The sequence below is a fragment of the Shimia sp. R9_2 genome, assembly GCF_017743735.1.
In the GTDB taxonomy this organism is placed as follows: Bacteria; Pseudomonadota; Alphaproteobacteria; order Rhodobacterales; family Rhodobacteraceae; genus Shimia.
Genome location: NZ_JAGHRO010000008.1, coordinates 57,672 through 113,595, shown reverse-complemented (window position 1 = coordinate 113,595; position 55,924 = coordinate 57,672). Strand labels below are relative to the sequence as shown.

General features: G+C 59.1%; 58 protein-coding genes (2 of these 58 only partly in view). 43 read left to right on the top strand and 15 right to left on the bottom strand.

The window, feature by feature from the left end; translation table 11 throughout:
* Positions 1–1,312, bottom strand: partial view of an AMP-binding protein gene (locus J7400_RS17435; RefSeq protein WP_209065366.1) — the 5' portion only. The gene continues 317 nt to the left of window position 1, outside the view; the window shows 1,312 of its 1,629 coding nt (coding positions 1–1,312); the start codon lies at positions 1,310–1,312; its stop codon lies beyond the left edge, outside the window.
* A 321-nt stretch (positions 1,313–1,633) separates the two neighbouring features.
* Between J7400_RS17435 and J7400_RS17430 the strand changes: the two genes are divergently transcribed.
* Positions 1,634–2,341: a Hint domain-containing protein gene (locus tag J7400_RS17430; RefSeq protein WP_209065365.1), complete on the top strand. Its 708-nt coding sequence runs from the start codon at positions 1,634–1,636 to the stop codon at positions 2,339–2,341.
* Between the two features lie 91 nt (positions 2,342–2,432).
* Here the strand turns inward: J7400_RS17430 and J7400_RS17425 are convergent, their stop codons facing one another.
* From J7400_RS17425 to J7400_RS17395, 7 genes are all read right to left on the bottom strand, one after another.
* Positions 2,433–4,631, bottom strand: coding sequence for a 3-hydroxyacyl-CoA dehydrogenase NAD-binding domain-containing protein (locus J7400_RS17425; RefSeq protein ID WP_209065364.1), 2,199 nt, complete (start codon positions 4,629–4,631; stop codon positions 2,433–2,435).
* Between the two features lie 24 nt (positions 4,632–4,655).
* The gene (locus J7400_RS17420) at positions 4,656–5,867 is read right to left on the bottom strand and encodes an acetyl-CoA C-acetyltransferase (protein ID WP_209065363.1); all 1,212 of its coding nucleotides are present in this window, start codon (positions 5,865–5,867) and stop codon (positions 4,656–4,658) included.
* Between the two features lie 24 nt (positions 5,868–5,891).
* Positions 5,892–6,530, bottom strand: coding sequence for a glutathione S-transferase family protein (locus tag J7400_RS17415; protein ID WP_209065362.1), 639 nt, complete (start codon positions 6,528–6,530; stop codon positions 5,892–5,894).
* 205 nt (positions 6,531–6,735) lie between these two features.
* Positions 6,736–6,948 carry a hypothetical protein gene (locus tag J7400_RS17410; RefSeq protein WP_209065361.1) on the bottom strand — a complete coding sequence of 71 codons (213 nt, stop codon included), beginning with the start codon at positions 6,946–6,948 and terminating at the stop codon, positions 6,736–6,738.
* Positions 6,949–7,013: 65 nt separating this feature from the next.
* Complete coding sequence (locus J7400_RS17405) at positions 7,014–8,789, bottom strand: acyl-CoA dehydrogenase C-terminal domain-containing protein (RefSeq protein WP_209065360.1); 1,776 nt, start codon at positions 8,787–8,789, stop codon at positions 7,014–7,016.
* Positions 8,790–8,837: 48 nt separating this feature from the next.
* Complete coding sequence (locus J7400_RS17400; protein WP_209065359.1) at positions 8,838–9,239, bottom strand: MerR family DNA-binding transcriptional regulator; 402 nt, start codon at positions 9,237–9,239, stop codon at positions 8,838–8,840.
* A gap of 324 nt (positions 9,240–9,563) precedes the next feature.
* Positions 9,564–9,944: a MerR family DNA-binding transcriptional regulator gene (locus J7400_RS17395; protein ID WP_209065358.1), complete on the bottom strand. Its 381-nt coding sequence runs from the start codon at positions 9,942–9,944 to the stop codon at positions 9,564–9,566.
* A gap of 118 nt (positions 9,945–10,062) precedes the next feature.
* On the opposite strand from J7400_RS17395, the gene J7400_RS17390 reads away from it, so the two are divergent.
* The 4 genes from J7400_RS17390 (at position 10,063) to J7400_RS17375 (ending at position 13,639) form a co-directional block, all read left to right on the top strand.
* Positions 10,063–10,485: a PaaI family thioesterase gene (locus tag J7400_RS17390; RefSeq protein WP_209065357.1), complete on the top strand. Its 423-nt coding sequence runs from the start codon at positions 10,063–10,065 to the stop codon at positions 10,483–10,485.
* Positions 10,485–10,994 carry a PaaI family thioesterase gene (locus tag J7400_RS17385; RefSeq protein ID WP_209065356.1) on the top strand — a complete coding sequence of 170 codons (510 nt, stop codon included), beginning with the start codon at positions 10,485–10,487 and terminating at the stop codon, positions 10,992–10,994. Before J7400_RS17390 ends, J7400_RS17385 begins: the two co-directional genes overlap by 1 nt.
* Positions 10,987–12,321 carry an MATE family efflux transporter gene (locus J7400_RS17380; RefSeq protein ID WP_209065355.1) on the top strand — a complete coding sequence of 445 codons (1,335 nt, stop codon included), beginning with the start codon at positions 10,987–10,989 and terminating at the stop codon, positions 12,319–12,321. Before J7400_RS17385 ends, J7400_RS17380 begins: the two co-directional genes overlap by 8 nt.
* A gap of 154 nt (positions 12,322–12,475) precedes the next feature.
* Entirely contained in the window at positions 12,476–13,639 is a 1,164-nt protein-coding gene (locus J7400_RS17375; RefSeq protein ID WP_209065354.1) for an isovaleryl-CoA dehydrogenase, read from the top strand.
* Between the two features lie 107 nt (positions 13,640–13,746).
* On the opposite strand, the gene J7400_RS17370 is transcribed toward J7400_RS17375, so the two are convergent.
* Positions 13,747–14,358, bottom strand: a complete 612-nt coding sequence (locus J7400_RS17370; protein WP_209065353.1) for an OmpW family outer membrane protein — start codon at positions 14,356–14,358, stop codon at positions 13,747–13,749.
* A gap of 139 nt (positions 14,359–14,497) precedes the next feature.
* On the opposite strand from J7400_RS17370, the gene J7400_RS17365 reads away from it, so the two are divergent.
* The 30 genes from J7400_RS17365 (at position 14,498) to J7400_RS17220 (ending at position 42,117) form a co-directional block, all read left to right on the top strand.
* Positions 14,498–16,102: a carboxyl transferase domain-containing protein gene (locus tag J7400_RS17365; RefSeq protein WP_209065352.1), complete on the top strand. Its 1,605-nt coding sequence runs from the start codon at positions 14,498–14,500 to the stop codon at positions 16,100–16,102.
* A 74-nt stretch (positions 16,103–16,176) separates the two neighbouring features.
* A complete protein-coding gene (locus J7400_RS17360; protein WP_209065351.1) occupies positions 16,177–18,132 on the top strand; it encodes an acetyl/propionyl/methylcrotonyl-CoA carboxylase subunit alpha in 1,956 nt (651 codons plus the stop codon).
* On the top strand, positions 18,129–18,794 hold the full coding sequence (locus J7400_RS17355; RefSeq protein ID WP_209065350.1) for a glutathione S-transferase family protein: 666 nt from the start codon (positions 18,129–18,131) through the stop codon (positions 18,792–18,794). Before J7400_RS17360 ends, J7400_RS17355 begins: the two co-directional genes overlap by 4 nt.
* A gap of 3 nt (positions 18,795–18,797) precedes the next feature.
* Positions 18,798–19,658: a hydroxymethylglutaryl-CoA lyase gene (locus tag J7400_RS17350; protein ID WP_209065349.1), complete on the top strand. Its 861-nt coding sequence runs from the start codon at positions 18,798–18,800 to the stop codon at positions 19,656–19,658.
* 12 nt (positions 19,659–19,670) lie between these two features.
* Positions 19,671–20,456 carry a crotonase/enoyl-CoA hydratase family protein gene (locus J7400_RS17345; RefSeq protein WP_209065348.1) on the top strand — a complete coding sequence of 262 codons (786 nt, stop codon included), beginning with the start codon at positions 19,671–19,673 and terminating at the stop codon, positions 20,454–20,456.
* A 57-nt stretch (positions 20,457–20,513) separates the two neighbouring features.
* The gene (locus J7400_RS17340) at positions 20,514–20,675 is read left to right on the top strand and encodes a hypothetical protein (protein WP_209065347.1); all 162 of its coding nucleotides are present in this window, start codon (positions 20,514–20,516) and stop codon (positions 20,673–20,675) included.
* A gap of 66 nt (positions 20,676–20,741) precedes the next feature.
* Entirely contained in the window at positions 20,742–21,026 is a 285-nt protein-coding gene (locus J7400_RS17335; protein WP_209065346.1) for a hypothetical protein, read from the top strand.
* Between the two features lie 346 nt (positions 21,027–21,372).
* Positions 21,373–21,738, top strand: a complete 366-nt coding sequence (locus tag J7400_RS17330; RefSeq protein WP_209065345.1) for an NADH-quinone oxidoreductase subunit A — start codon at positions 21,373–21,375, stop codon at positions 21,736–21,738.
* Positions 21,729–22,262, top strand: coding sequence for an NADH-quinone oxidoreductase subunit B (locus J7400_RS17325; RefSeq protein ID WP_209065344.1), 534 nt, complete (start codon positions 21,729–21,731; stop codon positions 22,260–22,262). Before J7400_RS17330 ends, J7400_RS17325 begins: the two co-directional genes overlap by 10 nt.
* On the top strand, positions 22,259–22,864 hold the full coding sequence (locus J7400_RS17320; protein ID WP_209065343.1) for an NADH-quinone oxidoreductase subunit C: 606 nt from the start codon (positions 22,259–22,261) through the stop codon (positions 22,862–22,864). Before J7400_RS17325 ends, J7400_RS17320 begins: the two co-directional genes overlap by 4 nt.
* A 154-nt stretch (positions 22,865–23,018) precedes the next feature.
* A complete protein-coding gene (locus J7400_RS17315; RefSeq protein WP_209065342.1) occupies positions 23,019–24,242 on the top strand; it encodes an NADH-quinone oxidoreductase subunit D in 1,224 nt (407 codons plus the stop codon).
* Complete coding sequence (locus J7400_RS17310) at positions 24,239–24,718, top strand: hypothetical protein (protein WP_209065341.1); 480 nt, start codon at positions 24,239–24,241, stop codon at positions 24,716–24,718. The genes J7400_RS17315 and J7400_RS17310 overlap by 4 nt, the downstream gene beginning before the upstream one ends.
* A 1-nt stretch (position 24,719) precedes the next feature.
* On the top strand, positions 24,720–25,844 hold the full coding sequence (nuoE, locus tag J7400_RS17305) for an NADH-quinone oxidoreductase subunit NuoE (protein WP_209065340.1): 1,125 nt from the start codon (positions 24,720–24,722) through the stop codon (positions 25,842–25,844).
* Positions 25,845–25,847: 3 nt separating this feature from the next.
* Positions 25,848–26,072, top strand: coding sequence for a DUF5337 domain-containing protein (locus J7400_RS17300; protein WP_209065339.1), 225 nt, complete (start codon positions 25,848–25,850; stop codon positions 26,070–26,072).
* 4 nt (positions 26,073–26,076) lie between these two features.
* Positions 26,077–27,375 (top strand): NADH-quinone oxidoreductase subunit NuoF, encoded by a 1,299-nt coding sequence (gene nuoF / locus J7400_RS17295; RefSeq protein ID WP_209065338.1) that lies wholly within the window; start codon positions 26,077–26,079, stop codon positions 27,373–27,375.
* Between the two features lie 19 nt (positions 27,376–27,394).
* Entirely contained in the window at positions 27,395–27,766 is a 372-nt protein-coding gene (locus tag J7400_RS17290; RefSeq protein ID WP_209065337.1) for a hypothetical protein, read from the top strand.
* Between the two features lie 103 nt (positions 27,767–27,869).
* A complete protein-coding gene (locus tag J7400_RS17285) occupies positions 27,870–28,274 on the top strand; it encodes a DUF5333 domain-containing protein (RefSeq protein WP_209065336.1) in 405 nt (134 codons plus the stop codon).
* Between the two features lie 3 nt (positions 28,275–28,277).
* Entirely contained in the window at positions 28,278–30,296 is a 2,019-nt protein-coding gene (nuoG, locus tag J7400_RS17280; protein ID WP_209065335.1) for an NADH-quinone oxidoreductase subunit NuoG, read from the top strand.
* A 7-nt stretch (positions 30,297–30,303) separates the two neighbouring features.
* Positions 30,304–30,720 (top strand): hypothetical protein, encoded by a 417-nt coding sequence (locus J7400_RS17275; RefSeq protein WP_209065334.1) that lies wholly within the window; start codon positions 30,304–30,306, stop codon positions 30,718–30,720.
* A gap of 6 nt (positions 30,721–30,726) precedes the next feature.
* Entirely contained in the window at positions 30,727–31,767 is a 1,041-nt protein-coding gene (gene nuoH, locus J7400_RS17270) for an NADH-quinone oxidoreductase subunit NuoH (RefSeq protein ID WP_209065333.1), read from the top strand.
* Position 31,768: 1 nt separating this feature from the next.
* The gene (gene nuoI / locus J7400_RS17265; RefSeq protein WP_209065332.1) at positions 31,769–32,263 is read left to right on the top strand and encodes an NADH-quinone oxidoreductase subunit NuoI; all 495 of its coding nucleotides are present in this window, start codon (positions 31,769–31,771) and stop codon (positions 32,261–32,263) included.
* A 17-nt stretch (positions 32,264–32,280) separates the two neighbouring features.
* Complete coding sequence (locus tag J7400_RS17260; RefSeq protein ID WP_209065331.1) at positions 32,281–32,688, top strand: carboxymuconolactone decarboxylase family protein; 408 nt, start codon at positions 32,281–32,283, stop codon at positions 32,686–32,688.
* A 2-nt stretch (positions 32,689–32,690) separates the two neighbouring features.
* On the top strand, positions 32,691–33,293 hold the full coding sequence (locus J7400_RS17255; RefSeq protein ID WP_209065427.1) for an NADH-quinone oxidoreductase subunit J: 603 nt from the start codon (positions 32,691–32,693) through the stop codon (positions 33,291–33,293).
* A 37-nt stretch (positions 33,294–33,330) separates the two neighbouring features.
* On the top strand, positions 33,331–33,636 hold the full coding sequence (gene nuoK, locus J7400_RS17250; protein ID WP_209065330.1) for an NADH-quinone oxidoreductase subunit NuoK: 306 nt from the start codon (positions 33,331–33,333) through the stop codon (positions 33,634–33,636).
* A 6-nt stretch (positions 33,637–33,642) separates the two neighbouring features.
* Positions 33,643–35,787 (top strand): NADH-quinone oxidoreductase subunit L, encoded by a 2,145-nt coding sequence (gene nuoL, locus J7400_RS17245; protein WP_209065329.1) that lies wholly within the window; start codon positions 33,643–33,645, stop codon positions 35,785–35,787.
* The gene (locus J7400_RS17240) at positions 35,787–37,331 is read left to right on the top strand and encodes an NADH-quinone oxidoreductase subunit M (RefSeq protein WP_247738887.1); all 1,545 of its coding nucleotides are present in this window, start codon (positions 35,787–35,789) and stop codon (positions 37,329–37,331) included. The genes nuoL and J7400_RS17240 overlap by 1 nt, the downstream gene beginning before the upstream one ends.
* Before the next feature lie 14 nt (positions 37,332–37,345).
* On the top strand, positions 37,346–38,785 hold the full coding sequence (nuoN, locus tag J7400_RS17235) for an NADH-quinone oxidoreductase subunit NuoN (RefSeq protein WP_209065327.1): 1,440 nt from the start codon (positions 37,346–37,348) through the stop codon (positions 38,783–38,785).
* Positions 38,786–38,901: 116 nt separating this feature from the next.
* Positions 38,902–39,654 (top strand): biotin--[acetyl-CoA-carboxylase] ligase, encoded by a 753-nt coding sequence (locus tag J7400_RS17230; RefSeq protein WP_209065326.1) that lies wholly within the window; start codon positions 38,902–38,904, stop codon positions 39,652–39,654.
* A 25-nt stretch (positions 39,655–39,679) separates the two neighbouring features.
* Positions 39,680–40,456, top strand: coding sequence for a type III pantothenate kinase (locus tag J7400_RS17225; protein ID WP_209065325.1), 777 nt, complete (start codon positions 39,680–39,682; stop codon positions 40,454–40,456).
* On the top strand, positions 40,453–42,117 hold the full coding sequence (locus J7400_RS17220) for a ribonuclease J (protein WP_209065324.1): 1,665 nt from the start codon (positions 40,453–40,455) through the stop codon (positions 42,115–42,117). Before J7400_RS17225 ends, J7400_RS17220 begins: the two co-directional genes overlap by 4 nt.
* An 82-nt stretch (positions 42,118–42,199) precedes the next feature.
* On the opposite strand, the gene J7400_RS17215 is transcribed toward J7400_RS17220, so the two are convergent.
* The 5 genes from J7400_RS17215 to J7400_RS17195 form a co-directional block, all read right to left on the bottom strand.
* Entirely contained in the window at positions 42,200–43,597 is a 1,398-nt protein-coding gene (locus J7400_RS17215; protein WP_209065323.1) for a DEAD/DEAH box helicase, read from the bottom strand.
* Between the two features lie 175 nt (positions 43,598–43,772).
* Positions 43,773–44,723, bottom strand: coding sequence for a glycosyltransferase family 2 protein (locus tag J7400_RS17210; RefSeq protein WP_209065322.1), 951 nt, complete (start codon positions 44,721–44,723; stop codon positions 43,773–43,775).
* Positions 44,720–45,475 (bottom strand): hypothetical protein, encoded by a 756-nt coding sequence (locus tag J7400_RS17205; RefSeq protein WP_209065321.1) that lies wholly within the window; start codon positions 45,473–45,475, stop codon positions 44,720–44,722. The genes J7400_RS17210 and J7400_RS17205 overlap by 4 nt, the downstream gene beginning before the upstream one ends.
* A 47-nt stretch (positions 45,476–45,522) precedes the next feature.
* Complete coding sequence (locus J7400_RS17200) at positions 45,523–47,130, bottom strand: peptide chain release factor 3 (protein ID WP_209065320.1); 1,608 nt, start codon at positions 47,128–47,130, stop codon at positions 45,523–45,525.
* Between the two features lie 76 nt (positions 47,131–47,206).
* Entirely contained in the window at positions 47,207–48,235 is a 1,029-nt protein-coding gene (locus tag J7400_RS17195) for a Hint domain-containing protein (protein ID WP_247738886.1), read from the bottom strand.
* Positions 48,236–48,385: 150 nt separating this feature from the next.
* Between J7400_RS17195 and J7400_RS17190 the strand changes: the two genes are divergently transcribed.
* The 4 genes from J7400_RS17190 to J7400_RS17175 all read left to right on the top strand — a co-directional run bounded on the left by J7400_RS17190 (position 48,386) and on the right by J7400_RS17175 (position 52,962).
* Positions 48,386–49,165, top strand: coding sequence for an SDR family oxidoreductase (locus J7400_RS17190; protein ID WP_209065319.1), 780 nt, complete (start codon positions 48,386–48,388; stop codon positions 49,163–49,165).
* 15 nt (positions 49,166–49,180) lie between these two features.
* Complete coding sequence (locus J7400_RS17185; RefSeq protein WP_247738885.1) at positions 49,181–50,335, top strand: hypothetical protein; 1,155 nt, start codon at positions 49,181–49,183, stop codon at positions 50,333–50,335.
* Between the two features lie 91 nt (positions 50,336–50,426).
* Complete coding sequence (locus tag J7400_RS17180; RefSeq protein WP_209065318.1) at positions 50,427–51,812, top strand: sodium:proline symporter; 1,386 nt, start codon at positions 50,427–50,429, stop codon at positions 51,810–51,812.
* 52 nt (positions 51,813–51,864) lie between these two features.
* Positions 51,865–52,962 carry an ABC transporter ATP-binding protein gene (locus J7400_RS17175; RefSeq protein ID WP_348540191.1) on the top strand — a complete coding sequence of 366 codons (1,098 nt, stop codon included), beginning with the start codon at positions 51,865–51,867 and terminating at the stop codon, positions 52,960–52,962.
* Positions 52,963–53,053: 91 nt separating this feature from the next.
* Here the strand turns inward: J7400_RS17175 and J7400_RS17170 are convergent, their stop codons facing one another.
* Positions 53,054–53,722, bottom strand: a complete 669-nt coding sequence (locus J7400_RS17170) for an HTH domain-containing protein (RefSeq protein WP_209065316.1) — start codon at positions 53,720–53,722, stop codon at positions 53,054–53,056.
* A gap of 187 nt (positions 53,723–53,909) precedes the next feature.
* On the opposite strand from J7400_RS17170, the gene J7400_RS17165 reads away from it, so the two are divergent.
* The 4 genes from J7400_RS17165 to J7400_RS17150 all read left to right on the top strand — a co-directional run.
* Complete coding sequence (locus J7400_RS17165) at positions 53,910–54,128, top strand: twin-arginine translocase TatA/TatE family subunit (protein ID WP_209065315.1); 219 nt, start codon at positions 53,910–53,912, stop codon at positions 54,126–54,128.
* Between the two features lie 17 nt (positions 54,129–54,145).
* On the top strand, positions 54,146–54,640 hold the full coding sequence (gene tatB, locus J7400_RS17160; protein ID WP_209065314.1) for a Sec-independent protein translocase protein TatB: 495 nt from the start codon (positions 54,146–54,148) through the stop codon (positions 54,638–54,640).
* Entirely contained in the window at positions 54,637–55,572 is a 936-nt protein-coding gene (locus J7400_RS17155; protein WP_209065313.1) for a twin-arginine translocase subunit TatC, read from the top strand. Before tatB ends, J7400_RS17155 begins: the two co-directional genes overlap by 4 nt.
* A gap of 117 nt (positions 55,573–55,689) precedes the next feature.
* On the top strand, positions 55,690–55,924 hold the 5' portion of the coding sequence (locus J7400_RS17150; RefSeq protein ID WP_209065312.1) for an ATP-binding protein. It continues 605 nt past the right edge of the window; 235 of the gene's 840 nt are visible here — the first part of the coding sequence; its start codon is at positions 55,690–55,692; its stop codon lies off the right edge, out of view.

Here is a 55,924-nt window from a genome sequence, read left to right as displayed (position 1 = left end):
CCGTGATCTGGATATAGCTGTCGGGGTGCTGCACTGCGATATCGCCAGAGTGGAAATACCCACCGGCAAAGGCCTCTCGGGTCGCCTCCGGGTTCTTCAGATAGCCTTTCATAACGGCGTTGCCACGGATCATGATTTCGCCATCCGAGACGCTATCCATCTCAATCTGTTCCAGTTTTTCGTTGGTGACAGTCACCTCTTCGATGAAGGGCATCGTCACACCCTGTCGTGCTTTGATCGCAGCACGCTCTGCTGTGTCCAACCCGTCCCAACGGGTGTCGTCCCACAGGCATTCGGTGACAGGGCCGTAGACTTCCGTCAGCCCATAGATCTGGGTCACGTTGAAGCCCATGGGTTCGAACTTGGCCAATATGGCAGGGGCAGGTGGCGCACCTGCTGTGAAGACTTCGACCACATGATCAAAGCTGCGGCGCTCTTCCTCCGGGGCGTTCACCATCATATTGAGGACAATCGGCGCGCCTCCCATGTGGGTCACGCCTTCATCGGCGATGGCATCAAAGATCGGCTTTGCGGCAACGTCGCGACAGCAGATCAGCGTGCCCCCCATCATGGGCATCAGCCATGTGTGGCACCAGCCGTTGCAATGAAACAGCGGCACCACCATCAGATACACAGGATAGAGCGTCATCTGCCAGCTCAGAACCTGCCCCATCGCATTCAGATAAGCGCCGCGATGGTGGTACACCACACCCTTCGGCTGGCCCGTGGTGCCGGAGGTGTAGTTCAGCGCGATGCTCTCCCACTCATCCTGCGGCATGATCCAGTCAAACGCCGGATCTCCGGACGCCAGCAGCGCCTCATAGGTCATGTATTTACCGCTCGCCGGGAAGCCTGCGGCGTCATCTGGCACCTCGACAATCGTTGGGCCATCGCCGCCCATCTCTGCTATGGCGGCCTCTGCAAGCGCCACAAAAGCGCTGTCTACGAGCACAACCTTGGCTTCGCCGTGCCCAAAGATATAGGCCACCGTGTGCACATCGAGCCGGATGTTGATGGCATTGAGCACCGCACCGCAGGCAGGCACTCCAAAATGCGCCTCAGCGGCTGCGCGGACGTTGGGCAACAGCGTGGCGACAACATCGCCTGAGGCCACACCTAGGTTGGCAAGGCCAGAGGCCAGTCGCGTGCAGCTTTCGTGGTAGTCTTTGTAGGTCAGTCGGGTGTCGCCACTCACCATCGCAATGCGGTTGGGAAACACCGTCGCCGCGCGTTTTAGTCCCGAAAGCGGTGTGAGCGGCACAAAATTTGCAGCGCATTTTTCCAAGCCAGTTTCATCTGCCATCCAACCCATCGACGCATCCTCCTTGTCGTCCACCGTTTCAGCGGTTTGTTTTTTGGTCTTCGAATAGAAACCCGTTAACCGCATCTCGATCAAGAAACTTTGGCGTCCGGGCGGCACGGAGTGTGATTCAGTGGAGCGTCAAATTCGGCTTTTGACGCGGCAGATTTGCGGCGCGGCACCATTTCGCCGCCATCGTTCGGACGTGATTTATAATAAGTTTGGAATGAATGATATTTAAGCGGCTGAGATTGTTCACACTTTTTCAACACTGACACAAAACAATCGCATTTGGGGCGCATTGCTTCCTCAGTGGGGGCGTGCAGTGGATTTATGGAAAGCGTTGGGGACTTTACGGTGCCGATGGAACATCCGGTGGGATCAATTCGTGATAAGGCGATCAAGGCCTTGGCTGCGCGCAAACAGGCTGCGGGGATACGGCCTGTTCTGATCACGGCAGGCTGTGGATTTGTGCAGGGCACGCGGGTGGCGACACCCGGCGGCTGGGCGACGGTCGAAAGCCTGAGCGTGGGTGACGAAGTGCTCACCTTTGACGCCGGATTTCAGCGCATTATGGCGATGTCATCGGATCTGATCCTGTCGCCTGAACAGCTGACACCAAACAAGTTGCGGCCATTGCTGGTGCCCAAGGGCACTTTGGACAATCGTCAGGACATGATCGTGCAACCACATCAGGGCGTCTTGATCGAAAGCCCAACTGTGCGCGACAAATGGGGCGATCCGTTTGCGGTCATCCCCGGCGCTGCGCTGGAGATTTTTGAGGGCGTTTCCCGGCTTGAGCCCGCAGATGAATTGAGAGCCTATCTGCCCGCTTTTGCCGAAGATCAGATGGTGTTTGTCAACGGCGGTGCCCTGTTGTTTTCCCAATCTATCTGGGGTGTGCGGGCCGGTGTGCAGCCCCGCTTTGGCCGTGCTGCCAATTACAACCTGATGCCGGTCCTTGAGGCCAAGGCGCTTTTGCAAAGCGGTTCAGTGCAGGCCGTCTACGGCAACCCGGAGGAGCTGCGCCGCGCCGCATAGTCACGCCGCACAGCACTTTCTAAATTTCTTCTTTCACAACAAAAAAGCGCCCGCCAAAGGGCGAGCGCTTCTTGTCATCAGTCTGCGATAATTACGCAGCCGCTTTTGCTTCTGGGCCAAAACGGCCGTAGAAGGTTTCACCCTTCTCTGCCATTTCGCGCAGCAGCGGCGGGCAGGAGAAGCGCTCGCCATATTTCGCGGTCAGCTGGTCACAACGCTCTGCTGCCCAGGCTGCACCCACGATGTCGAGCCAGCTGAACGGGCCACCGGACCAAGGCATGAAGCCCCAGCCAAGGATCGCGCCCACGTCACCTTCACGGATGTCTTCCAGAACACCCGCTTCCAAAGAGCGCACAGCTTCCAGAACCTGAGGGAACAGCAGACGGTGCTGCACGTCGATCAGCTCTGGCTGTTCTTCCAGAAGAGGGAACTTCTCGTTGAAACCTTCCCAGTAATCCAGACGCTTGCCTTTTTCGTCATAGTCAAAGAAGCCAGCTTTCGCCTTACGGCCCAGACGGCCTTCTTCCACCATCCAGAAGGTCACATCGTCAGCAACGGACTTAGGATAGGCATCGCCCATCGCAGCCATGGTGGCTTTGGCGATCTTTGCGCCGAGATCCAAAGAGGTTTCATCCACCAGCTGGATTGGACCAACCGGGAAGCCAAGCAGCTGTGCTGCGTGGTCCAGAAGTGGACGGGACACACCTTCGCCAGCCATCATCGTGCCTTCGTTGATGTAAGGGATGATGCAGCGGTTGGCATAGAAGAAACGCTCGTCGTTCACAACGATCGGGGTCTTCTTGATCTGACGCACATAGTCGAGCGCCTTGGCAACGGCACGTGGGCCGGTTTCTTTGCCTTTGATGATCTCAACCAGAGCCATCCGCTCCACAGGGGAGAAGAAGTGGATGCCGATGAACTGATCTTTGCGCACGGATGCCTCGGCCAGACCGGTGATCGGCAGGGTGGAGGTGTTGGAGGCAAAGATGGCGTCCTCAGGGATGATCGCCTCGACCTTTTTGGTCATTTCGGCCTTCACACCCACGTCTTCAAACACCGCTTCGATGATCAGATCGACGTCAGAGAGGGTGTTGAGATCGGTGGTTGCAGTGATCTGCCCCAGCACGGCCTCTTTCTTCTCTGCGGTGATCTTGCCGCGCTTGATGCCCTTGTCGAGAAAGGTCTCGGAGTAGGATTTGCCGCGGTCTGCCGCCTCTTGCGAGGTGTCGATCAGCACAACTTCGATGCCGGCCTGCGCCGAAACCAGCGCGATGCCCGCACCCATCATGCCCGCGCCCAGAACGCCGACTTTCTTGACGGTCTCATCCGCAACGTCCGGACGGTTTGCGCCTTTTTCCAGTGCTTCCTTGTTGATGAACAAAGACTGGATCATCGCAGAGGAAGACGGGTTCATCAGCACGTTCACAAACCAGCGCGCTTCGATCTTCAGGGCGGTGTCAAATGGCACCTGTGCGCCTTCATAGATCGCAGACAGCATGGCTTTGGCGGCTGGGTACACGCCCCAGGTGTTGCCGTTGACCATGGCAGATGCGCCCGCGAAGGTCATGAAGCCTGCTGGGTGATAAGGCTCGCCACCTGGCATTTTGTAGCCTTTGGCGTCCCAAGGTTTCACGATGTCCGCGTCGGTTGCGTTCAGAACCCATTCGGTTGCCGTGGCCACTGGATCGTCCACCACTTCGTGGATGATGCCCGCTGCCTTGGCTTTCTTTGGGTCGACCAGCTTGCCTTGCAGCAGGAAGGGGGAGGCCGCCATTGCGCCCATCATACGGATAAAGCGGGTGGTGCCGCCCATTCCCGGGAAAATGCCAACCATGATTTCCGGCAGACCAATTTTGGCCTTCGGGTTGTCAGCCGCAAAGATGCGGTGTGTGGCCAGCGGGATCTCCAGGCCAATGCCAAGCGCGGTGCCGGGCAGGGCGGTTGCAATTGGCTTGCCGCCTTTGTTGGTCTTCGGATCCATACCCGCGCGCTCGATTTTGCGCAGGAATTTGTGGCCGGTCATGGTGAAGTCAAACAGCGCCTGGGCGGGCTCGTCACCTGCGTCCGCACGGATTGTGCCCAGCACGTTCAGATCCATGCCGCCCGCAAAGGTGCTCTTGCCAGAGGTGATCACCGCGCCCTTGATGTCGTCGTTGGACAGCACTTCATCAATCAGCGCGTCCAGCTCGCCAAATGAGTCACGGCGCAGGACGTTCATGGATTTGTCAGCCACGTCCCAGGTGATGATGGCGACACCGTTGTCGCCGACGTTCATTGTGAAATCAGTCATGTCTCTTATCCTGTTGTCGGCGGATTACACGCGTTCGATGATGGTGGCTGCACCCATGCCGGAGGCGATGCAGAGCGTGGCGAGGCCAACTTCTTTGTCCTGACGCTCCAGTTCGTCGAGCAGCGTGCCGATGATGATCGCGCCGGTCGCGCCCAGTGGGTGACCCATCGCGATGGAGCCGCCGTTTACGTTCACCAGCTCTGGATCCACGTCGAAGGCCTGCTGGAAACGCAGCACAACGGATGCAAAGGCTTCGTTGACTTCAAACAGGTCGAAGTCGCTGATTTGCATGCCGGAATCCTTGAGGATTTTCTGAGTGGCAGGCACCGGACCGGTCAGCATGATGGTTGGGTCCAGACCAATTTTTGCGGTCTGCTTGATCACGGCGCGCGGCTTGATGCCGTATTTCTCGCCGAATTCTTTGTTGCCCACCAGAACGCCAGCAGCCCCGTCCACGATGCCGGAGCTGTTGCCCGCGTGGTGGATGTGGTTGATTTTGTTCAGGTGCGGGTACTTCATGATCGCGAGTTTATCAAAGCCCGGCATCACTTCGCCTTGCTCTTTGAACGCTGGCTTCAGGCCGCCGAGGGACTGCATGTCAGTGCCCGGACGCATGTATTCGTCGCGGTCCAGAATGGTCAGCCCATTGATGTCTTTGACAGCCACGATGGATTTGTCAAAACGGCCTTCGTCCCAGGCCTGCGCGGCGCGGCGCTGAGATTCCATCGCCAGCTGGTCCGCCTGCTCACGGGTGAAGCCGTATTCGGTTGCGATGATGTCTGCAGAGATGCCCTGAGGCACAAAGTAGGTGTTCATCGCGACCGATGGATCTACGGCAATCGCAGCACCGTCAGAGCCCATCGGCACGCGGCCCATCATTTCCACACCACCAGCGATATAGGCTTCGCCTGCGCCGCCTTTGATCTGGTTGGCGGCGAGGTTCACAGCTTCCATGCCGGATGCGCAGAAACGGTTGATCGCCAGACCGGGGATGATTTCATCCAGCTCGGAGGCCAGAACCGCGGTACGAGCCAGACAGCCGCCCTGTTCCTTCACCTGGGTCACATTGCCCCAGATCACATCCTCGACCGCGTGGCCTTCGAGGTTGTTGCGGGATTTCAGGTTGTTGAGCACGGTGGTTGAGAGGGCAACGGAAGTCACCTCATGCAGGCTGCCGTCTTTGCGGCCCTTACCGCGCGGGGTGCGCACGGCGTCATAGATATAGGCTTCGGTCATTTTGGTCTCCTATGTCAGGCGAAATCAGGCTCGGTCGCTTGGGCGGCCGGGCATCAGGTCGTAGGGATGTTTCCATCCCGGTGTTTCAGAAATATTGGTCAGCCAACGGTCCATATTGGGCCAGTCGGCGCGATCAAACCCGAAGTTCTCCGGGTAAAACAGATAGCCGCAGCAGGTCATGTCGGCATTGGTCAGGCTGTCGCCGACAATCCAGTCACGTCCCTCAAGATGTGTGTTGAGCACATCATAGGCGCCGGTCAGGCGGCTTTGATTGAAGGCGATCACCTCTTTGGGCTGCTTGTCTGCCGGGATCAGATGCATCAGGAAGCGGGTCACACCGGCCACAGCGCTGAGCTTGTGGTTGTCCCAGAACTGCCAGCGCAGGATCTCGCGGCGTTCCGCAGCGTTCTGGCCGCCATGTTTGCCCGATTTTTCAGAGATATAGTCCTGAATAACCGCAGATTGCGTGAGCGTTGTGTCACCGTCCACGAGCACAGGCGCTTCGCCCATCTCGTTCACATTGGCGCGGAAGTCCTCGCCACGTGTCTCTCCTGCGAAGAAGTCGACTTTCACCGGTTCCCAGGCAAGGCCCGACAGCTCCAGCGCCAGCGCGGCCTTGTAGGAATGCCCGGATTCCCCGAAGCAATAGAGTTTGATCGTCATGCCGTCCTCCCCTTGGCATATCGCGGGTTGGAGGTGTCGCACCCCCAAACTCCCCTGGAGTACTTTGGGCAGAATGAAGAGGCGCGCTTAGGTTGCCCGAGGGTTGGCACCATTGCTTCATTCTGCCAAAAATACTCTCTCCGAAGGCAGCCACCGGCTGTAAATGAGGGCGAAGCTTGTAGAAGATGCGCCACAATCGCTCCCATCACCGTTTTCTCGCATCCAGAGTTGCATTGAACTGGCGCAAGCGATGCGCCAGCTGATCGGTGTCTGTAACCGCGTCAAAATTCTCAAACAGAAAGGAGAGCGCCTCGCCTTCATCCAATCCCGCTTCTGTCGCAAAGCTCTTGAGTTTGCGGTAGCCATCCTCGGTCATGGCGACCGGGAAACGGCGGGTCAGGCGAAAACGTTTGGGCATCTGTCCTCCTTAGAGACGCCAGTTCCTGAAGCAGCGGGCGGGGAAGCCCCCGCCCAACCAGTGCATCAGAAGTTTTCGGCCGCCAGCGCCATGACGGTGTCACCGCCGGACTGGATGCGCGCCAGATGCATACCGGTCGCAGGCAGACGACGTGCCATGTAGTAGCGGCCGGTGGCAAGCTTGGTTTCATAGAACGCTGCGTCGCCTTCGCCGGCGGCCAGCGCCGCATTGGCCGCTTTTGCCATCTGCGCCCACATCAGGCCCAGGCAAACATGGCCAAAGAGATGCATGAAGTCATTGGACCCGGAGAGCGCATCGTTGGGGTTCTTCATACCAGCTTGCATGAAGTACATGCCTGCGGCCTGAAGGTCCTTGGAAGCGGCTTTCAGCGGCTCGATGAAGTCTTTCAGCGCTTCGTCTTCGCCATTTTCCTTGCAGAAGTTTTTGACGATTTCAAAGAAGGCCATCACGTGCTTGCCGCCATCTGCGGCCAGTTTGCGACCCACAAGATCCAGCGCCTGAACACCGTTTGCGCCTTCATAGATCATGGCGATACGGGCATCACGGGTGAACTGGCTCATGCCCCATTCTTCGATGTAGCCGTGACCACCGTAGACCTGCTGTGCCTTGACGGTCATGTCATAGCCTTCATCGGTCAGGAAGCCTTTGATGACAGGGGTCAGCAGGGAGATCAGGCCATCTGCGTCCTTGTCATTGCTGCGGTGCGCCTTATCGATCATGGTGGCGCCCCAGAGGATGAACGCACGCGCGCCTTCCACAAAGGATTTCTGATCCATCAGGGAGCGGCGAATGTCTGGGTGCACGATCAGCGGATCGGCTGGACCGTCCGGGTTTTTCACGCCGGTCACATCGCGGCCCTGCAGACGGTCTTTGGCATAGATCAGAGCGTTCTGATACGCGGCTTCCGCCTGTGCCAGACCCTGCATGCCCACACCAAGACGCGCTTCGTTCATCATGGTGAACATGGCACGCATGCCTTTGTTCAGATCCCCAATCAGGTAACCTTCGGCTTCGTCATAGTTCAGCACACAGGTGGAGTTGCCGTGGATGCCCATCTTCTCTTCGATGCTGCCCACGGACACGCCATTGCGTGCGCCGATGTTGCCTTCATTGTCCACAAGGAACTTTGGTACGATGAAGAGCGACACACCTTTGATGCCTTCAGGGCCACCAGGCACTTTGGCAAGCACGAGGTGCACGATGTTGTCGGCCATGTCGTGGTCACCGGCTGAGATAAAGATCTTCTGGCCGGAGATTTTATAGGTACCGTTGTCCTGTGGTTCCGCCTTGGTGCGCATCAGGCCCAGATCGGTGCCGCAATGCGGCTCGGTCAGGTTCATGGTGCCGGTCCACTCACAGGAGACCATCTTGGGCAGCCATTTGTTCTTCTGCTCATCGGTGCCGTGGGCAAGGATCGCCGCCGCGGCGCCGTGGGTCAGGCCCTGATACATGGTGAAGGCTTGGTTGGAGGCCGAGAACATCTCGCCAACCGCGGTGCCCAGAACATATGGCATGTTCTGCCCGCCGTATTCCTCCGGCATATCAAGGCCGGTCCAGCCGCCTTCTTTGACCTGCTCAAACGCATCCTTGAAGCCGGTCGGCGTGTAGACAACGCCGTTTTCCAGACGGCAGCCTTCATGGTCGCCCACAACGTTCAGTGGCGCCAGCACTTCGCCGGTCAGTTTGCCTGCTTCTTCCAGTACTGCGCTGGTGAAGTCAGCTTCCAGCTCGTTGTAGCCGGGGATGTCGGAACCGGAGACATTTAAAACGTTGTGAAGGACAAACTGAAGGTCTTTCACGGGTGCGGTGTATGTTGGCATTGAGCTCTTCCCTTTGGGTGATCCGATACGGAGGTCTTGGCGGCGCGCTTACTGCGCAGCGTCTTTATGTGTGTCGAGGTCAGCGAGAAATCTCTCGCCCCATTTCAATTGCTCACGCAAATCGTCGATGGCTTCGGTGAGCTCATCACGCTGTTCTTCCATGTCCTGCAGGCGCTGCTGAGCCACTTCATAGGTGCGCTGCAGTTGGGTCGCTTGCTGGTCTCCCATGTCGTAGAGATCCAGAAGTTGGCGGATCTCTTCGAGGGAAAAACCAAAGCGTTTGCCCCGCAGGATCAGCTTCAGGCGTGCGCGGTCACGTTTGGTGAACAGACGTTTCTGGCCTTCTCGAATGGGGAACAACAGTTCCTTGGCTTCGTAAAAGCGCAGAGTGCGAGGTGTTACGTCAAAGGCGTCACACATCTCGCGGATGGTCATCGTTTCTTCGCTCATAATTGCGTCCTTTCTTGAAGGAAGTTGAGGAACAAAATGGGCTTCGGGAATGGCGATACTATACCACTTGACGTTAACGTAAGTAAGACGTCACGTCATAAATTAAAGTGACGTTAGATCATTTCCGATTTCACGATTTGGTGCGCGCGCGTGGCATCCGATCCGCTCGATTTTGCTCAGGGCGCCGGGTTTTGCGTTGATATTGTGAGCAATTCACATGATCGGCCACACAGGCGATTGAACGCACGCGCCCAAAAATAAAAGGGCCGCGCGAGTTGCGCAGCCCAAATCATCATGCAGCATGGAGGGGTTAGGCGCCGTGCCTTAACCGTTATCTTTCACAAGAAAAGCGGCGGTCTCATCGCGCAGCTCTTTGAGTTCACGCATCGCCTCTTCCAACGCAAGGCGCTGCTCTTCCAGCTCTGCATACTGGCGGTCCGCCATGTCCACAAAAGCCTGCATTTGCGCCGATGTGCCCTCATGTTCGTAGATCAGAAGCCACTGGCGGATGTCTTCCAATTTGATTCCAAATCGACGGCCACGCATGATCAAAGTCATCCGGGCGACCTCTTTGGGGCCGAAGAAGCGGCTGCGACCGGAGCGCTCAGGATGCAATAGTTCAATATACTCGTAATATCGAAGCGTGCGCGGGGTCACATCGAACTTGGTGCACATTTCTTTGAAAGATAGGCGAGTATCAGTCATTGGCGTGGTCTCCTTGCGACCGCAAACTTAGTTTGCATCTGCAGCGAGAGCAACCGCCCCCTTGCGGCTGATTGAATTTGCCGCTCATAAATAGTCCGATGATTGCGGGAGGCGGAGCATGAACTCACAAAAGGCAAAGATGGCGGAGCATTTCATAAATGCGATTCCCCATTGTAAAGCGCTCAATATGAAGCTCACGGACATCGGAGATGGCAAAGCGTCCATGGAGTTGCCCTATGATTCCAAAATCGTAGGCGATCCCGAAACCGGCGTTTTGCATGGCGGTGCCGTTTCTGCGCTGATGGACACCTGCTGCGGTGCAGCGGCGATGTGCCACCCGTCATCGCCCTCCGGCACAGCCACAATTGATCTGCGCATCGACTACATGCGCGCGGCAACACCGGGGCAAACAATCCGCACCACGGCGGAGTGTTACCGCATCACGCGCTCGGTCGCCTTTGTGCGCGCGACCGCGACGGATGATGACACAGATCGCCCGGTGGCCACGGCCACTGGTGCCTTTACAGTGGAGCGTAAATGATGGCCCGCGCACGTCCGGAACCGGTTCAGGTGGTAAAGCAACGCCGTGATGCAGCGCTGAGTGCGCTGGTGCATGGCGTGCCTTATATCAATTTTCTCGGCATTGAATTCGAGCGCCGCGGCGATGAGCTCACCGCGATTTTGCCGTTTGACGACAAGTTGATCGGCAATCCGCTACTACCGGCGATTCATGGCGGCGTCACTGCGGGGTTTCTTGAAACCACGGCCGTGATTGGTCTGGCGTGGTCCGGCCTTTGGGATGACATCGAAAGCGGGCGGATCACTATGGAAGGCCTCACGGAGGGCCATCTGCCGCGCATGCCAAAAACCATTGATTTCACGGTGGACTATCTTCGTTCTGGCTTGCCGCGTGATGCCTACGCGCGGGCGCGGGTGAACAGATCTGGCCGACGCTATGCCTCCGTGCATGTCGAAGCCTGGCAGGATCAGCGAGACGTGCTTTTTGCGCAGGCCACCGGGCACTTTCTGATGCCTCAGCGGGATGACTGACAGCGCGCCCTCTGCGGGCGGGGTGGGTGAAATCACGCATCGTCGCATTCTGCACACGGCGCTGCCAATTGTTCTGTCCAATGCCACCGTGCCGATCCTTGGAGCGGTCGACACTGGAGTCGTGGGGCAGATGGGAGAGGCCGCGCCCATCGGTGCGGTCGGGATCGGCGCGATCATTCTGGCGGGTCTTTACTGGATCTTTGGGTTTCTGCGGATGGGCACAACAGGTCTGACGGCCAAGGCGATCGGGGCTGGGCGGCAGGGCGAGGTGGCTGCGATGCTCACCCGCGCCGTGATGATCGGTCTTGCGGGTGGCCTGTTGGTGATTACTGGGCAGGTCTGGCTGTTCCGCGCCGCGTTCTGGCTTTCTCCGGCCTCGCCGGAGGTAGAGGGGCTTGCCCAGCAATACCTGCACATCCGCGTCTGGTCGGCGCCGGCCGCAATCGCAATCTACGGGCTGACTGGCTGGCTGATTGCGCATGAGCGGACCAAGGCTGTTCTGGCGGTCCAGCTCTGGATGAACGGGCTCAATATACTGCTCGATCTGTGGTTCGTGCTGGGGCTTGGATGGGGCGTTGGTGGCGTGGCCACCGCCACAGTGATTGCCGAGGTCACGGGCGCCATGTTGGCGGTGTGGTTGTGTCGGGATGTGTTCCTTAACCCCGCCTGGAAAGAGCGCGCACGCATCCTTGACGCCGCCGCTTTGCGTGAAATGGCCACGGTCAACCGCGATATCCTGCTGCGTTCTTTGCTGCTGCAGGGCATTTTCATGTCCTTTCTCTTTCTCGGGGCGGACTTTGGCGATGTGACCCTGGCCGCCAATCAGGTGCTCTTGCAGTTTCTGGAGATCACGGCCTACGCGCTGGACGGGTTCGCCTTTTCCGTGGAGGCGTTGGTCGGGCAGGCCTTTGGGGCAAAAGACCGACAAACCCTGCGCAGAGCCTCTGTGATGTCAAGCCTGTGGGGCGTGGTCTGCGTGATCCTTCTTTCGCTCACGTTTGCGCTCACCGGCGGATGGATCATAGATGTGATGACGACCTCGCCAGAAGTGCGCGCAGAGGCGCGTATCTATCTGCCGTGGATGGTGTTCGCGCCCACACTTGGGGTGGCGGCTTGGATGCTCGATGGGATCTTTATCGGTGCCACGCAAACCCGTGAAATGCGCAATATGATGTTCATCTCGGCGTTGGTGTACCTCTGTGCGGTGCTGGTGCTTCTGCCGGGTTTTGCAAACCATGGGCTGTGGCTTGCGCTGCTGATCAGCTTTGTGGCGCGGGGCATCACCTTGGGGCTGCGCTATCCGGCGCTTGAGGCCAAAGCGGCCTGAACACTCTGATTTCATTGTAACAAAACCGCGACGCGCGTTCGGTCGGTCGGACGCGCCTTGCCGCGTTTCGCATGTGTTTTCGAAACCCCCTTGATCCGCTCGGCGAGTCGACGTAATTATATGAACAAGTGTTCAATAATGGGAGGAGGGGCTCATGTTCACGCACACAATGAATTTTGATCTGGGTGCGGACATCAACGCATTGCGCGAGATGGTGCACCGCTTCGCGCAAGAGCGCATCAAGCCTATGGCTGCCGAGATTGATCAGAAAAACGAGTTTCCAAATGAGCTTTGGAAAGAGTTTGGCGAGCTTGGTCTGCTGGGCGTCACCGTGCCGGAGGCCTATGGCGGTGCAGAGATGTCCTATCTGGCCCATGTGATCGTGGTGGAGGAGCTGGCCCGCGCAAGCGCATCGGTGTCGCTGTCCTACGGTGCGCATTCCAACCTCTGCGTAAACCAAATCAAGCTCAACGGAACGGAAGAGCAAAAGCAGAAATACCTGCCCCGCCTGATTTCCGGCGAACATGTCGGGGCGCTGGCGATGTCTGAGCCTTCTGCCGGTTCTGATGTGGTGTCCATGAAACTGCGTGCTGAGAAACGCAACGACCGCTACATCCTGAACGGCAACAAATATTGGATCACCAACGGGCCGGATGCCGACACGCTTGTGGTCTATGCCAAAACCGATCCGGACGCTGGCCCGCGCGGCATCACTGCCTTCCTGATTGAAAAAGAGATGAAGGGTTTCTCCACCAGCCCGCATTTTGACAAGCTGGGCATGCGTGGCTCCAACACCGCAGAGCTGATTTTTGAAGACTGCGAAGTGCCGTTTGAAAACGTGCTGGGCGAAGAGGGCAAGGGCGTCGCAGTGCTGATGTCAGGGCTGGACTATGAACGTGTGGTGCTTGCGGGCATCGGCACGGGCATCATGGCGGCCTGTCTGGATGAGGTCATGCCCTACATGGTGGAGCGCAAGCAATTTGGCACCTCCATCGGGAACTTCCAGCTGATGCAGGGCAAGATCGCGGATATGTATACCGCGATGAACTCGGCGCGCGCCTATGTTTATGAGTGCGCGAAAGCTTGCGATCAGGGGCGCATCACCCGTCAGGATGCGGCGGCGTGCTGTCTTTATGCCTCAGAGGTTGCCATGACACAGGCGCATCAGGCTGTGCAGGCCTTTGGTGGCGCAGGGTATCTGTCTGACAATCCGGTGGGGCGCATTTTCCGCGATGCCAAGCTGATGGAAATCGGCGCAGGTACCAGCGAAATCCGCCGTATGCTGATTGGTCGCGAACTCATGACTGCAATGGGCTGATGGTCAGGCGCGCTGCACATCGGGGTCCGCGCAACGCAAAAGGGCGAACAACCGTTCGCCCTTCGCCAAGCTCTATGCGTCGCTCTGCATGGCGGAGCGCGCAGGGTTTAGAAGCGGTGCACGTAGCTCGCGGAGACCACAATCGGGTCGATTTCCGCTTTGCCGATAGCGCTGCCGTTAAGCGTGACATCGGAATCGATGTCGATCCAGCGCACATTGAAACGCACGGCGCCGCGATCAGAAACCGCATAGTCGACACCTGCGTTCAGCGCGAGGCCCCAGCTGTCATCCAGCTCGAGAGTGCCAAGCGCGGACTCTTCTTCAAAGAAGGTCGTGTAGTTGATACCCACGCCGAAGAACGGGGTGAACTTGCTGTTGGTCGGAATGTGGTAGTTCACGGACAGGGTGGGTGGCAGCTGCTTAACTTTACCCGCGGTTGCGCCACTCGCAAGCGTAACGGTGTGAGAGAAAGGCGTCGCCGCCAGCAACTCAATACCGATATTGTCGCGGATGAAATACTCAGCGGTGAAGACCGGGCGTGTGTTGCTGTCGATGCTGGAGTCAGAAGTCTCGCCAGCCAGCAGACCGTTGCCGGATTTCGGGTTCACATTGCCAACACCAACGCCAACGGTCCAATCACCTTGGGATTGCGCAAAAGCAGGCGCAGAAAATGCGGCCAGAGCGGCTGTCAGAGCCAGCGCGGAAGTCATACGTTTCATGGAGGGTCTCATTTCATAGTCGTTATGAGGGGTTATGTGCGCAATGTGACCGACTCGCTGCACCGCCGCACTGATCTAAATCAAATCCGCGTGAACAGTTGGCGCGGTCTACCTAAGCGACGCCAAAACTGGGGGTCATATGAAGCTGCAATCTAAAGTTATCACGGGATCTGAGGATTTTGCCGCCAACCGCGCGGCCCATCTGGACATGCTCCAGACCGTGCAGTCAGCCGCAGAAAAGGCGCGGATGGGCGGCGGGGAGAAATCCCGTGCTCGTCACGAAAGCCGTGGCAAGATGCTCCCGCGCCGTCGCGTGGCGGGGCTGCTTGATCCGGGATCGCCCTTTTTGGAAATCGGCGTGACGGCGGCACATGGCATGTATGACGATGCCGCACCCAGTGCCGGTGTTGTGGCCGGGATCGGGCGGGTGCATGGCCAGGAGGTCATGGTGGTCTGCAACGACGCCACGGTGAAGGGCGGCACATACTTCCCGATGTCGGTGAAAAAACACCTGCGCGCTCAGGAAATTGCCGAGCAGAACCATTTGCCCTGCGTCTACCTTGTGGACAGCGGTGGCGCCAACCTGCCCCAGCAGGATGAAGTCTTCCCGGATCGGGATCACTTTGGCCGCATCTTCTTCAATCAGGCCAATATGAGCGCGAAGGGCATTCCCCAGATCGCCGTGGTCATGGGCTCCTGTACGGCAGGCGGAGCCTATGTGCCCGCGATGTCCGATGTGACCATCATCGTCAAAGAGCAGGGGACAATCTTTCTCGCAGGGCCGCCTCTGGTGAAGGCCGCAACCGGTGAAGTGGTCAGCGCCGAAGACCTTGGCGGCGGTGACGTTCACACCCGCCTTTCCGGTGTTGCCGACTATCTTGCCGAGGATGATGCCCACGCGCTTGCGCTGGCGCGTGAGTCTCTGAAACATCTCAACCGCACCAAACCTCAGACCGTGGACTGGGCCAGCTCCGAAGAGCCAGCCTATGACCCGGAGGAGATACTCGGTGTGGTCCCCGGTGGATTGCGCACGCCTTACGACATTCGCGAGGTCATTGCCCGCGTGGTGGACGGCAGCCGCTTTGATGAGTTCAAGAAACGCTTCGGGGAAACGCTGGTCTGTGGCTTTGCCCATGTCAAAGGCTGCCCTGTGGGCATCATTGCCAACAACGGCGTGCTCTATTCCGAAAGCGCCGCCAAAGGCGCGCATTTTGTAGAGCTCTGCTCCCAACGCCACATTCCTCTGGTCTTCTTGCAAAACATCACGGGCTTTATGGTGGGGCAGAAATATGAGGCCGAAGGCATTGCCCGTCATGGGGCCAAGATGGTGACCGCCGTTGCCACCACCAAAGTGCCAAAAATCACCATGTTGGTTGGTGGCTCCTTTGGGGCTGGCAACTACGGCATGGCAGGCCGGGCCTATTCCCCGCGCTTCCTCTGGACGTGGCCCAACTCCCGGATTTCGGTGATGGGGGGCGAGCAGGCCGCAGGCGTGCTGGCGACGGTCAAGCGCGACGCGATCGAGCGTCAGGGCGGGGCATGGTCCGCTGAGGAAGAGGCGGCTTTCAAGCAGCCAACCCTTGATATGTTCGAGGAGCAAAGCCACCCGCTCTATGCCTCGGCGCGTCTGTGGGACGACGGCATCGTTGATCCGCGCAAGACCCGCGATGTGCTGCATTTGAGTCTGTCCGCCGCGCTGAATGCCCCGATTGAAGACACAAAGTTTGGTGTCTTCCGGATGTGATTGGCCCGCAGGAGGCAGCCCCTGCGCCCCCGGAAAGTTCCGGGCAAAACGAAGAACAAGGTCGGGAGGCCGAGATGTTTGAAAAAATCCTGATTGCCAACCGTGGTGAAATTGCCTGCCGCGTGATGGAAACGGCCCGCGCCATGGGGGTAAAAACCGTCGCGGTCTACTCGGACGCGGATGCGGGTGCCAAACATGTCGCGCTGGCCGATCAGGCGGTGCACATCGGTGGGGCCGCACCGGCAGAAAGCTATCTGAAAGGGGATGTGATCATCGCCGCCGCACTGGAAACCGGCGCTCAGGGCATTCATCCAGGCTACGGGTTCCTCTCTGAAAACCCCGCGTTTGTGGAGGCTGTCGAGGCGGCGGGTCTGACCTTTATCGGCCCCTCTGCTGAGGCCATTCGCGCCATGGGGCTCAAAGATGCCGCCAAAGCGCTGATGGAGAAGGCCGATGTGCCCGTGGTGCCGGGCTATCACGGCGCAAATCAGGATCCTGCGTTTTTGGCCGAACAGGCAGATGCCATTGGCTATCCGGTTCTGATTAAGGCGGTCGCGGGCGGCGGCGGCAAAGGCATGCGGCTTGTGGAGGAGCCTGCCGAATTTGCCGATGCGCTGGCCAGCGCACAGGGGGAAGCCACCACCGCCTTTGGCAACCCTGATGTGCTGATTGAGAAATTTGTCACCAGCCCGCGCCATATCGAAGTGCAGGTGTTTGGCGATGGAACGTCAGCGGTGCATCTGTTTGAACGGGACTGCTCGTTGCAGCGTCGGCACCAGAAGGTGATCGAAGAAGCGCCCGCACCGGGCATGACCGAAGAGATGCGCGCGGCTATGGGTAAAGCGGCGGTGCGCGCGGCCGAGGCGATTGGCTACAAAGGCGCAGGCACCATCGAGTTTATCGTCGATGGCAGCGATGGTCTGCGGTCCGATGGGTTCTGGTTCATGGAAATGAACACCCGCCTTCAGGTCGAACATCCTGTGACCGAAGCGATCACCGGTGTGGATCTTGTGGAATGGCAACTGCGCGTGGCCTCTGGGGAACCACTTCCCAAGTCTCAGGACGCATTGACCATCACCGGACATTCGTTTGAGGCGCGCATCTATGCAGAAGATGTGCCCAAAGGCTTTTTGCCCGCCACAGGTACGCTCAGCCATCTGGAGTTCCCAGCGCAGGCGCGTATCGATAGCGGTGTGCGCGCCGGCGACACGATCAGCCCTTGGTATGATCCGATGATTGCGAAGCTTGTCGTGCATGGCCCGACCCGCGACGTGGCACTGAAACAGCTTGAGCGCGCCCTGCGTTGGACCGATGTCGGCGGCACTGTGACCAATGTGAGCTTTCTGGCTTTGCTGGCGGCGCAGCCCGACTTTGTGGGGGGAGATGTGGACACGGGCCTGATTGATCGCAACATCGACACGCTGGCCCAGCAACCTGTCGCCTGCACCAAGTCCCGCGCCATCGCAGGGCTGACCGCCATGGGCCTGCGCCCCTTGGACGGCACGGCCCCCGCAAACACTTTGGTACTGTGGTCCCCGCTCACCCATGTGGTCACGCTCACCCATAATGAGGAGCGTTTTGATGTGGCGGTGCAGGTGAATGACACCGGCGCCTATACTGTGCAGATCGGTGAGGTCAGCCACGAGGTCACCTATAAGACCGGTGCTTGGTGGGTCGACGACACCAAAACCCTCGCCCGTACAGCCCGCAGCGGCAATGAGCTGACGGTGTTCTGGGGCAATGGCTATCGTTTTACGGTTGTTGATCCGCTGGAGCGCGAAGACGAAGCCGCAACAGGCGGCAATCTCATCGCGGCACCGATGCCGGGCCTTGTGAAGGCGATTTTTGCCGACGCAGGACAAACCGTGGCACAGGGTGACCGGCTGGCGATTTTGGAAGCCATGAAAATGGAGCACTCCCTGCTCGCACCACGCGATGGCATTGTCGCCGACGTGCTTGTGACAGAAGGCGCGCAGGTGGAAGACGGCTCCGCCTTGATCCTGTTGGAAGAAGAGGAGAACGAAGAATGAGCATCAGACTGCACCATGTTCCGTTCTCCCGGTCCTTCCGTGTCCTCTGGATGCTCGAAGAGTTGGGCCTTGAGGCCGAGATCATCGCCCACAGCATCCGCAAAGGGACCATGCGCGCGCCTGAGGTGAGGGCGATCAGCCCCGCCGCCCGCGCTCCTGCTATAGAAATCGACGGGTTCACCATGATCGAAAGCGGCGCGATCCTTGAATATCTCGCCGAAACCCACCCGGAGGCGGCTCTTGGTGTGGCCGTCGGCGCTCCAGAGCGGGCCAAATACCTCCAGCTCATGCATTTTGCCGAAACCCAGGCGGGTTTGATTGAGCATCTCAATATGCAGCATGTGTTCCTGCGTGACCCGGCGCTGATCTCCCCGACGGTCATCAAGCTCAACACCAAGCGTCTGCAGGTCACCATGGCGGCGCTTGAAGGCATGCTGGGCGATCAGGAATTCCTCCTGCCCACGGGCTTTGGGGCGGCAGATATCATGATGGGCTTCAATCTCTATTCTGCGCCTTATTATGTGGCCCTTTCGGAGTATCCCAAACTTGAGGCCTACCGCGCGCGGCTTGAAACACGCCCCGCCTATCAGGCAGCTCGGGCCAAAGATGGCGCGCAGGAGTTTTACACACAGGATTTCTACCCGATTCCGGAAGGGGCCTGATCCATGGCGGAATATGTCGAGGTCTTTGAGGTCGGTCCGCGCGATGGTCTGCAAAATGAAAAGCGACAGATTCCCACGGCGGAGAAGATCGCGCTGGTGGATTGCCTGAGCAATGCGGGGTTCAAGCGCATCGAAGTGGCAAGTTTTGTCAGCCCCAAATGGGTGCCGCAGATGGCAGACTCCGCTGCTGTGCTCGCGGGCATCATCCGCAAAGCCGGTGTGAGTTATGCGGCTCTGACCCCCAACATGCGCGGCTTTGAGGGCGCAGTTGCAGCACGTGCGGATGAGATTGCGATCTTTGGCTCGGCCTCGGAGGGGTTTTCCAAGGCCAACATCAACGCCACCATCGCGGAAAGCCTTGAGCGTTTTACCCCGGTTGTCGCGGCAGCCAAGGAAGCGCAGATCCCTGTGCGCGGCTACATCAGCTGCGTCACCGATTGTCCCTATGACGGCCCGACACCCCCGGAAAAGGTGGCGGAAGTGGCCAAACATCTCAACGATGTGGGATGTTATGAAATCAGTCTTGGTGACACCATTGGACAGGCCACGCCGGAAAGCACCACAGCCATGTTGCAGGCGGTGCTGGAGGAGGTGCCTGCCGCAAAACTGGCGGGCCACTATCATGACACCGCAGGCCGCGCGCTTTTGAATATCGAGGCATCGCTTGCGCTTGGTCTGCGTGTGTTTGATGCGGCCGTGGGTGGTTTGGGCGGATGCCCCTATGCGCCTGGAGCAGCCGGCAATGTGGCAACCGAGGCAGTCGCGTCGCGGCTTGAAACCCTCGGCTATGAAACCGGCCTTGATCTGGCTGTGGTGTCTCAGGCGGCAGAGATGGCGCGCGCCATGCGCATGCCCACGGAATAAGGACTGATCTGAATGCGCTTTGAAACGCTCTTGATTGATGTGGATGCACGCGGCGTCGCAACGCTCATGCTCAACCGCCCGGAAAAACACAATGCCATGTCCGGTACCATGATCACCGAACTCAAACAGGCCGCCGAAGCCCTTGGCGCGGATCCTGCAGTGCGTGTGGTTGTGCTGACCGGGGCGGGCAAATCGTTCTGTGCGGGCGGGGATCTTGGGTGGATGCAGGCGCAGATGGCGGCTGATGCAAAGACCCGTTTTGTCGAGGCCCGCAAACTGGCGGAGGCCCTGCAGGCGCTCAACACCCTGCCAAAACCCTTGATTGGCCGCCTGCAGGGCAACGCTTTTGGCGGGGGTGTTGGCATGGCCAGCGTCTGTGATGTGGCGATTGGCGCTGACAGCCTGACCATGGGGCTGACCGAAACCAAGCTGGGTCTGATCCCGGCAACCATCGGGCCTTATGTGCTGTCCCGCATGGGGGAGGCGATGGCCCGCCGTGTGTTTATGTCGGCGCGCCTTTTCAAAGCCCCGGAAGCGGTGGCGCTTGGGCTGCTGGCCAAAGCGGTTCCGACCGATGATCTGGACGCCGCCGTGGAGGCAGAAGTTGTCCCGTATCTCTCCTGTGCACCGGAAGCTGTGGCGCGCGCAAAGGCGCTGGCGCGCAAACTTGGGCCAACAATTGATGACGCTGTGATCGATCACACAATTTCTGAGCTCGTGGCCTGCTGGGAAGGGGCTGAGGCGCAGGAAGGCATCAAAGCGTTTTTCGCCAAAGAAAAACCGGCTTGGGTGCGCTAGGCTGGCATGGGGTGCAGCTCTCGCTGCACGCTGTCTGGTTCTGGGAGACGCAAGCCGATGCGCTGGATCTTTCTTTTCGTGCGCACCAATTTGCGCCTGCTCTTTGTGGTGAGCCTTTTGGCCAACCTTGCGCTTGGCGTACTCAACTTTGTGGTTCAGCCGATTTGGCGCGCCGCAGCTGTCACCAGCGCGCTGGCGCTGGCCGAGGTGAAATCTTAGGCCGAAGAAAGGCGCGCTGTCGCCAAGGCCTGATCCAAAGAGAAAGCCAAGGCGCGCCTTCGGCGGGTGGCCGTCGCGGTTCCGGTTGTTGGCCTCGCTGCGGCAACCGCTTTTGAGTATGCGGCATATCAGCGCTGGCAGGCCGAGAACCCGAGCCAAACCTTTGATGATTATGCCGCTGCAATTCTTGCCAGCAGTCAGGAAGTGGCGGGCGAGGTGGCGGGCGAACTCACCGAAGTCTTTCCCGAATGGGCCACCCCAGATGTAAACGCGCTGATGCAGGCCATGGAGGCCGGGCTGCAAAATCTGCGCCATTTTGCCGAAGCCGCCCCCACAGTAGTGCCGGAATAAACACGTAAGATCAGAGGGTAAAGCGCGCCAGCGCGTCTTGCACGTCTGTCTGACGTAGTGAACTTGCCGAAGTTGACGAAAACCCTGCGGTATTAACCATTTTTGGAATCAACCCTTTCGGCCGCGGTCAATCGCGCAGATTCGCGGGGCCACGTTGCAGGCGCTATTCTTTCACAGATGCAGTTTTTTGCCTTAAGCAATTCTTTTTTAATAGGAAACGTGAAATCAACTGACCGTGGGCAGGCCATGCAAATTGTTGACCCAGACATGACGCGACGGTAAACCCACGGAGAGTATTTAAAGCCATCTGACTGCACCAACTCGGCGTGCATGAAAGGAGCTACCATTGGAAGAGATGCTCAGGGAATATTTCCCCATTCTCGTCTTTATGGCCGTAGCGATCGGCCTCGGTCTTGTTTTCATTCTTGCCGCCGTTGTTTTGGCCGTTCGCAGCCCCGACCCCGAAAAAGTCAGCGCCTACGAATGTGGCTTTAACGCCTTTGATGACGCCCGCATGAAATTCGATGTGCGCTTCTATCTGGTTTCGATCCTTTTCATCATCTTCGATCTGGAAATCGCCTTCCTGTTCCCTTGGGCCGTCGCCTTCAAGGATGTGTCGATGATCGGTTTCTGGTCCATGATGGTGTTCCTGGCCGTATTGACCATTGGGTTCGCCTATGAATGGAAAAAAGGAGCGCTGGAATGGGAGTGATGACCGGTTCAAATACCGCTGGAGTTGACCGCGAGGTAGTCACTCAAGCCATCAACACAGAGCTTCAGGACAAGGGCTTTCTGCTCACTAACGCCGAAGATCTGATCAACTGGGGTCGCACAGGGTCCTTGCACTGGATGACCTTTGGTCTGGCCTGCTGCGCGGTTGAGATGATGCACACCTCCATGCCGCGTTATGATGCCGAGCGCTTTGGCATCGCACCACGTGCCTCCCCGCGCCAGTCTGACGTGATGATTGTAGCAGGGACGCTGACCAACAAAATGGCCCCCGCGCTGCGCAAGGTTTATGACCAGATGCCAGAGCCGCGCTATGTGATTTCCATGGGATCCTGCGCAAACGGCGGCGGCTACTACCACTACAGCTACTCTGTTGTGCGCGGTTGTGACCGCATTGTCCCCGTCGACATCTACGTTCCCGGCTGTCCGCCCACCGCAGAAGCGCTGCTCTATGGTCTGCTTCAGCTGCAACGCAAAATCCGCCGCACGGGGACCATTGAACGATGAGCGAAGCCCTGAATGAACTTGGCGCTCACATCGAATTGAAGCGCCCCGATTGTGTCCTGAACTGGCACGTCGCCTTTGACGAGCTCACCATCGACGTGACGCCCACCAACATTGTGGAGTTTGTCGATTTCCTGCGCTCTGACGCCACATGCCGTTTCTCCACGCTCGTGGACATCACTGCTGTGGACTATCCGGAGCGCTCCCGCCGTTTTGACGTGGTTTACCACTTCCTGAGCATGTTCCAGAACCAGCGCGTGCGCCTGCGCGTGGCCGCACGTGAGGACGAGACCGTTCCGTCTATCACCTCGGTGCATCCGTCGGCCAACTGGTTTGAGCGCGAAGTCTTTGACATGTTCGGGATTATCTTCTCAGAGCACCCGGACCTGCGCCGCCTGCTGACCGACTATGGCTTCCGCGGCCATCCGCTGCGCAAGGATTTCCCGACCACCGGCTACACCGAAGTGCGCTATGACGAAGTGCAGAAACGCGTGGTCTATGAGCCGGTACAGCTCACGCAGGATTACCGCCAGTTTGATTTCATGTCGCCATGGGAAGGGGCCAACTACATCCTGCCGGGCGACGAGAAAGGGGACGCGAAGTAATGCCTTTGGAATGTCTTGTAGAAGATGACCTAGTGGGCTGCGCGGTTTCCTTCGGGATTTTGGCGACACCAGTTTTGGTCCTAGTTGGAGCGCTAGTGTGGCTAGGGGTTTTTGCTCGTAAAAAGCTGCATGTGAACAGTAAGGAGAACGGCTGATGGACGGCTCCAAATTCGATGACGGCAGCGTGGATGCGCTGAGCGGCGAACAGAAGATCCGCAACTTCAACATCAACTTCGGCCCGCAACACCCGGCGGCTCACGGCGTGCTGCGCCTGGTGCTGGAACTCGACGGTGAAATCGTAGAGCGCTGCGACCCCCACGTGGGTCTGTTGCACCGCGGCACCGAAAAGCTGATGGAAAGCCGCACCTACCTGCAGAACCTGCCCTATCTCGACCGCCTCGACTATGTGGCGCCGATGAACCAAGAGCACGCATGGTGTCTGGCGATTGAAAAACTGACCGGCACCGAAGTGCCACGCCGCGCTCAACTCATTCGCGTGCTGTTCTGCGAAATCGGGCGTGTGCTGAACCACCTGATGAACATCACCACTCAGGCGATGGATGTCGGCGCACTGACCCCGCCGCTCTGGGGTTTTGAAGAGCGCGAAAAGCTCATGGTGTTCTATGAGCGCGCCTGCGGTGCGCGTCTGCACGCCAACTACTTCCGCCCTGGAGGTGTGCATCAGGATCTGCCCGACAAGCTGGTCGATGACATCGAAGAATGGGCCATCGAGTTCCCGCAGGTGATCGCGGATATTGACGAGCTGCTGACCGAAAACCGGATTTTCAAACAGCGCAACGTCGACATCGGCGTCGTGACCGAGCAGGACGTGCTGGATTACGGCATGTCCGGTGTGATGGCGCGCTCTGTGGGCATGGCATGGGACCTGCGCCGCGCGCAGCCTTATGAGTGCTACAACGAGTTTGAATTCCAGATCCCGGTTGGCAAAAACGGCGACTGCTATGACCGCTACCTGATGCGCATGGAAGAGATGCGCCAATCGGTCAGCATCATGCGCCAGGCCATTGTGAAGCTGCGCGAAGCCACCGGCGACGTGCTGTCGCGCGGCAAGCTGACCCCGCCCAAACGCGGTGACATGAAAACCTCGATGGAAAGCCTGATCCACCACTTCAAGCTGTACACCGAAGGCTTCCACGTGCCTGCCGGTGAGGTCTACGCCGCTGTCGAAGCACCCAAAGGCGAATTTGGCGTCTATATGGTGGCGGATGGCACCAACAAACCCTACCGCGCCAAGCTGCGCGCGCCGGGCTATCTGCATCTGCAAGCGATGGATCACATCGCCACCGGCCACCAACTCGCCGATGTCGCCGCCATCATCGGCACCATGGACATCGTGTTCGGGGAGATTGATCGGTGAATTTGACACAACTACGATCTCTTCTGTTTTTGGCTTTGGGGTTTGCGCTACTACTTGCGGAAGGCATGTGGACCCGCGCGGAAGCGCAACAAATTCAAGTCCCAACGTCGCAGGCCTTCATGCGGTGTGCCCTTAATGAAAGCCAACTAGGAGGGTCTCTGGATTTTTCAGTGGGTGATTTTGGAAGCTGTGATGCGGGGATGAGTTTTCAGAAACCGAACGGGCTCGGTACCTCAGATGTATCCGTGACGACGCTTGGCGCAGGAACAACCAAAGCGGTGTTCAAAATTTTGGAGACGCAAGGCGATCCGCTCTACAAATTTCTGTATGACGTTTGCCCGACGCTCTTTAACGGTATGTACGACCTCATGCAGCCTGGCAGCAAAATGGCTGAGTTGTCTCGAATACCAAACACTGATCTAGTTTTGCTAAATTGCAATATGACCCTTCCGCTTGGCAAAGAGGACGCTGAATAACATGCTCAGACGCCTTCACCACGAACAACCCGAAAGCTTCGCTTTCACCGCTGCCAACCAGACCTGGGCTGAGGCGCAGATCACCAAATATCCGGACGGCCGTCAGGCCTCTGCGGTGATCCCTCTGCTGTGGCGCGCGCAGGAACAAGAAGGCTGGCTGACCAAACCCGCGATTGAGGCCGTCGCCGATATGCTTGGCATGGCTTACATGCGCGTGCTCGAGGTCGCGTCCTTTTACTTCATGTTCCAGTTGCAGCCGGTGGGCTCTGTCGCCCATATCCAGATTTGCGGCACCACTTCCTGCATGATCTGCGGCGCAGAAGATCTGATCGCGGTCTGCAAAGAGAAGATCGCGGCCAAGCCGCATGAGCTGTCAGCAGACGGCAAATTCTCTTGGGAAGAGGTCGAATGTCTCGGGGCCTGCACCAACGCGCCCATGGCGCAGATTGGCAAAGACTACTTTGAGGATCTGACCGCCGAGGGCTTTGCCCAGATGCTCGATGACATGGCCGCTGGCAATGTTCCGACCCCGGGTCCGCAAAACGGGCGCTACGCTGCCGAGCCGCTCTCCGGTCTGACCAGTTTGAAAGACTATGACAGCGGCCAGACGCAGTATAACGCCTCCGTGCAGCTTGCCACGGATCTCGGCGATTCCATCAAGCGCATCGACGGCACCGAAGTGCCTGTTCTGATCCCATGGGTGGGCAAAGACGGTGTGGTTGCCGGACGCGCCGCAGAAGGCCAGCCGCCCAAACCGGCGCCAACGCCCAAGCCCGCCGCCAAACAGGCCGAAGAGGCCAAGAAAGCGGATCAGAAGGCTGAGAAAAAAGCGTCCAAGCCCAAGGCCAAAGCCAAGAAAGTAGCCACGGCGGATGCCGCCGATGATCTCAAACAGCTCAAGGGCGTTGGCCCGGCGCTGGAGAAAAAGCTGCATGATGCGGGTGTGACAACCTTTGCCCAGATCGCGGGCTGGACTGCTGACGACATCGCCGAGATGGACGACAAACTGTCGTTCAAAGGCCGCATCGAACGCGACGGCTGGGTCGAGCAAGCCAAGCTGCTTGCTGAGGGTGGTGAAACAGAATTCTCCAAAAAAGTCGCCAAAGGCGACGTATACGAGGATTAAGTCATGGCGGCCCAAACCCAGACCCCTTCGGCAAAAGCCGGGCGCAAGGCCGCGCTCGTGATTGCTGGTACAGGTGTGTACTGGATTTTGGCCATTCTGATCGGCAATTGGCTTGAGCTGTCCCAACGGACACGCGGCCTGCTCGATCTGATTGCTCTGGCGGGGTTTGTCTTCGCCATTGTGATGATCTTCAATATCTGGCGTGCGCGTCAGACAGACGAAAGGTAACGGGATGCTCAAAGATCAGGACCGTATCTTTACGAACCTCTATGGCATGCATGATCGCACGCTCAAAGGCGCGCAGGCGCGTGGCCATTGGGATGGCACAGCCAAGCTGATCCAGCAGGGGCGCGATGCGATCATTGACACCATGAAAGCCTCCGGTCTGCGCGGACGCGGTGGCGCGGGCTTCCCGACCGGTCTGAAATGGTCCTTTATGCCCAAGGAAAGCGACGGGCGTCCGGCCTATCTGGTGATCAACGCCGATGAATCCGAGCCCGGCACCTGCAAAGACCGCGAAATCATGCGCCATGATCCGCACACGCTGATCGAAGGCGCGCTGATCGCCTCTTTCGCGATGAACGCCCACACTTGCTACATCTACCTGCGCGGCGAATATATTCGGGAACGTGAGGCCCTGCAGGCCGCAATTGACGAAGCCTATGATGCGGGCCTGCTTGGCAAAAACGCCGCTGGTTCCGGTTGGGATTTTGACGTCTTCCTGCATCACGGCGCTGGTGCCTATATCTGCGGCGAAGAGACCGCGCTGATCGAAAGCCTTGAGGGCAAAAAAGGCATGCCACGCATGAAGCCGCCCTTCCCGGCGGGCGCGGGGCTGTATGGCTGCCCAACAACGGTGAACAACGTGGAATCCATCGCGGTGGTGCCCACCATCCTGCGCCGTGGCGCTGAGTGGTTTGCCGGTTTTGGTCGTCCGAACAACGCCGGCACCAAGCTTTTTGCGATCTCCGGTCACGTGAACAACCCCTGCGTCGTCGAAGAGGCCATGTCGATCTCCTTTGAGGAGCTGATCGAAAAGCACTGCGGCGGCATTCGCGGCGGGTGGGACAATCTCTTGGCGGTGATCCCGGGCGGCTCCTCCGTGCCTTGTGTGCGCGGCGAAAACATGCGCGACGCGATCATGGATTTTGACTACCTGCGCAACGATCTGGGCTCCGGTCTTGGCACCGCCGCCGTGATCGTGATGGACAAGCAGACCGACATCATCAAAGCGATCTGGCGCCTGTCCAAATTTTACAAACATGAAAGCTGCGGCCAATGCACACCGTGCCGCGAAGGCACCGGCTGGATGATGCGCGTCATGGACCGTCTGGTGCAGGGCAAAGCGGATGTCGAAGAGATCGACATGCTGTGGGATGTGACCAAACAGGTTGAAGGCCACACCATCTGCGCCCTTGGCGACGCAGCCGCATGGCCGATCCAGGGCCTCATCCGCAACTTCCGTGGCGAAATCGAAGACCGCATCAAAGCCAATAAAACCGGCCGTATGGGCGCATTGGCGGCGGAGTAAACGAGCAATGGACTTAACTATGAAGACCTCTCTGAAATCACCACGTGCCAAGGTTCTGATGATCCTTGTGGCGGCCACCGCCCTGTCTGGCTGTGGCGAGGCGTTTCGGGACAGTTTCCGCAGCAAGCGCGACCGCGTGACCTTTGACGGGTACAGCTACAAAGCCAAAGCCAACAAAGTGTCGCGGGATACGCGCGATCATTTTTCTGTCACCGTTGCACGCGCCAATCAAAGCCTGCTCGGCGCGCGTCAGGCGGGGGAATATGAGGCGTTCAAATACTGTATCGCAGAATATGGAACGACAAACGTGGATTGGCTGGTTGGCCCGGAGGATGACACCATCATTCCGGTGGACGACAAAATCACGCTGGAAGGGTTCTGTCGCCCTTGATCGGATATCAGACATATGCGGGCTGTTATTGCCTAACAGACCCCTCCGCCGCTCTGTGCAGCTTGGCAAAGGATCGCTTTGCCTGTGCAAAAGGAGTGTGCGCATGAAACGTCTGATGTCTGCTGTTGTCTTGGGAAGTCTCGTTCTCGCGGGAGGGGCCTCGGCCAAACCATCGCTGCGGGATGTGAAAGAGATCTACGAGCCGCTTTACTGGGCGTTGGTTGCCTTTGAGATTGCTGATGTCTGTGACAGCCTTGAGGGGCGCAAGCTCAAAGGCGCGACCGACGGCTGGGCGCTTGTCCGTAAGGCGCGCCAGCTGGGCTACACCAACGAGGAAATCCAGTCTTTTCTGGACTCTGACGACGAGAAGGCGCGCATGCGTGCCCGTGGCGAGGCCTATTTCAAACACAAGGGCGCCAGCTACGACAATCCGGAAACTTTCTGTGCGTTGGGGCGCGCCGAAATCGAACGAAACAGCCAGATCGGCGTGTATTTGAGGGCGAAGTAAGCCATGTCTGACCTCCGCAAGATCATCATCGACGACACCGAAGTCGAGGTAGAGAGCGCGATGACCCTGATCCAGGCCTGCGAAGTGGCCGGGATCGAAATACCGCGTTTCTGCTACCACGAGCGCCTGTCGATTGCGGGCAACTGTCGGATGTGCCTTGTGGAGGTTGTTGGCGGCCCACCCAAACCTGCCGCGTCATGCGCCATGCAGGTGCGCGATCTGCGCCCGGGACCGGAAGGCCAGCCACCGGTGGTGAAAACCAACTCGCCCATGGTCAAAAAGGCGCGTGAGGGGGTGATGGAGTTCATGCTCATCAACCACCCGCTGGATTGCCCGATCTGCGATCAGGGGGGCGAATGTGACCTTCAGGATCAGGCCATGGCCTACGGTATCAGTGAAAACCGCTTCCGCGAGCCCAAACGCGCGGTGGACGATCTGAACCTCGGCCCGCTTGTGGCCACCACCATGACGCGCTGTATTTCCTGCACGCGCTGTGTGCGTTTCACCACCGAGGTCGCGGGCATCACCCAGATGGGCCAGACCGGGCGTGGTGAGGATGCGGAAATCACCAGCTACCTGAACGAAACGCTGGACAGCAACCTGCAGGGCAACATCATTGATCTCTGCCCGGTTGGCGCGCTGACCTCCAAGCCTTACAGCTTTACCGCGCGTCCGTGGGAGTTGACCAAGACAGAAACCATCGACGTGATGGACGCGCTTGGCTCCAACATCCGCGTCGACACAAAGGGGCGCGAAGTGATGCGCATCCTTCCGCGCAACCATGATGGCGTGAACGAAGAGTGGATTTCCGACAAAACCCGCTTTGTCTGGGACGGCCTGCGCCGCCAGCGTCTCGATCAGCCATATGTGCGCGTAGATGGCAAACTGAAGCCTGCCACATGGGGGGAGGCCCTGTCTGCCGCCGCCGCCGCGATGAAGGGCAAAAAGTTGGCCGGTCTCATCGGGGATCTGGTGCCGGTTGAGGCGGCTTTCGCGCTGAAGCAACTGGTTCAGAGTCTGGATGGCAACGTGGAATGCCGCACCGACAACGCGCGCCTGCCCATTGGCAATCGCGGCGCTTATGTGGGCACAGCCACCATCGAAGACATCGAGGATGCCAAGTTCATCCAGCTGATCGGCACCAACCCGCGTGAAGAAGCGCCGGTGCTGAATGCCCGCATCCGCAAAGCCTGGCTCAAGGGCGCGCAGGTAGGCTTGATCGGTCCGGCTGTGGATCTGACTTACGAGTATGCTCATATGGGCTCTGATCGTGCCGCACTGGCCGATCTCACCCAGCATGATTTTGACAAGGTGAAAGACGCGCCGTCGATTGTGATCGTGGGCCAAGGCGCGCTGCGCGAAGCCGATGGTCTGGCTGTGCTGGCCGCCGCGCTTGAGGCCGCAGAGAAATCCAACAGCAAACTGCTGGTCCTGCATAACGCCGCTGCGCGCGTCGGTGCCATGGATGTGGGCGCGGTCACCGAAGGCGGCATGGACGCGGCCATCGACGGTGCGGAAGTGATCTATAATCTGGGTGCGGATGAGGTCGAAATCGACGCCGGTGCCTTTGTGATCTATCAGGGCAGCCACGGGGATCGCGGCGCGCACCGCGCCGATGTGATCCTGCCTGCCGCCGCATACACCGAAGAAAACGGCCTCTTTGTAAACACCGAAGGACGCCCACAGCTCGCCATGCGCGCCGGTTTTGCGCCCGGTCAGGCCAAAGAAAACTGGGCCATCCTGCGTGCGCTCAGCGCTGAGGTGGAGGCGACTTTGCCCTATGACTCGCTGGCACAATTGCGTCAGTCGCTGATCAAAGAGGTTCCGCATCTCGGCAAAATTGATCAGGTTGCGGAAAATGAAGTGGCCGCGATTGATGCTGGCCCCCTTGGCAAGGCGACCTTCCTGCCAGCGGTGAAAGACTTCTATCTCACAAACCCAATTGCCCGCGCCAGCGCGCTGATGGCGGAGCTTTCCGCCACCGCCAAGGCCCGCGGCTCAGAACAGATCGCGGCGGAATAAGCACAGGATGACACGCCTTTCTCTCCATATCACGCTTGCAGCGGCCTGTGTCACAGGGCTTGCGGCCTGTGCCCCGCAATCGGGCACGGATGTGAGCCGTGGAGAGACCGCTTTTGTCCCCGACTATCAGGGGGTGGACACGCGGCTTCTGGAAGGGGATCTGGTGAATTTCCACGTTGCCATGACCGGCGCGCGGGATGCGGATGACGTGCATGATTATGCCGAATGCGCCGCCGCGCAATATACGCTGATCCGTGGCTTTGGCTTTGCCCGCCACGTGCGCACAACAACAGACAATCAGGGCGGTCTTTGGAAGGGGGATGCGGTTTACACCATCTCCCCGGCGCTGCCCCGTGGTCTCAAAACGATCGACGCCGAAGTCATCGTCGCGAACTGCGAAGAAAACGGAATACCTACGGTGTGAGGACCCATGACTGATTTCTTTACCACCACATACCTCGGCATCTTCCTCCTGACACTTGGGCAGGTGCTTTTGGTTGTTGTGCCGCTTTTGGTCGCCTTGGCGTTCCTGCTCTATGCGGACCGGAAAATCTGGGCCGCTGTCCAGCTGCGCCGGGGGCCCAACGTGGTGGGCACCTTCGGTCTGCTGCAAAGTTTCGCGGATTTCATCAAATACGCGGTGAAAGAGATCGTTTATCCGGCGGGTGCAGACAAGGCGGTCTTCCTGCTTGCGCCTATGGTCAGCCTCGTGATGGCGCTGATTGCCTGGGCGGTGATCCCTTTTAATGACGGCTGGGTGGTCTCTGACCTCAACGTCGCCATTCTTTACGTCATGGCGATCAGTTCGCTAGAGGTCTACGGCGTCATCATGGGCGGTTGGGCCTCCAACTCCAAATACCCGTTCCTCGGCTCCCTGCGCTCTGCGGCGCAGATGATTTCTTATGAGGTGTCGCTGGGCCTGATCATCATTGGGGTGATCATCACCACTGGCTCCATGAACTTCGGCGACATCGTGAACGCGCAAGACGGCAAATACGGCGCGCTCAGCTGGTATTGGCTGCCACATTTCCCGATGCTCTTCCTCTTCCTGATCTCGGCCATGGCGGAAACCAACCGCCCGCCGTTTGACCTGCCCGAAGCGGAATCCGAGCTGGTTGCAGGCTATCAGGTAGAATACAGCTCCACGCCGTTCCTGCTGTTCATGATCGGCGAATATGTGGCCATCGTTCTGATGTGTGCCCTCGTGTCGCTGCTGTTTCTCGGCGGCTGGCTCTCCCCGGTGAATTTCCTGCCCGATGGCATCTTCTGGATGTTTGCCAAGATCTGCTTTGTCTTCTTCATCTTCTCGATGGTGAAGGCCATCACCCCGCGCTACCGCTACGACCAGCTGATGCGCATTGGTTGGAAGGTCTTCCTGCCGATGTCTCTGGCTTGGGTTGTTCTGGTGGCGTTCCTCGCAAAATTCGAACTCTTCGGCGGCGCTTACGCCCGCTGGGCGATTGGAGGCTGATATGACGGCAATCGACTATAAACGCGCTGCCGGCTACTTCCTGCTCAAGGATTTCATTGGCGGTTTCAAACTGGGCATGAAGTATTTCTTCAAACCCAAGGCCACCGTGAACTATCCGCATGAAAAAGGCCCTCTGTCGCCCCGCTTCCGTGGCGAGCACGCCCTGCGGCGCTATCCAAACGGCGAAGAGCGCTGCATTGCCTGCAAACTCTGCGAAGCGATCTGTCCGGCGCAGGCCATCACCATTGATGCGGAGCCGCGTGACGACGGTTCCCGCCGCACCACCCGTTATGACATCGACATGACCAAATGCATCTACTGCGGCTTCTGTCAGGAAGCCTGCCCAGTGGATGCCATTGTCGAAGGGCCCAACTTCGAATTTGCCACCGAGACCCGCGAAGAGCTGTTTTATGACAAGGAGAAACTCCTTGAGAACGGCGCCCGCTGGGAAGCGGAAATTGCCCGCAACCTCGAAATTGATGCCCCCTATCGCTGAGTGAGGATCACAGGACCATGAGCGACAGCAAAAACCCGTATCAGGCGATGTTCGCCCAGTATCAGGAGATGGCGAAAGCCTTCAATCCGGCGCTGGAGAGCTTCACGCCCAAAGGGTTTGAGGCGCTCTGGCCCACCATGCCCAAGGACGTGATGGAAATGTTCTTTGGCAACACCATCAATCAGGGCGGGCTGGATGCCAAAACCCGCCTTCTGCTGACGCTGGGGGCGCTCACCATGCTGGGGGCACAGGCAGACGCGCAAATGCGCCTGACGGTCCGCCATCTGGTAGAAGCAGAGGCCACAAAACAAGAAATCGTGGAGACCATCGGCCAGATGTCGATGTTCGCCGGTATTCCCGCCACCACCCGCGCGATGGAAATCGTGCAGGAGGTTCTGGCGGAAAAAGAGGGAAATGACACATGACCATGGCGGCATTAGCTTTCTGGCTGTTTGCGATTTGCGTGATCGCTGGCGGGTTCTTCACCGTCATCAGCCGTAACCCCGTGCATTCGGTGCTTTGGTTGATCCTCGCGTTTCTGAGCTCGGCGGGGCTGTTTGTCCTGCTGGGGGCGGAATTTGTCGCGATGCTCCTGATCATCGTCTACGTTGGCGCGGTCGCGGTGCTCTTCCTCTTTGTGGTGATGATGCTGGATGTGGATTTTGCAGAGCTGAAGGCGGGCATGGCCCAATATATGCCGCTGGCGCTGCTCATCGGTGTGATCCTTCTGATGCAGCTTGGCATGGCTTTCGGGGTTTGGCAGTTCGCCGATGAAGCGCAGGCGCTGCGCGGCGCGGTCACACCGGCGGATGCGCACAACACCGAGGCACTGGGTCTGATCCTTTATGATCAGTACTTCCTGCTGTTCCAACTGGCAGGTCTGATCCTGCTTGTGGCGATGATCGGGGCGATTGTACTGACTCTGCGCCACCGCAAAGACATCAAGCGCCAGAACGTGCTGGAGCAGATGTGGCGGGATCCAGCAGATGCGATGGAATTGAAAGACGTAAAACCGGGGCAGGGGCTCTAAGCCGCGCCAGAAGAGAAAAAGAACCGAGGGACCAAATATGATTGGTTTGGAACATTACCTAGGCGTCGCCGCGACGCTGTTTGTTATCGGCATTTTCGGCCTCTTCCTGAACCGGAAGAACATCATCATCCTTTTGATGTCGATCGAGCTCATCTTGCTGTCAGTCAACATCAATCTGGTCGCTTTCTCGGCCTTTCTGGGGGATCTTGTCGGGCAGGTCTTTGCGCTCTTTGTGATGACAGTCGCTGCCGCTGAGGCCGCCATCGGCTTGGCCATCCTCGTCTCCTTCTTCCGCAACCGTGGCACCATCGCGGTCGAAGACGTCAACGTGATGAAAGGCTAAGCGTTCATGGAAAAGATCATACTCTTTGCGCCACTGATCGGCAGCCTGATCGCAGGCTTCGGCTGGCGCATGATCGGCGAAAAGGCCGCGCAATATCTCACCACAGGCCTGCTTTTTCTGGCCTGTCTGCTCAGCTGGATTGTCTTCCTCGGGCTGGATGCGGAACACGTCAAACAGATCCACATTCTGGATTTCATCCAATCGGGTCATCTGGACACCGCTTGGGCGATCCGCGTTGACCGCCTGACAGCGATCATGCTGATCGTGGTCACCACGGTCTCCGCCCTCGTGCACCTCTATTCCATGGGCTACATGGCGCATGATGAAAATTGGGGGCAGGGCGAGCACTACAAGGCGCGTTTCTTCGCCTACCTGTCTTTCTTCACCTTCACCATGCTCATGCTGGTCACCGCCGACAACCTCTTGCAGATGTTCTTTGGCTGGGAAGGTGTGGGGGTCGCCTCCTATCTGCTCATCGGGTTTTACTACAAAAAGCCGTCTGCAAACGCGGCGGCGATCAAAGCTTTTGTGGTCAACCGCGTCGGCGATTTTGGCTTCCTTCTGGGCATCTTCGCGATCTTCTTCCTGACCGAGAGCATCAAGTTTGACGACATCTTCGCCGCGGCACCCGTTCTGGCGGAAACACAGCTTGAGTTCCTGTGGCGCGAGTGGAACGCGGCCAACTTGGTGGCCTTCCTGCTCTTCATCGGCGCGATGGGCAAATCGGCGCAATTGTTCCTGCACACCTGGCTGCCGGACGCGATGGAAGGCCCGACCCCGGTGTCCGCTCTGATCCACGCCGCCACCATGGTGACCGCCGGTGTGTTCCTGGTGTCGCGCATGTCGCCGCTGATCGAATATGCAGATGAAACTAAAGCCTTCATCGTGTTCCTCGGCGCAGCCACGGCCTTTGTCGCGGCAACCATTGGTCTCGTGCAAAACGACATCAAACGTGTGATTGCCTACTCCACCATGTCCCAGCTGGGCTACATGTTTGTGGCAGCAGGTGTTGGCGTTTACTCCGCAGCCATGTTCCACCTCTTCACCCACGCCTTCTTTAAGGCGATGCTCTTCTTGGGCGCGGGGTCTGTGATCCACGCGATGCACCACGAGCAGGACATGCGCAACTACGGCGGCCTGCGCAAAAAGATCCCTTACACTTACTGGGCCATGATGATTGGCACGCTTGCGATCACCGGCGTCGGCATCCCGCTGACCCACATCGGTTTTGCAGGCTTCCTGTCCAAAGATGCGATCATCGAAAGCGCTTGGGCAGGCACCGCTGGCGGCTTTGCCTTCTGGGCGCTGGTTGTCGCCGCGATGTTCACCAGCTTCTACAGCTGGCGTCTGATCTTCCTCACCTTCTATGGCGAGCCGCGCGGCAACAAGCACACCCATGACCACGCACATGAAAGCCCGATGGTCATGCTGATCCCGCTTGGCGTTCTGTCGCTCGGCGCGATCTTTGCCGGGATGATCTGGTTCGGCTCCTTCTTTGGCGATCATAACACGGTCAACAAATTCTATGGCGTGCCCGCCCATCATGCAGAGCACAGCGAAGGCCATGGGGACGAAGCCGCACACGGCGGTGATCACGCAGAAGCCAAAGCAGATGACCACGCACATGATGACGTTCACGCTGAGAAACATGGCGATGAAGATCACGCGGCGGTGGCTGCGGCGCATCATGGCGAAGCCCCTCAAGGCGCGATTTTCACCCATCCAAGCAACCACGTGATGGACGAAGCGCACCATGCGCCCAAATGGGTCAAAGTCAGCCCGTTCATCGCGATGGTGATCGGCTTCGTGATGGCCATGTGGTTCTACATCTGGGATCCATCCATGCCCGCCAAAACCGCAGCAAGCCAGCGTCCGCTCTATCTGTTCCTGCTCAACAAATGGTACTTTGACGAGCTTTACGATGCGATCTTTGTGCGCCCGGCCAGGGCGGTCGGAGCGTTCCTTTGGAAACGCGGCGATGGCGATGTGATTGACGGTGGCATCAACGGCGTGGCCATGGGCATCGTGCCTTGGGTGACCAAAATGGCGGGCCGCGCCCAGTCCGGCTACATCTTCACCTACGCTCTGGCCATGGTGATTGGCATCGTGGCTCTGATCACATGGATGACGCTCAGCGGAGGAGCACACTAATGAACGACAGCTTGCTCTCCCTGGTCACGTTCCTGCCGACCTTTGCCGCGCTGATCCTCGTGGTCTTCCTGCGGGGCGAAGACGAAATGGCACAGCGCAACGCCAAACGTGTCGCGCTGTTTGCCACAACGGTCACCTTTTTCATCTCGCTCTTCATTCTGGCTGGGTTTGATCCAAGCAACCCGGGGTTCCAGTTCGTGGAACAGCGCGAGTGGATCATGGGCATGACCTACAAGATGGGTGTGGACGGCATCTCGGTGCTGTTTGTCATGCTCACCACCTTCATCATGCCGCTGGTGATCTGGGCCTCCTGGGATGTCCAAACCCGTGTCAAAGAATATATGGTCGCCTTCCTGCTTCTGGAAACGCTGATGCTCGGCGTGTTCATGGCGCTGGATCTGGTGCTGTTCTACCTGTTCTTTGAGGCTGGCCTCATTCCGATGTTCCTGATCATCGGGATCTGGGGTGGCAAGAACCGCATCTATGCCTCCTTCAAGTTCTTCCTCTACACCTTCCTCGGCTCAGTGCTGATGCTGGTGGCGATGGTCGGCATGTTTGTTCAGGCAGGCACCACCGACATCCCGACGCTCATGACCCATGAGTTTGCGTCTGAAACCATGAATGTTCTGGGCTTCACCGTGATTGGCGGTGTGCAGACGCTGATGTTCCTCGCTTTCTTTGCTTCTTTCGCGGTGAAGATGCCGATGTGGCCAGTACACACCTGGTTGCCCGATGCCCACGTGCAGGCGCCCACGGCTGGCTCAGTGGTGTTGGCTTCGATCCTGTTGAAGATGGGTGGCTACGGCTTCCTGCGGTTCAGCCTGCCGATGTTCCCCATCGGCTCTGAGGTCATGACCCCGCTGATCCTCTGGATGTCGGCAATCGCGATTGTCTACACCTCGCTGGTCGCACTGGTGCAGGAAGACATGAAAAAGCTGATCGCCTATTCCTCGGTGGCGCATATGGGCTATGTGACCATGGGCATCTTTGCCGCCAACCAGCAGGGCATCGATGGCGCGATCTTCCAGATGCTGAGCCACGGCTTTATCTCCGGTGCGCTCTTCCTCTGTGTCGGGGTGATCTATGACCGCATGCACACCCGCGAGATCGACGCCTATGGCGGTCTGGTGAACCGCATGCCAGCCTATGCGCTGATCTTCATGTTCTTCACCATGGCCAATGTCGGCCTGCCGGGCACCTCCGGCTTTGTCGGGGAATTCCTGACCCTGATGGGTGTGTTCCAGGTCAACACCTGGGTGGCGCTGGTGGCGACAGCCGGTGTGATCTTCTCAGCGGCTTATGCGCTGTGGCTCTACCGTCGCGTGGTCTTTGGCGATCTGATCAAAGAGAGCCTCAAGTCGATCACCGACATGACCCGCCGCGAAAAGATGATCTTTGCGCCGCTGGTGGCAATGACCCTCATTCTCGGCGTCTACCCGTCGCTGATCACGGACATCATCGGCCCCTCCGTCGAAAACCTGATTTCCAACTATGACACCGCTCTGGCCCATGGCGCTGCCGCCAGCCAGATGGCATCGCACTAAGGAGCGCTTGAGACATGATTCAGGCTGATCTGAATATCATCCTGCCGGAAATCCTCCTGGCGATTTATGCCATGCTCGCGTTGGTGGCGGTGGTTTACACCGGCAAAGACAAGATGGCGGGCATGCTCACCTGGATCACCGCCGGTGTGTTTGTGCTTCTGGCCATGTGGATCGGGGCTTCCGGCGCGGGTGACAATGTGGCGTTCAACGGCATGTTCCATGACGACGCCTTCTCCCGCTTTGCCAAAATTGCCATGCTGCTTTCGGGCGCTGCGGTTCTGGTGATGGGGCAGGATTATATGGCGCGGCGCGGCATGCTGCGCTTTGAATATCCGGTCCTCGTGTCGCTTGCGATGGTGGGGATGATGACCATGGTCTCCGCCGGAGATCTGATCGCGCTCTACATGGGGCTCGAGCTGCAGTCTCTGGCGCTCTACGTGGTGGCGTCTTTCCGTCGTGACAGCGTGAAATCCACTGAGGCGGGCATGAAGTACTTCCTGCTGGGCGCGCTGTCGTCGGGCCTGCTGCTCTATGGCTCTTCGCTTGTTTACGGCTTTGCAGGCACAACGCAGTTCAGTGGCATCATCGACGTGGCTGGCCATGGCGACACTCCGCTTGGTCTGCTCTTTGGCCTGACCTTTGTGGTCGCGGGCCTCGCGTTCAAAGTGTCCGCCGTGCCGTTTCACATGTGGACGCCTGATGTCTATGAGGGCGCCCCAACACCGATCACCGCCTTCTTCGCCACCGCACCAAAGCTTGCGGCGATGGGTCTCTTTGCCCGCGTGCTGTTTGATGCCTTTGGTGGCGTGGTTGCAGACTGGCAGCAGATCATCGCGCTTCTGTCGGTGCTGTCGATGTTCCTTGGCGCAGTCGCCGCGATTGGCCAGCGCAATATCAAACGCCTGATGGCCTATTCCTCGATCGCCCACATGGGCTATGCGCTGATGGGGCTTGCCTCCGGCACCGCTTTGGGGATCGAGGCGATGCTGGTCTATATGGCGATCTACGTCACCATGAACATCGGCACCTTTGCCTTTATCCTGTCGATGGAGAAGGACGGCCAGCCGGTGGTCGATATCTCAGCGCTCAACATGTATTCCAAGCGCGCGCCGGGTCGGGCGCTGGCGATGCTGTTTCTGCTGTTCTCACTGGCGGGTGTACCGCCGTTCCTCGGCTTCTTTGGCAAACTCTATGTGCTGCGCGCCGCTTTTGATGCGGGCCTTGCTTGGCTGGCGGTCGCCGGTGTGATCGCTTCGGTGATCGGGGCGTTCTACTATCTGCGCATTGTCTACTTCATGTACTTCGGCGAAGAGCGTGACGCGCTCGACGCGCCACGGTCTCCGGTGCAGCACCTCATGCTGGTGCTGAGCGCGGCCGTGATGCTGCTGGGCGTGGTGAACTTCTTTGGCGTGGATACGGCTGCGCAGGCCGCCGCCGTGGCCCTGCTGCAATAACCTGCTTGCCTTTTGGCATCCGGACGTTGATTGTGACGCGCCCCATGGGGCGCGTCGCCTTTTTTGAAAGCGCGCCACGTGAGGACGCTTTTCGACCTGTAAGAAGATAAAAACACATGAGCAATTGGCCCGAGGGGTATGGCCGCCGCGTTCTGGCGGAAGTCGACAGCACCAACGCAGAAGCCGCGCGCATTGCACCGCAACTGGCCGCGCCTGAGTGGATCTTGGGCCTGCGCCAGACCAAAGGCCGTGGCCGCCGCGGTCGTGCTTGGGTCGATCCGGTTGGCAACTTTGCCGCCACTTTGGTGATGCGCCCGGCAGAAAGCCCCGATCAGGTGGCCCTGCGGTCTTTCGTGGCGGCTCTGGCGCTCTATGACGCCTTTGTCGCGGTGACGGGCCGCAGTGACGGGCTGGCGCTCAAATGGCCAAACGACGTGTTGCTGAACGGCGGCAAAGTGGCGGGCATCCTGCTGGAGAGCGCGGGCTTTGCCGGTGGCGCGGTCAGCCACATCGCCATCGGCATCGGTGTGAACCTCGCGCACGCACCGGACACCGGCGCTGTCGAAGCACAGGCCACGCGCCCGGTCTCTCTGCTCTCTGAAACCGGCGCCTCCGTTGATCCGGAAAGCTTCCTCGAAGCGCTGGCCACCGCCTATGCCCGCTGGGAGGCACAGTTTGCCACCTACGGGTTTGAACCGATCCGCACCGCCTGGCTCACGCGCGCGGCGCGCATTGGCGAAGTCATGACGGCACGTACCACCCGTGAGGAGACCACCGGGACCTTTGAAACGGTGGACAGCGCTGGAAATCTGGTGTTGAAGACCGCGAAGGGCCGCATTGCTATAGCTGCGGCAGATATCTTTTTCTGATCCACGCAACAGGGGGATCTGCGCCATGCTTCTTGCCATCGACTGCGGCAACACCAACACTGTGTTCTCAATCTGGGACGGGGAGAAATTCCTGTGCACCCTGCGCACGTCGACCCACCATGCGCGCACGGCGGACGCTTACTTCACTTGGTACTCGACCCTGATCAATCACTACGGCATCGACGCAGACATCACCGATGTGATCATCTCCTCCACCGTGCCGCGTGTGGTCTGGAACCTGCGCGTTTTTGCCGACCGGTTCTTCAACTGCCGTCCTCTGGTGGTGGGCAAGCCTGAGTGCAAACTGCCGCATCAGCCGCGTGTGGATCAGGGCACCCAGCCTGGCCCGGACCGTCTGGCCAATGCGGTGGGCGCCTATGACCGCCACGACGGCAATGTGGTGGTGGTGGATTTTGGCACCGCCACAAACTTTGATGTGGTCGCCGAAGATGGCGCCTATGTGGGCGGTGTGATTGCCCCCGGCGTGAACCTCAGCCTTGAGGCATTGCACTCCGGTGCCGCCGCATTGCCGCATGTGGACGTCAGTCAGCCGGAAAAGGTGATCGGCACCAACACGGTTGGCTGTATTCAATCAGGTGTGTTCTGGGGATACACCGGCCTGATCGAAGGCATTATCTCCCGGATCAAAGCGGAATATGGCGCACCGATGAAAGTGGTGGGCACGGGTGGTCTTGCGCCGCTCTTTGAGCAGGGCGATCACCTGTTTGACACCATCGAAGATGATTTGACGATGCACGGGCTGACCGTCATCCACGACTTTAACAAGGAGCAGGGCGCATGAGCGACCGCTTGATCTATCTGCCGCTTGGCGGTTCTGGCGAAATTGGCATGAACGCTTATGTCTATGGCTACGGGCCAGCAGACAATGAGCGTCTCATTCTGGTGGACATTGGCGTTGCGTTTTCTGACATGGAAACCAGCCCCGGTGTGGACCTGATCTTTGCCGACATTCGCTGGCTTGAAGAAAACAAACACCGGCTCGAGGCGATTTTCATCACCCACGGGCACGAGGATCACATCGGTGCGGTCGGGCATTACTGGGAGCGCCTCGGCGTGCCGGTCTACGCCCGCACATTCACCGCCAATTTGGCCCGTCACAAGATGGCGGATCGCGGCCAGCCCGAAGAGGTGGTGCGCACGGTCTCTGCATGGCCCGAAGTGACCGAAGCCGGCCCGTTCAAGGTTGGGTTCCTGCCGGTCAGCCACTCCATCCCGGAAAGCGCCGCTTTGGTGATCGACAGCCCCGCAGGCCGCGTGATCCACTCCGGTGACTTCAAGCTTGATGAAACCCCGCTTGTGGGTGAGCCTTTTGATCCCGCCTTGTGGGCAGAGGTTGCCAAAGATGGCGTCAAAGCGCTGATCTGTGACAGCACCAATGTGTTTTCTCCCCATGCAGGCCGTTCGGAGGCCTCTGTTGGGCCGGAGACCGAAGCACTGGTCGCCAAAGCGCCCAATATGGTGGTCGCCACCACCTTTGCCTCCAACGTGGCCCGGGTGAAAACACTGGCTGAGGCGGGCGAGCGGGCAGGGCGCTCCATCTGCCTCATGGGTCGTGCCATGCGCCGCATGATCGAAGCCGCGATCCAGACCGGCGTGCTCGACAGCTTCCCCAAAGTGGTCAGCCCTGAAGATGCCGCGAGCATCCCGCGTGAAAATCTGATGCTCTTGGTCACCGGCTCTCAAGGGGAGCGCCGCGCCGCCAGCGCACAGCTCGCCCGTGGTAAATACAATGGCATCAAACTGAAGGAAGGCGATCTCTTCCTCTTCAGCTCCAAGACCATTCCGGGCAACGAAAAAGGTGTGATCCGCATCATCAACCAATTCTCCGAAATGGGTGTGGATGTGGTGGATGACAGCTCCGGCAAGTACCACGTCTCCGGCCACGCCAACCGTCCGGATCTCAAACGCCTGCATGACATCGTGAACCCAACCATGGTGATCCCAAATCACGGCGAACACCGTCACCTGCGCGAACACGCCAAGCTCGCCAACGAAGGCGGCCGTGCCTCTATCGTTGCGGTGAACGGCACCATGCTGGAGCTCTCCGGCGACCAGCCCTCGATTGCGGGCTACGTCGAAACCGGACGCACCTATCTGGATGGCACCGCACAGATCGGCGCACTGGACGGCATCGTGCGCGATCGTATCCGCATGGCGCTCAACGGCCATGTGCTTGTGACCGTGCTGCTGGACGAAGATGATGAGCCGCTGGGAGATGCCTGGTGCGAAATCATGGGCCTGTCAGAAATGGGCCGCTCGCAAGCGCCGCTGGTTGACGTGCTGGAAGAGGACATCACCCAGTTCCTGGGGCGCGCCAAAGAGAAGACATTGGCGGATGATGACAAGCTTGAAGGCGAAATTCGCCGGATCGTGCGCAATTCTGCCCGTGATGAAATCGGCAAAAAGCCCGAAGTCACCGTAGTGGTCAGCCGCCTGAGCTGACCTGACCTTCGCTTTAGGCTCGAAAAGCAGAGCAATAAAAAAGGGCCCCTCGGGGCCCTTTGTCGTTTCGCGCAGGCTGCGTTTAGCCCGCCGCGTTTTCCGCATCGCGCCGCTCTTCAAAGCTCAGCGCAATAAAGCTTGGCAGATGGTCGCCCATGCCCACCACGCGGTTGTCATCGCGCCGGTCATGACGGCCACGGCCGCGCCCACGGTTTGAACGGCCACGTGGCTCCTCTTGCGCGGGCATTTCCAGCGCCTCTACCACGTTTGGCTTTTCTTCTGCCTTCTTGGAAGTCTCTTCCTTCGGCTTGCGCGCTTTGCGCGGCTCCGGCTTCACCGGATTTTCCACGCGCGGGATCTCTTTCTGGATCAGCGCTTCCACCGCTTCAAAGGCTTTTTCGTCCCGCGGATTGCAGATCGTAAACGCCTTGCCTTCACGACCGGCACGACCTGTCCGGCCAATACGGTGCACATAGTCTTCGGCGTGGCCCGGCACATCAAAGTTGAACACATGGCTCACACTTGGCACATCCAGACCGCGCGCCGCTACATCAGAGGCCACCAGAATGCGCAGCTCGCCATTCCGGAAAGATTCCAGTGTCTTGGTGCGCTGCGACTGGTCCAGATCGCCGTGGATCGGCGCGGCATCATAACCGTATTTCTTCAGCGATTTTGCGCAGATATCCACATCCGTCTTGCGGTTGCAGAAAATGATCGCGTTGCTGCAGGCGTCACCTTCGCCGTCAATCAGCGCGCGCAGAACCTTGCGTTTCTCGCTGCCTTCACGATCACGGCGGGAGGCTTTGAACATGACGACGCCCTGCTCAATGGTCTCGCTTGCGGTCGCCTGACGGGCCACTTCCACCCGCTCCGGGTTGGAGAGGAATGTGTTGGTGATCCGCTCAATCTCCGGCGCCATGGTGGCTGAGAAAAACAGGGTCTGGCGGGTGAAAGGTGTGAGGCCAAAGATCCGTTCGATGTCAGGGATAAAGCCCATGTCCAGCATCCGGTCAGCTTCATCCACCACCATGACTTTCACGTCAGACAGGATCAGCTTGCCGCGCTCGAAATGATCGAGCAGACGGCCCGGTGTGGCGATCAGAACATCGACGCCTTTGTCGATGATCGCTTCCTGCTCCTTAAAGCTCACCCCGCCAATCAGCAGCGCTTTGGTCAGCTTCAGATATTTGGAATAGGTGTCAAAGTTCTCCGCCACCTGTGCGGCCAGTTCCCGTGTCGGGCAGAGCACAAGGCTGCGCGGCATGCGCGCCCGCGCTCGTCCCCGTGCCAGCAGCGACAGCATCGGCAGGGTGAAGCTTGCGGTCTTACCGGTGCCGGTTTGCGCGATGCCAAGAACGTCCCGGCCTTCCAGCGCGGATGGAATCGCCCCCGCTTGAATTGGGGTCGGCGTCTCGTAGCCCGCTTCGCTGATTGCTTTCAGCACCTTAGGGTTCAGGTTCAGGTCAGAAAATTTTGTCATTTGTATCCGTGGTTTACGGACACGACTTGGCCCGTAGCGGCTTTGGGATCAGGCCCGGCTGGCCCCGCAACACATGGCGATATCGATCCTCGGCGCCTTCTATCGCACAGAAGGCTTTAGGTCAATGAAACCAGCGAGTTCCCACCGGTTTGACGTAAAGTGAGAAACATTTGCCTCAAAAATCGGGGAAGTGTTTCCGGCGTTTCGCGTCCAGATCCAGCACATGTTCCTGCAAGACCCCACGCTCCCGCAGGCGCTGCGTCAGCTCAGGTGTGGCCAGACAGGCCTCTTCATAAAACCGCCGCAACCCATCCGGCTCCTTGGCCAGATGGGTAAAGAGCTTATGCAGATTGAGGCCGCCCTCGTCTTCCGAAACAGCTGCCCCCAGCTCGTCACGGTAAGACCCCTTTTTGTGGCGATAGGTGAAACTTTTCTGCCAATGATTCCACCCTTTGGTGTGCAGGTGCAGAAGCCTGGTATCGGTCAGCTCCATCTGCCCCGGGTTGCGCACCCCATTTTGCATCACATTGTGGATTTTCACCTTCATATTGCTCTGCTTGGTGCGCATGAAGATTTTACCAGCCACATGGCTGACAAACCCGCCTTTCAGATAGGGCGCAAAGGTCGGATAAATTTCCGCCACCAGCCGGCTGCGATCATCTTTGTTGGCGATGAAGCTCTTAAACAGGTGCGGTTCTTCGCTTTCCTCCATAGGTGCTAGCGCCTCAGCAGGGCGCACGCGCGCGGTTAGGCAGCTCTCTGGCAGGGCGGCGAGCTGATCCGTGATGGCACGCTCCGGCCACAAAAACTCATCCACATCAATATGCAGCAGCCAATCCAGATCCTTTGCGCGGTGATAGGCGTGGCGCGCGTTGTAGGATTGGCGGTTCTGGTGCATCGGCGGGCGCTTGCCCCGCGCCTTGATCCAGTAGTTCTCACCGGTGCTCACGGGCGTGATTTTCGGATGCCCCTTCAGCAGCGCTTTGGCCTCTGGGTTCGGGGCGTCGAGATAAATCCAAAGATGGCTCGCCCCCAGCTCCAGATGGTGCGCGGCAAAGTTCAGGATGTCTTCGGCAGAGGCTTTGATGGTTGCAACCACACCCCAGGTTGGCTTTTGCGTCGTCATTTTCGTGCCTGTTGCCGCTCTCGTTTCGCCCGCATCTGCGACAGCCGCCGGAACACGCCGCCCGGTTCCGCGATCAGCTCCCCCAGCAAATGCTCAGCAAGCGGCGCAATCACCGGATCGGTCTTGGCCAACTCCCAGATCGGGGCGATCAGGTTGATATCCAACCCGCCATGGACCAGCGAAAACGGCTCCATATCCAGCGGGAGCCGGGTTTTGACCCGCTTGCCAAAGCCATGCTCCTTTTCAGGGGGCAGGCCGCTGAAACTGCGCTCAAACTCATAAAGCTTCATCATGCCAAAGAGCATCTTTAGGGCTTGGCCAACTTCCCGCTGCGCTGGCGTGTCTCCGTGGTCGGCAAAAGTCTGCACCGCGCTCACCTGCCAGCGCAAATTTAGCGCGCCAATCAGATGCGCATGTTCTTCTGCCCAGATCCGCCGAAACAGCGCAGCGGTTTGAGGCGGCTGCGCGCGTTTGCGCAGGTTGGAAATCAACTGCGCATTCAGAAAGGCCAGCGCGCTCTTCCCGACAAATTCTTCCGCAATCTGCCGACGTTTGCGCGCCCAGCTTGTTTTGGGATCATCCGGCTGCTTTTGTGTCGCGCTCTCGGGTACGATTTCAGCCTTCAGCGCGGCCAGATCCGCATCCAACGGCGGCAGGTCTTCGGGACCAAAATCAAAGGGGTCGCGCCGCCCCTCATAACGCGCGAGCATATAGGCAAAGCCGCCCGGATAGGTGAGGGTGTCGTCGGTCATGGCGCGATGTTTGCACGGGGGCATCCCCCGTGCAATCTCAGACTGTATCAGACCATCATTTCCTTGGTGGCCGTCAGCGTCACATCCGGATAGTCGCGCGCCACGCGGTCGATATCCCATTGCAAACGCGTCAGAAACACCACGTCGCCATCATGGTCATAGCTGATGTGCTGCTTGTTCATGTCGGCAAATTTCTCAACCGCCTGACGCTCGCCATTGACCCAACGGGCCGAGGTGAACTGGCTCTGTTCAAAGCGCACCGGCAGGCCGTATTCCATCTCGATCCGGCTGGCGAGCACTTCAAACTGAAGCTGCCCAACCACTCCGACGATGAAGCCTGAACCAATCATCGGTTTGAACACTTTGGCCGCGCCTTCTTCCGCAAATTGCATCAGCGCCTTTTCAAGGTGTTTTGCCTTCATCGGATCGCCTGCGCGAATGCCCTGCAGCAGTTCCGGCGCAAAGCTTGGAATGCCGGAAACGCGCAGCGCCTCGCCTTCGGTCAGCGTGTCGCCAATGCGCAGTTGCCCGTGGTTGGGAATGCCGATGATATCGCCTGCCCAGGCCTCGTCTGCGAGCTCGCGGTCAGACGCGAGGAAGAGCACCGGATTGGAAATCGCCATCGGCTTTTTGGTGCGCACATGGGTCAGTTTCATGCCGCGCTTAAAGTGTCCGGAGGCCATGCGCACAAAGGCCACACGGTCGCGGTGTTTGGGGTCCATATTGGCCTGAACCTTGAACACAAAGCCCGCAACCTTCTTTTCCTCAGGCGCAATCTCACGCGGCTGCGCGGTCTGCACCTGTGGCTCCGGCCCGTAAGAACCAATGCCATCCATCAGCTCTTTGACCCCAAAAGAGTTGATTGCAGAGCCAAACCAGATCGGGGTCATATGACCTTCCAGCACCGCTTGCGGATCAAGCTGCGGCAGCAGTTCCTTGGCCATTTCAACCTCTTCTTGCAGCTTCTCCAGCAGATGTGCAGGTACGTGGTCGGCCAGTTTCGGATCGTCCAGCCCGTCAATCTGAATGGTCTCGGCGATCACATTCCGGTCCGCGCGGTCCATCAGCTCCAGACGGTCGTTGAGCATGTCATAACAGCCCAGGAACTCGCGCCCCATGCCAATCGGCCAGCTCGCCGGGGTCACGTCAATCGCGAGGTTTTCTTGAATCTCGTCAATGATATCAAAGGTATCGCGGCTCTCGCGGTCCATCTTGTTACAGAAGGTCAGGATCGGCAGATCGCGCAGACGACACACTTCAAAGAGCTTCTGCGTCTGGCTTTCCACACCTTTGGCGCCGTCAATCACCATCACCGCCGCATCCACCGCGGTCAGCGTGCGATAGGTGTCTTCAGAGAAGTCGCTGTGGCCCGGTGTGTCCACCAGATTGAAGCGGAAGTTGCCAAAATCAAAGGACATTGCAGAGGCCGACACGGAGATCCCGCGATCCTTTTCCATCTGCATAAAGTCCGAACGTGTCCGCCGCGCCTCACCTTTGGCACGCACCTGACCCGCCATCTGGATCGCACCACCGTAGAGCAGGAATTTTTCCGTCAGCGTGGTTTTCCCGGCGTCCGGGTGCGAAATGATCGCGAACGTACGGCGGCGCGCAATCTCGGGCGGCAATTCGGGGCGGTTTGTGCTCGTGTCCAACATGGTCGCGCGTATAGGCGCGCGCGCTCATTTTCGCAAGGAAAAGCAGAGGGCAGGGCTGCGTGCAGCCCCGGCCGCGTTACTTGGACGACGCCCGTTTCAACAGCTCCACCGCGTCCGGACGGTTCAGCAGGCTTTCATGCACTTCCAGATGCCCCACCGGCCCGCCACGTGTGCTGTTATTGGCCGCTTTGCGTTGCAGCCGCTCGGTGACCTCTTTGGGCACAGCCGGCCGCGTGCGCGTGTCCATCTGCATGGTTTCGGCCGAAATCCCTTCGGCAAAGATGATCTGATGGGTGTCAAACATCAGCTGGTAGTAATCCACAAAGCCACCTTCGGCGGCATAGACGGTCTCACCGTTCACCAGATGGCGCGCTTTGATCAGCAGTTCGCTGCGGCCCACGCCGATGTGGTCATGGCGCTGATAGACAAACAGGCGATGGTCCGGGCTCACACGCAGATCACCTGCATTGTTGAGCGTGCCTTTGGTAATCACAATCGGGGCAAATTCGCCGCTGGCGCGCTGCACCGAATGGCCGATCCAGCGCAATTCCTGCGGACCGTCATCGCGGGTCAGAACGCGGTCGCCCACTTTCAGGTCCTCGACCTTGCGCTGCTCTCCGGTGGCCATGGTGATATGGGTGCCGCTGGTAAAGCTGACACAGGCCAGCTGCGCGAGCCGCGTCGAGGCCGCATCGCGGTCGATCCCGACCAGCGCGTAATCGGTTTTGGGCGTCAAAGGCGCAAGCGCTGCGCCGTAAATCTGGACCACGCCGCCTGCGTCATCCACTTCAACCAGCACCAGCACTTCGATGGTGTCTCCGCTGGGTGGCATGAATGTGGCCACACAATCCAGAAACACCCGCGCGTCTTTGGCGCCAAGCCCGCGGTCGCTGGCGACAAAATGCTGCCCGTCCGCATCGGTGCGCAACGACAGGCTTTTCACCTGCGCATCCATCGACAGCGCATAGATGTCATCCAGAACAAGCTCTTGGGCAAAAGACAATGAATCCCCGAGGTTCGCGCCATCTGTGACGTGAAACGCTTCTGCGAGATACACAGGCAGCCGCTGGGACGGCATCGCGGTGTCCTGAACCTGTGAATACATGGTCTACCTTCTCGTTACTTCTCTTATGGGCAGCGCCGGTCCCTAAAATTATCGTTCAATTGTGGCAGCAGAAAGCCGAGCCTTCGGCATATTGCTGGCATCCTTAGAGAATTAGGTATTTCTTAGCCACATTACAAAGGGGAGAATCGCATGGAATTGGGAATCAAAGGTAAACGCGCGCTCGTCTGTGCGTCCTCAAAGGGTCTCGGGCTGGGATGCGCCCGCGCTTTGGCCGCCGAAGGTGTGGATCTGATCATGAACGCACGGGGTGCCGAGGCGCTGGAAGCCTCTGCCGCAGCGATTCGCGAAGAGTTTGGCGTCAAGGTTGAGGCCATCGCCTGTGACGTGACCACGCCGGACGGGCAGGCTAAGCTCATTGAGGCTGCGCAGGGCGTCGACATTCTGGTCAACAACGCGGGCGGCCCGCCTCCCGGCATGTGGACCGATTGGGACCGCGACGATTTTATTTCGGCGCTGGATGCCAATATGCTCGCGCCCATCGCGCTGATCAAAGCGTTGGTGCCGGGCATGATGGAGCGCGGCTGGGGCCGTGTGGTCAACATCACTTCGGTGTCTGTGAAATCCCCGATTCCGGTTCTGGGTCTGTCCAACGCTGCGCGCGCCGGCCTCACCGGCTATGTGGCGGGCACCGCTCGTCAGGTCGCAGGCACAGGCGTGACCATCAACAACCTGCTGCCCGGCATCCACGCCACCGACCGCGCCGTGGCGCTGGACACTGCCGTGACCCAGCAACAGGGCATCTCCATGGCAGAGGCACAGGCTCAACGCGCCGCCACCATCCCCGCAGGCCGCTATGGCACCGCAGATGAGTTTGGCGCCACCTGTGCCTTTCTCTGCTCTCATCATGCGGGCTTTATCGTGGGTCAAAACGTGCTGCTGGACGGCGGCGCCTTTGCCTCTGCGATGTAAACGGGGGCGATAGATTTGGCGCGGGGTACTGGTGTGTCGCAAGGGTTTTCACTGAAAGATCATCTGTTTAACGCTGAAAGCATGGCAGATCTGGCGGCAGAATATGCCGCCGGCATTCCCGGCTTTGATGCGGAAGGCTTTCAGGCGGAAACCGTTGCCGGATTTCCAGACCGTGAGCTCATGGAGCGCATGGAATGGATTGCCGATTGCATCGAAAAACGCCTCGCGCCGGACTTTCCCATCATGGCGGATCAGCTGGAGGCCGCCATGCCTCCCGCGCTTGATCCATCGCTGACCGATGATGATTTCGGGCGCTTCATCCATGCGGTGCCGGGCATCCTCGCGGTGCGCCACGGGCTGGAAGAGCACCGCGACCGCAGCTTTGATCTGCTGCACGCCGCAACACAGCGCTTCTCCATGGAGTTCTACATCCGCCCCTTCCTGAACCGCTGGCCCGAAGAAACCTTCGCTCGTCTGGCAGACTGGGCGCAGGATGAAAACTACCACGTGCGCCGTCTGGTCAGCGAAGGCACCCGCCCCAAACTGCCATGGGCCAAAAAGATCGACATTGACCCGCTTGCTCCCCTGCCGCTGCTGGCGCAGCTACACAGCGATCCAACCCGCTATGTGACGCGCTCCGTGGCCAACCACCTCAACGACATTTCCAAGATCGACACAGGGGTGGTGGTGCAGCACCTCGCCGCTTGGCAGGCCGACGGCACACAGACCGCCAAAGAGCTGGATTGGATGACACGTCACGCCCTGCGCACCGCTGTGAAAGCGGGCCATCCCGATGCGCTTTCGCATCTGGGATTTGCCGCAGACGCGCCCGTCACGGTGCAAAACCTCAGCGTAGGGGCTGACAGCATCGTGATCGGCGAGGCGCTCAATGTCGCCGTCACGCTCAGCACCGATGCGCACAGCCCGGTGCCGGTGATTGTCGACTATGTACTGACCTTCCACCGCCCGGAAGGCAAAACCGGCCAGAAGGTCTTTAAGCTCAAGCAGGGCAAAGTGCCCGCAGGTGGCCGTTTGGATCTGTCCAAGAAACACCCGCTCAAAGCCAACGCCTCGACCTTCAAGCTGCATCCGGGCCCTCATAAGCTTGCGGTGCAGGTCAACGGCCGACAGCTTGCCGAAGTGGCATTTGATTTGGTGGACGCAGGGTAATTCCTTTACAGGCTTTCACGTTTTTGTGGGGCGGCTGGTGCGAACTGTTGCTGCCTGCTAGGCGGAAAGTCTGACGAACTGGGGAAATTCCATGCAGGCCACCGCCATTATCACGATCTTCGCAGCCATCATTGTGCTCAGCCTTTTTGTCGCGCCGCGCCGCGCCTCGGTCGAAGGCTTCTTTGGTGGGCAATCTGTTTCCGGCAACGCGCCACAGCTCTGGACGCTGGTGTTCTCGCAAGTCACCACCTGGATCTTTGCCCGCTCGCTGATGAACGCCGCGATCCTCGGGTTTTACTACGGCATCGCGGGCACGCTTGCCTATGCGGCCTACTACGGCTCTTTTCTCACCGGTGGCTACATCGTCAACCGCATGCGCGCACAAGGTGCGCGCTCGGTGCAGGACTGGCTTACCGATCGCTTCGGCGCGGCAGGCACCACCGCCTATAACGTCGTCATCGCCCTGCGTTTGCTCTCAGAAGTCTTTGCCAACCTGCTTGTTGTGGGCCTGATCTTCTCCGCCGCCTTCCCCGAGGTTGCGAGCGCCAGCACCACCGCCATTCTGGTGGTCGGCATCCTGGCTCTGGCCTATTCCGCTTGGGGTGGCCTCTCTGCCGCACTGCGCACTGACGTGGTGCAGATGAGCCTTTTCCTCGTGGTCTTTGGTGCGGCCTTTGTGGCGCTGATCCTGCGTCCCGGCTTTGACCTCGGCGCGGTTCTGACCGCGCCCGGTGTCTCCGGCCCGCACAATGGCTGGGTGCTGTTGGTGGTCGCCGCGCTGCAGGTTTTCTCCTATCCGGTGCATGATCCGGTGATGATGGACCGTGGCTTCCTTGCCGACCGTGACACCACCCGCAAAAGCTTCCTGCACGCCTTTTGGATCTCCACCCTCTGCATCATCGCCTTTGGCTTCTTTGGCATTCAGGCCGCGCTTGAGGGGGCCGCTTACGAGGGCCAGCTGCTCGGCACTTGGTCCACAATGCTGCCAACCTGGGTGTTCACGCTGCTTCTGGTGTCTCTGCTGGTGTCAGCGCTCTCCACACTGGATTCCGCCCTCAGCTCCGCGTCCCGCCTTGTGGTTGAAGAGCTGCGGATAGCGCCGCGCACCCTCATGGGCGGCCGCATTGCCATGCTGTTCTTTGCCGTTGCAGGCGGCGCGCTGACCCTTTGGGGCAATCAGACCCTGTTTGATGCGGTGGCGGTCTCCGGCACGGCCTCGATGTTCCTCACACCGGTGCTGGTTGTCGGCTTGCTGAGCAACCGCACCGTGCCGCTCTGGTCCTATCTCGTGAGCTTCGCCGCCGCCATGATCGGCGCCATGGCCTATATGTTCCGCAGCGCAGAGGTTTTTGCAGGCCTGCTTTATGACGGCCACAAATACGAACAGCTCCTGCAAATCTGTCTGATCGTCTTGGTGATCGGTTTTGCCGCTGTGATCCTTGGCAGCCGCAGGGTTGATGCGCGGGTAGGGGGCTGATACATCTGCGCGAAACCCGATGGAAACTCTCGGGGATCGCAAGAGGCCACAGGTGCAGTCGCAGATCGAAACTCCCAAACCCCGTCTTGAAATCCGCAACCTACGCCGCCGTTTTGGCAGCCGTCAGGTGGTGGACGACGTCTCCCTGTCCCTGCATTCGGGGCAGGTGACCTGCCTGCTCGGTCCCTCGGGCTGCGGCAAATCCACCACCCTGCGCATGATCGCCGGAGTGGACATGCAGGACAGCGGCGAGATTTATGTGGACGGCAATCTGATCTGTGACACGGTTTTCCGCGTCCCGCCGGAGCGCCGCCAGATCGGCCTGATGTTTCAGGACTTTGCCCTCTTTCCGCATCTCTCGGTGGCTGACAACGTCGCCTTTGGCCTGAAAGGCAGCCGCGACGCCAAACGCGCGCGCGTCGGGGAGCTTCTGGCCAAGGTCAATCTGGGCTGGGCCATCGACAAATTCCCGCACATGCTGTCGGGCGGCGAACAACAGCGCATCGCCTTGGCCCGCGCACTCGCCCCGCGCCCGCGCATCATGCTGATGGATGAGCCGTTCTCAGGCCTTGATAACCGCCTGCGCGACGGCATCCGCGACGAAACCCTCGCTGTCTTGAAAGAAGAAGACACCGCTGTCCTGCTCGTCACCCATGAGCCGGAAGAAGCCATGCGCATGGCCGACGAAATTGCCCTCATGCGCAACGGCAAAATTGTGCAGCAAGGCGCCCCCTACAACATCTACAACGCCCCCGTGGACAAGCAAGCCGTCGCCTTTTTCAGCGACATCAATGTGATCCGCTCCACCAGCAACGGCGCGCTGACAGACACGCCTTTCGGCCAATTCCTGACCCCCGGTCTGGAGGATGGCGCTCCGGTTGAAATCGTGATCCGCCCGCAGCACCTGAAACTGGATTTTGACCGCGCTGGCCGCGGCCCGCTGCCCACGCCCTCAGACGGCGTTGCGGCGCGCGGAGTTGTCACTCGTGCGCGTTTCATGGGGAACGAAAGCCTTGTTGAGTTCAAAATGGATCACGATGCTTCGAATCTGAAGGTCACCGTGCCCAATGTCTTCCTGCCCAAAGAAGGCACGGCGCTCTGGCTCACCATCCGCCGTGACCGCTGCTTCGTGTTCCCGGCGGAAGCCTGAACGGCGCGGCCCACGTCTTTCTGCCAAAAATACTCCGGGCCAAATACGCTGGAGATGAATTGGCGTAGCCAAGAAGGGGCTGGCCCCTTGCCTAGCTCTGCGCCTCAAAGTCCCGCAGACTCTTCCCCGGCTCCTCCACAAATAGGCCGGGCAGGGGCGTGATCTCCGTGATCTGATCCACGCGCAGCTCCGCAAAGCCATTGCCGGTTTCATCCCAAACCGCCAACACCCAGACCCGCCCCCAATAGCTCAGCTTCAAGGGCCGCACATCCCGCGCGCTTTCAGAGGTGCGCACATGCAGCTTCTGTTTGCCCCGGATCGCGGTGCGTAGCGGCTCCAGATGGCGCAACGCCCGCGCACTCACATCAAAGGGATAGCTCGCAAAACCAAAGCCCTGCGTCACCCCGCCCACCTCTTCTGGCAACATGGCGTCGATCTTGGCGCTCAGGCTTTCCGCCGCATCCCGCAGCTCCCCCTCCATGCCGGTGCCCACCACCGCAAGCCCGATATGCAGCGCCTCAAGCTCCGCCTCTGTCAGGTTCAGAGGCGGCAGGGTCAGCGCTGCCTGCGCCCGGTATCCTGTGCCACGCGCGCCCTCAATCGCCACGCCACTCCCCATCAGCGTTTTCATATCGCGATAGACCGTGCGCAAAGAGACCCCAAGTGCTCTCGCCAAATCCTCCGCCCGATGCATCTGCCCATCGCGCAGCATCTCCATCAGTGACATCAGCCGGTCAGCACGATTTTCCGAGGTTCCCATGGGATGATTCTCTCAATTTCTGCCTTCAAACAGACAACTGACAGAGTAGTGACAAATGGAGCGGGGAAAACCCGCGATTTGACCGGATTTACACCCGCGCTCGCCTTTTCGGGGGGCGGCTCAGGGGGTAGGTAAAAGGCAGATCACTACATTCGGGGCCAACGCCCCACCAAGAAGGAGAGACATCATGGGTATTGGAAACATCGGTCTGCCCGGCATTCTGCTGATCGCGGTTGTGGTTCTGGTGCTGTTTGGTCGCGGCAAGATCAGCGGCCTGATGGGCGAAGTTGGCAAAGGCATCACCTCGTTCAAGAAAGGCATCAACGAAGGCCAGCAGGAGCTGGAAGAAGACGCCGCAGATGCCGCCAAAGACGTGACCCCATCTGACGACAAAGACAAAGTCTGATCTGAGGCCAATCCAATATGTTTGATTTGGGTTTGCCAGAGCTCCTGGTCATTGGCGTTGTCGCGTTGATCGTGGTCGGGCCCAAGGATCTGCCGGTTCTGTTCCGCTCTGTGGGCCGCTTTGTCGGCAAGGCCAAGGGCATGGCGCGCGAGTTTTCCTCCGCCATGAACCAGGCCGCTGATCAGGCGGGCGTCAAAGACGTCACCGACACCATCAAAGGCGCCACTGACGGGCTCAACAAAGTGTCCAATCCGCTCAAAGCGGCCAGCGATGCCTTTGCGGACAGCGCCAATGAGGTGAAACGCTCCATGAGCTACGAGCCGGGGGCCGAAACCACACGCCTGTCCAAAGAGCGTGCGGAGGCTGCGGAGAAGATCCGTCAGAAATCGGCGGAGATGGCGCAGGCGCGTCTCGACAAGGAAGCTGCCGAGAAAGCTGCCGCAGAGGCCACTGGGTCCTCTGACGCAGGCGCGTCAGACAGCGGGACCGCGCCCAAAAAGGATGATGCATGAGCAACACTGACGAGATTGACGACAGCTCCGCCCCGCTGATCGAGCATCTGGCGGAGCTGCGCACGCGGCTGATCCGCTCCGTGCTCGCCTTCATCGTGGCGATCAGCTTCTTCTTTGTGCCGATTGGCGGGCAGTTCATTGCCGAACACGTGCTGCATTTCCTTGTGGCACCCATTGTCGATGTGCTGCGGGATCTGGGCGATCCGTCCCCCACATTGCAGTTCACTTCCCCGCAGGAATATCTGTTCACCCTGTTCCGCATCTCCATGGTTGGCGGCTTTGCTCTGGCCTTCCCGGTGATCGGCTACCAGCTCTGGCGCTTTGTGGCCCCTGGCCTCTACAAAAGCGAACGCGGCGCGTTTCTGCCTTTCATGATCGCCTCGCCTTTCATGTTCCTTCTGGGCGCAACCTTTGCCCAATTGGTCGTGACCCCGCTGGCGATGCAGTTTTTTCTGGGTTTTGCCGATGTGGCGTCCGTCTTTGCCAATCTGATGGCGCCTGCGGTTGAGGATGTGCCCGGCACCGTGGCCGCCGCTGCCCCACAGGCAGAAGAAGGCGTGCAGATCACCTTCTTTGGCAAGGTCAATGAAAGCCTTGATATCACGCTGAAATTCATCATGGCCTTTGGCCTGTGTTTCCAGCTTCCGGTGCTGCTCACCCTGATGGGCAAGGCCGGTCTGGTCAGCGCCGATGGGCTCGCCTCCGTGCGCAAATACGCCATGGTTGGCATCCTTGTGCTGGCCGCACTGGTCACGCCGCCGGATGTGGTGACACAGCTGATCCTCTTCACAGTGGTCTACGGTCTCTATGAGATCTCGATCTTCCTTGTGCGCCGTGTGGACAAACAGCGCATCGCCAAGCTCAAAGAAGAGGGCGTCTATTTTGAGGATGACGAAGAGGCCGAAGATCTCGCCGACATCGACACCAAATAGAGCTCACGATGACCTTTTAGAAACGCGCCCCAATCGGGCGCGTTTTTCCTTTGTGTCATCCCCTTGTTGTTGCGCAAAGAAAATGGTCTGTAACAACAGCAACACCGGAGGCCCGCCATGGATGACACCACTTTGACCCGCATCGCCGAAGCGCTTGAGCGCCTGTACCCCGCGCCGCTGGCCGCGCCGGATTTCGCTGCTGCGGATGGGTTTGTCTGGCATGTGGATCCCGACCGGCTGGAACCGGTTCCGGAGATCAACCGCGTGTCTCTCGATCTGCTTGTGGGTGTTGACCGCTCCCGCGACACGCTTCTGGAAAACACCCGCCAGTTTGCGCGCGGATTGCCGGCCA

Excerpts from the sequence above, each read along its gene's own strand:
- J7400_RS17215 (WP_209065323.1), bottom strand. The coding sequence starts at position 43,597 with ATGACAAAATTTTCTGACCTGAACCTGAACCCTAAGGTGCTGAAAGCA.
- J7400_RS17430 (WP_209065365.1), top strand. The coding sequence starts at position 1,634 with ATGGAAAGCGTTGGGGACTTTACGGTGCCGATGGAACATCCGGTGGGA.
- J7400_RS17200 (WP_209065320.1), bottom strand. The coding sequence starts at position 47,130 with ATGTTGGACACGAGCACAAACCGCCCCGAATTGCCGCCCGAGATTGCG.
- J7400_RS17380 (WP_209065355.1), top strand. The coding sequence starts at position 10,987 with ATGACTGACAGCGCGCCCTCTGCGGGCGGGGTGGGTGAAATCACGCAT.
- nuoN (WP_209065327.1), top strand. The coding sequence starts at position 37,346 with ATGATTCAGGCTGATCTGAATATCATCCTGCCGGAAATCCTCCTGGCG.
- nuoF (WP_209065338.1), top strand. The coding sequence starts at position 26,077 with ATGCTCAAAGATCAGGACCGTATCTTTACGAACCTCTATGGCATGCAT.
- nuoK (WP_209065330.1), top strand. The coding sequence starts at position 33,331 with ATGATTGGTTTGGAACATTACCTAGGCGTCGCCGCGACGCTGTTTGTT.
- J7400_RS17405 (WP_209065360.1), bottom strand. The coding sequence starts at position 8,789 with ATGCCAACATACACCGCACCCGTGAAAGACCTTCAGTTTGTCCTTCAC.
- J7400_RS17425 (WP_209065364.1), bottom strand. The coding sequence starts at position 4,631 with ATGACTGATTTCACAATGAACGTCGGCGACAACGGTGTCGCCATCATC.
- nuoE (WP_209065340.1), top strand. The coding sequence starts at position 24,720 with ATGCTCAGACGCCTTCACCACGAACAACCCGAAAGCTTCGCTTTCACC.
- nuoI (WP_209065332.1), top strand. The coding sequence starts at position 31,769 with ATGACGGCAATCGACTATAAACGCGCTGCCGGCTACTTCCTGCTCAAG.
- J7400_RS17415 (WP_209065362.1), bottom strand. The coding sequence starts at position 6,530 with ATGACGATCAAACTCTATTGCTTCGGGGAATCCGGGCATTCCTACAAG.
- J7400_RS17395 (WP_209065358.1), bottom strand. The coding sequence starts at position 9,944 with ATGACTGATACTCGCCTATCTTTCAAAGAAATGTGCACCAAGTTCGAT.
- J7400_RS17290 (WP_209065337.1), top strand. The coding sequence starts at position 27,395 with ATGAAGACCTCTCTGAAATCACCACGTGCCAAGGTTCTGATGATCCTT.
- J7400_RS17180 (WP_209065318.1), top strand. The coding sequence starts at position 50,427 with ATGCAGGCCACCGCCATTATCACGATCTTCGCAGCCATCATTGTGCTC.
- J7400_RS17195 (WP_247738886.1), bottom strand. The coding sequence starts at position 48,235 with ATGTATTCACAGGTTCAGGACACCGCGATGCCGTCCCAGCGGCTGCCT.
- J7400_RS17165 (WP_209065315.1), top strand. The coding sequence starts at position 53,910 with ATGGGTATTGGAAACATCGGTCTGCCCGGCATTCTGCTGATCGCGGTT.
- J7400_RS17275 (WP_209065334.1), top strand. The coding sequence starts at position 30,304 with ATGACACGCCTTTCTCTCCATATCACGCTTGCAGCGGCCTGTGTCACA.
- J7400_RS17420 (WP_209065363.1), bottom strand. The coding sequence starts at position 5,867 with ATGACCGAAGCCTATATCTATGACGCCGTGCGCACCCCGCGCGGTAAG.
- J7400_RS17170 (WP_209065316.1), bottom strand. The coding sequence starts at position 53,722 with ATGGGAACCTCGGAAAATCGTGCTGACCGGCTGATGTCACTGATGGAG.
- J7400_RS17190 (WP_209065319.1), top strand. The coding sequence starts at position 48,386 with ATGGAATTGGGAATCAAAGGTAAACGCGCGCTCGTCTGTGCGTCCTCA.
- J7400_RS17320 (WP_209065343.1), top strand. The coding sequence starts at position 22,259 with ATGAGCGAAGCCCTGAATGAACTTGGCGCTCACATCGAATTGAAGCGC.
- J7400_RS17360 (WP_209065351.1), top strand. The coding sequence starts at position 16,177 with ATGTTTGAAAAAATCCTGATTGCCAACCGTGGTGAAATTGCCTGCCGC.
- J7400_RS17400 (WP_209065359.1), bottom strand. The coding sequence starts at position 9,239 with ATGAGCGAAGAAACGATGACCATCCGCGAGATGTGTGACGCCTTTGAC.
- J7400_RS17370 (WP_209065353.1), bottom strand. The coding sequence starts at position 14,358 with ATGAAACGTATGACTTCCGCGCTGGCTCTGACAGCCGCTCTGGCCGCA.
- J7400_RS17155 (WP_209065313.1), top strand. The coding sequence starts at position 54,637 with ATGAGCAACACTGACGAGATTGACGACAGCTCCGCCCCGCTGATCGAG.
- J7400_RS17385 (WP_209065356.1), top strand. The coding sequence starts at position 10,485 with ATGGCCCGCGCACGTCCGGAACCGGTTCAGGTGGTAAAGCAACGCCGT.
- J7400_RS17240 (WP_247738887.1), top strand. The coding sequence starts at position 35,787 with ATGAACGACAGCTTGCTCTCCCTGGTCACGTTCCTGCCGACCTTTGCC.
- nuoH (WP_209065333.1), top strand. The coding sequence starts at position 30,727 with ATGACTGATTTCTTTACCACCACATACCTCGGCATCTTCCTCCTGACA.
- J7400_RS17345 (WP_209065348.1), top strand. The coding sequence starts at position 19,671 with ATGCGCTTTGAAACGCTCTTGATTGATGTGGATGCACGCGGCGTCGCA.
- nuoG (WP_209065335.1), top strand. The coding sequence starts at position 28,278 with ATGTCTGACCTCCGCAAGATCATCATCGACGACACCGAAGTCGAGGTA.
- tatB (WP_209065314.1), top strand. The coding sequence starts at position 54,146 with ATGTTTGATTTGGGTTTGCCAGAGCTCCTGGTCATTGGCGTTGTCGCG.
- J7400_RS17355 (WP_209065350.1), top strand. The coding sequence starts at position 18,129 with ATGAGCATCAGACTGCACCATGTTCCGTTCTCCCGGTCCTTCCGTGTC.
- J7400_RS17225 (WP_209065325.1), top strand. The coding sequence starts at position 39,680 with ATGCTTCTTGCCATCGACTGCGGCAACACCAACACTGTGTTCTCAATC.
- J7400_RS17255 (WP_209065427.1), top strand. The coding sequence starts at position 32,691 with ATGGCGGCATTAGCTTTCTGGCTGTTTGCGATTTGCGTGATCGCTGGC.
- J7400_RS17205 (WP_209065321.1), bottom strand. The coding sequence starts at position 45,475 with ATGACCGACGACACCCTCACCTATCCGGGCGGCTTTGCCTATATGCTC.
- J7400_RS17210 (WP_209065322.1), bottom strand. The coding sequence starts at position 44,723 with ATGACGACGCAAAAGCCAACCTGGGGTGTGGTTGCAACCATCAAAGCC.
- J7400_RS17350 (WP_209065349.1), top strand. The coding sequence starts at position 18,798 with ATGGCGGAATATGTCGAGGTCTTTGAGGTCGGTCCGCGCGATGGTCTG.
- J7400_RS17300 (WP_209065339.1), top strand. The coding sequence starts at position 25,848 with ATGGCGGCCCAAACCCAGACCCCTTCGGCAAAAGCCGGGCGCAAGGCC.
- nuoL (WP_209065329.1), top strand. The coding sequence starts at position 33,643 with ATGGAAAAGATCATACTCTTTGCGCCACTGATCGGCAGCCTGATCGCA.
- J7400_RS17365 (WP_209065352.1), top strand. The coding sequence starts at position 14,498 with ATGAAGCTGCAATCTAAAGTTATCACGGGATCTGAGGATTTTGCCGCC.
- J7400_RS17325 (WP_209065344.1), top strand. The coding sequence starts at position 21,729 with ATGGGAGTGATGACCGGTTCAAATACCGCTGGAGTTGACCGCGAGGTA.
- J7400_RS17230 (WP_209065326.1), top strand. The coding sequence starts at position 38,902 with ATGAGCAATTGGCCCGAGGGGTATGGCCGCCGCGTTCTGGCGGAAGTC.
- J7400_RS17315 (WP_209065342.1), top strand. The coding sequence starts at position 23,019 with ATGGACGGCTCCAAATTCGATGACGGCAGCGTGGATGCGCTGAGCGGC.
- J7400_RS17410 (WP_209065361.1), bottom strand. The coding sequence starts at position 6,948 with ATGCCCAAACGTTTTCGCCTGACCCGCCGTTTCCCGGTCGCCATGACC.
- J7400_RS17220 (WP_209065324.1), top strand. The coding sequence starts at position 40,453 with ATGAGCGACCGCTTGATCTATCTGCCGCTTGGCGGTTCTGGCGAAATT.
- J7400_RS17260 (WP_209065331.1), top strand. The coding sequence starts at position 32,281 with ATGAGCGACAGCAAAAACCCGTATCAGGCGATGTTCGCCCAGTATCAG.
- J7400_RS17375 (WP_209065354.1), top strand. The coding sequence starts at position 12,476 with ATGTTCACGCACACAATGAATTTTGATCTGGGTGCGGACATCAACGCA.
- J7400_RS17285 (WP_209065336.1), top strand. The coding sequence starts at position 27,870 with ATGAAACGTCTGATGTCTGCTGTTGTCTTGGGAAGTCTCGTTCTCGCG.
- J7400_RS17340 (WP_209065347.1), top strand. The coding sequence starts at position 20,514 with ATGCGCTGGATCTTTCTTTTCGTGCGCACCAATTTGCGCCTGCTCTTT.
- J7400_RS17390 (WP_209065357.1), top strand. The coding sequence starts at position 10,063 with ATGAACTCACAAAAGGCAAAGATGGCGGAGCATTTCATAAATGCGATT.